The organism is Nocardioides sp. CFH 31398, assembly GCF_022436705.1.
Taxonomy (GTDB): Bacteria; Actinomycetota; Actinomycetes; order Propionibacteriales; family Nocardioidaceae; genus Nocardioides.
Genome location: NZ_JAKUHT010000024.1, coordinates 1 through 55875, shown reverse-complemented (window position 1 = coordinate 55875; position 55875 = coordinate 1). Strand labels below are relative to the sequence as shown.

The 55875-nt window shown below is 73.8% G+C and carries 57 protein-coding genes and 1 riboswitch (1 of these 58 only partly in view); of the genes, 29 read left to right on the top strand and 28 right to left on the bottom strand.

Annotation, left to right across the window (positions count from 1 at the left end; translation table 11 throughout):
* Positions 1-627 carry the 3' portion of a carboxylesterase gene (locus MJ876_RS17040; protein ID WP_240238157.1) on the top strand. The gene continues 180 nt to the left of window position 1, outside the view, so only the last 627 of its 807 coding nucleotides appear in the window; the start codon falls outside the window, past its left edge; it ends in the stop codon at positions 625-627.
* A gap of 5 nt (positions 628-632) precedes the next feature.
* A complete protein-coding gene (locus tag MJ876_RS17035) occupies positions 633-1160 on the top strand; it encodes a hypothetical protein (protein ID WP_240238155.1) in 528 nt (175 codons plus the stop codon).
* A gap of 237 nt (positions 1161-1397) precedes the next feature.
* Here MJ876_RS17035 and MJ876_RS17030 read toward each other — a convergent pair whose 3' ends face one another.
* From MJ876_RS17030 to MJ876_RS17010, 5 genes are read right to left on the bottom strand one after another with little or no spacing between them, the layout of a single operon-like run.
* Entirely contained in the window at positions 1398-2345 is a 948-nt protein-coding gene (locus MJ876_RS17030; protein ID WP_240238153.1) for an ROK family protein, read from the bottom strand.
* The gene (locus MJ876_RS17025) at positions 2342-3307 is read right to left on the bottom strand and encodes an ROK family glucokinase (protein WP_240238151.1); all 966 of its coding nucleotides are present in this window, start codon (positions 3305-3307) and stop codon (positions 2342-2344) included. The genes MJ876_RS17030 and MJ876_RS17025 overlap by 4 nt, the downstream gene beginning before the upstream one ends.
* Positions 3304-3702, bottom strand: coding sequence for a hypothetical protein (locus MJ876_RS17020; RefSeq protein ID WP_240238149.1), 399 nt, complete (start codon positions 3700-3702; stop codon positions 3304-3306). The genes MJ876_RS17025 and MJ876_RS17020 overlap by 4 nt, the downstream gene beginning before the upstream one ends.
* Positions 3699-4886, bottom strand: a complete 1188-nt coding sequence (locus MJ876_RS17015; RefSeq protein ID WP_240238148.1) for an ArsA family ATPase — start codon at positions 4884-4886, stop codon at positions 3699-3701. The genes MJ876_RS17020 and MJ876_RS17015 overlap by 4 nt, the downstream gene beginning before the upstream one ends.
* 8 nt (positions 4887-4894) lie before the next feature.
* Positions 4895-5341, bottom strand: a complete 447-nt coding sequence (locus MJ876_RS17010; RefSeq protein WP_240238146.1) for an SRPBCC family protein — start codon at positions 5339-5341, stop codon at positions 4895-4897.
* A gap of 203 nt (positions 5342-5544) precedes the next feature.
* Here MJ876_RS17010 and MJ876_RS17005 point away from each other — a divergent pair, with 203 nt between their 5' ends.
* The 9 genes from MJ876_RS17005 to MJ876_RS16965 all read left to right on the top strand — a co-directional run bounded on the left by MJ876_RS17005 (position 5545) and on the right by MJ876_RS16965 (position 15729).
* Positions 5545-7398 (top strand): long-chain fatty acid--CoA ligase, encoded by a 1854-nt coding sequence (locus tag MJ876_RS17005; protein ID WP_240238144.1) that lies wholly within the window; start codon positions 5545-5547, stop codon positions 7396-7398.
* A 238-nt stretch (positions 7399-7636) separates the two neighbouring features.
* Entirely contained in the window at positions 7637-8371 is a 735-nt protein-coding gene (gene cpaB, locus MJ876_RS17000; protein WP_240238142.1) for a Flp pilus assembly protein CpaB, read from the top strand.
* Positions 8372-8374: 3 nt separating this feature from the next.
* Positions 8375-9562, top strand: coding sequence for an AAA family ATPase (locus MJ876_RS16995; protein WP_308192613.1), 1188 nt, complete (start codon positions 8375-8377; stop codon positions 9560-9562).
* Positions 9559-11058, top strand: a complete 1500-nt coding sequence (locus tag MJ876_RS16990; protein ID WP_240238140.1) for a CpaF family protein — start codon at positions 9559-9561, stop codon at positions 11056-11058. Before MJ876_RS16995 ends, MJ876_RS16990 begins: the two co-directional genes overlap by 4 nt.
* Entirely contained in the window at positions 11055-12050 is a 996-nt protein-coding gene (locus MJ876_RS22325) for a type II secretion system F family protein (protein WP_240238138.1), read from the top strand. Before MJ876_RS16990 ends, MJ876_RS22325 begins: the two co-directional genes overlap by 4 nt.
* 3 nt (positions 12051-12053) lie before the next feature.
* Positions 12054-12971 (top strand): type II secretion system F family protein, encoded by a 918-nt coding sequence (locus MJ876_RS16980; protein ID WP_240238136.1) that lies wholly within the window; start codon positions 12054-12056, stop codon positions 12969-12971.
* Positions 12968-14599: a sensor histidine kinase gene (locus MJ876_RS16975; RefSeq protein WP_240238134.1), complete on the top strand. Its 1632-nt coding sequence runs from the start codon at positions 12968-12970 to the stop codon at positions 14597-14599. Before MJ876_RS16980 ends, MJ876_RS16975 begins: the two co-directional genes overlap by 4 nt.
* 14 nt (positions 14600-14613) lie before the next feature.
* Positions 14614-15270 (top strand): response regulator transcription factor, encoded by a 657-nt coding sequence (locus MJ876_RS16970; protein WP_240238132.1) that lies wholly within the window; start codon positions 14614-14616, stop codon positions 15268-15270.
* A gap of 237 nt (positions 15271-15507) precedes the next feature.
* Positions 15508-15729, top strand: a complete 222-nt coding sequence (locus MJ876_RS16965) for a Flp family type IVb pilin (RefSeq protein WP_240238130.1) — start codon at positions 15508-15510, stop codon at positions 15727-15729.
* A gap of 73 nt (positions 15730-15802) precedes the next feature.
* On the opposite strand, the gene MJ876_RS16960 is transcribed toward MJ876_RS16965, so the two are convergent.
* The 5 genes from MJ876_RS16960 to MJ876_RS16940 all read right to left on the bottom strand — a co-directional run bounded on the left by MJ876_RS16960 (position 15803) and on the right by MJ876_RS16940 (position 21342).
* Positions 15803-17041, bottom strand: coding sequence for a M48 family metalloprotease (locus tag MJ876_RS16960; RefSeq protein WP_240238127.1), 1239 nt, complete (start codon positions 17039-17041; stop codon positions 15803-15805).
* Entirely contained in the window at positions 17038-18411 is a 1374-nt protein-coding gene (locus tag MJ876_RS16955) for a hypothetical protein (protein ID WP_240238125.1), read from the bottom strand. Before MJ876_RS16955 ends, MJ876_RS16960 begins: the two co-directional genes overlap by 4 nt.
* A gap of 43 nt (positions 18412-18454) precedes the next feature.
* The gene (locus MJ876_RS16950) at positions 18455-19423 is read right to left on the bottom strand and encodes an NlpC/P60 family protein (protein ID WP_240238123.1); all 969 of its coding nucleotides are present in this window, start codon (positions 19421-19423) and stop codon (positions 18455-18457) included.
* Positions 19424-19465: 42 nt separating this feature from the next.
* Positions 19466-19636: riboswitch (cyclic di-AMP (ydaO/yuaA leader) on the bottom strand.
* A gap of 140 nt (positions 19637-19776) precedes the next feature.
* Positions 19777-19983: a hypothetical protein gene (locus tag MJ876_RS16945; protein ID WP_240238121.1), complete on the bottom strand. Its 207-nt coding sequence runs from the start codon at positions 19981-19983 to the stop codon at positions 19777-19779.
* Between the two features lie 90 nt (positions 19984-20073).
* Positions 20074-21342, bottom strand: coding sequence for an NYN domain-containing protein (locus MJ876_RS16940; RefSeq protein WP_240238120.1), 1269 nt, complete (start codon positions 21340-21342; stop codon positions 20074-20076).
* Between the two features lie 71 nt (positions 21343-21413).
* On the opposite strand from MJ876_RS16940, the gene MJ876_RS16935 reads away from it, so the two are divergent.
* The 3 genes from MJ876_RS16935 (at position 21414) to MJ876_RS21900 (ending at position 27877) form a co-directional block, all read left to right on the top strand.
* Positions 21414-23207, top strand: coding sequence for a DEDD exonuclease domain-containing protein (locus MJ876_RS16935; RefSeq protein WP_240238118.1), 1794 nt, complete (start codon positions 21414-21416; stop codon positions 23205-23207).
* Positions 23208-23229: 22 nt separating this feature from the next.
* Positions 23230-23508 (top strand): Lrp/AsnC family transcriptional regulator, encoded by a 279-nt coding sequence (locus MJ876_RS16930; RefSeq protein ID WP_240238116.1) that lies wholly within the window; start codon positions 23230-23232, stop codon positions 23506-23508.
* A 124-nt stretch (positions 23509-23632) separates the two neighbouring features.
* Positions 23633-27877, top strand: a complete 4245-nt coding sequence (locus tag MJ876_RS21900) for an Ig-like domain repeat protein (protein WP_275695180.1) — start codon at positions 23633-23635, stop codon at positions 27875-27877.
* 6 nt (positions 27878-27883) lie between these two features.
* On the opposite strand, the gene trpD is transcribed toward MJ876_RS21900, so the two are convergent.
* Positions 27884-28909 carry an anthranilate phosphoribosyltransferase gene (trpD, locus tag MJ876_RS16920; RefSeq protein ID WP_240238113.1) on the bottom strand — a complete coding sequence of 342 codons (1026 nt, stop codon included), beginning with the start codon at positions 28907-28909 and terminating at the stop codon, positions 27884-27886.
* 48 nt (positions 28910-28957) lie between these two features.
* Positions 28958-29383 (bottom strand): hypothetical protein, encoded by a 426-nt coding sequence (locus MJ876_RS16915; protein WP_374202483.1) that lies wholly within the window; start codon positions 29381-29383, stop codon positions 28958-28960.
* Between the two features lie 57 nt (positions 29384-29440).
* On the opposite strand from MJ876_RS16915, the gene MJ876_RS16910 reads away from it, so the two are divergent.
* From MJ876_RS16910 to MJ876_RS16880, 7 genes are all read left to right on the top strand, one after another.
* Positions 29441-29944 carry a hypothetical protein gene (locus tag MJ876_RS16910; protein ID WP_240238111.1) on the top strand — a complete coding sequence of 168 codons (504 nt, stop codon included), beginning with the start codon at positions 29441-29443 and terminating at the stop codon, positions 29942-29944.
* A 180-nt stretch (positions 29945-30124) separates the two neighbouring features.
* The gene (locus MJ876_RS16905) at positions 30125-30694 is read left to right on the top strand and encodes a heme-copper oxidase subunit III (protein WP_240238255.1); all 570 of its coding nucleotides are present in this window, start codon (positions 30125-30127) and stop codon (positions 30692-30694) included.
* A gap of 62 nt (positions 30695-30756) precedes the next feature.
* Positions 30757-31644: a c-type cytochrome gene (locus MJ876_RS16900; protein ID WP_374202482.1), complete on the top strand. Its 888-nt coding sequence runs from the start codon at positions 30757-30759 to the stop codon at positions 31642-31644.
* A complete protein-coding gene (locus tag MJ876_RS16895; RefSeq protein WP_240238109.1) occupies positions 31641-32681 on the top strand; it encodes a ubiquinol-cytochrome c reductase iron-sulfur subunit in 1041 nt (346 codons plus the stop codon). Before MJ876_RS16900 ends, MJ876_RS16895 begins: the two co-directional genes overlap by 4 nt.
* A complete protein-coding gene (locus MJ876_RS16890; protein WP_240238107.1) occupies positions 32681-34435 on the top strand; it encodes a cytochrome bc complex cytochrome b subunit in 1755 nt (584 codons plus the stop codon). Before MJ876_RS16895 ends, MJ876_RS16890 begins: the two co-directional genes overlap by 1 nt.
* Positions 34436-34574: 139 nt before the next feature.
* On the top strand, positions 34575-35084 hold the full coding sequence (locus MJ876_RS16885) for a SigE family RNA polymerase sigma factor (protein WP_240238105.1): 510 nt from the start codon (positions 34575-34577) through the stop codon (positions 35082-35084).
* On the top strand, positions 35081-35944 hold the full coding sequence (locus MJ876_RS16880) for a hypothetical protein (RefSeq protein ID WP_240238103.1): 864 nt from the start codon (positions 35081-35083) through the stop codon (positions 35942-35944). The genes MJ876_RS16885 and MJ876_RS16880 overlap by 4 nt, the downstream gene beginning before the upstream one ends.
* Here the strand turns inward: MJ876_RS16880 and MJ876_RS16875 are convergent.
* The 4 genes from MJ876_RS16875 to coxB form a co-directional block, all read right to left on the bottom strand.
* Positions 35917-37125: an Ig-like domain-containing protein gene (locus tag MJ876_RS16875; protein WP_240238101.1), complete on the bottom strand. Its 1209-nt coding sequence runs from the start codon at positions 37123-37125 to the stop codon at positions 35917-35919. The genes MJ876_RS16880 and MJ876_RS16875 overlap by 28 nt on opposite strands.
* Positions 37126-37283: 158 nt before the next feature.
* Complete coding sequence (locus MJ876_RS16870; protein WP_240238099.1) at positions 37284-37679, bottom strand: cytochrome c oxidase subunit 4; 396 nt, start codon at positions 37677-37679, stop codon at positions 37284-37286.
* A complete protein-coding gene (gene ctaD, locus MJ876_RS16865; protein WP_240238253.1) occupies positions 37676-39382 on the bottom strand; it encodes a cytochrome c oxidase subunit I in 1707 nt (568 codons plus the stop codon). Before ctaD ends, MJ876_RS16870 begins: the two co-directional genes overlap by 4 nt.
* Before the next feature lie 80 nt (positions 39383-39462).
* A complete protein-coding gene (coxB, locus tag MJ876_RS16860) occupies positions 39463-40347 on the bottom strand; it encodes a cytochrome c oxidase subunit II (protein WP_240238098.1) in 885 nt (294 codons plus the stop codon).
* A 92-nt stretch (positions 40348-40439) separates the two neighbouring features.
* On the opposite strand from coxB, the gene MJ876_RS16855 reads away from it, so the two are divergent.
* Positions 40440-41576, top strand: a complete 1137-nt coding sequence (locus MJ876_RS16855) for an aminotransferase class V-fold PLP-dependent enzyme (RefSeq protein WP_240238097.1) — start codon at positions 40440-40442, stop codon at positions 41574-41576.
* Positions 41573-41827, top strand: a complete 255-nt coding sequence (locus MJ876_RS16850) for a sulfurtransferase TusA family protein (protein WP_240238096.1) — start codon at positions 41573-41575, stop codon at positions 41825-41827. The genes MJ876_RS16855 and MJ876_RS16850 overlap by 4 nt, the downstream gene beginning before the upstream one ends.
* Here MJ876_RS16850 and MJ876_RS16845 read toward each other — a convergent pair.
* Positions 41811-42803, bottom strand: coding sequence for a carbohydrate kinase family protein (locus MJ876_RS16845; protein ID WP_240238095.1), 993 nt, complete (start codon positions 42801-42803; stop codon positions 41811-41813). The two genes, MJ876_RS16850 and MJ876_RS16845, sit on opposite strands and share 17 nt — an antisense overlap.
* A gap of 64 nt (positions 42804-42867) precedes the next feature.
* On the opposite strand from MJ876_RS16845, the gene MJ876_RS16840 reads away from it, so the two are divergent.
* Positions 42868-43101, top strand: coding sequence for a hypothetical protein (locus MJ876_RS16840; protein WP_240238094.1), 234 nt, complete (start codon positions 42868-42870; stop codon positions 43099-43101).
* Positions 43102-43172: 71 nt separating this feature from the next.
* Here the strand turns inward: MJ876_RS16840 and erpA are convergent, their stop codons facing one another.
* Complete coding sequence (erpA, locus tag MJ876_RS16835) at positions 43173-43535, bottom strand: iron-sulfur cluster insertion protein ErpA (protein ID WP_240238093.1); 363 nt, start codon at positions 43533-43535, stop codon at positions 43173-43175.
* 118 nt (positions 43536-43653) lie between these two features.
* The gene (locus MJ876_RS16830; protein WP_240238092.1) at positions 43654-44757 is read right to left on the bottom strand and encodes a glycerate kinase; all 1104 of its coding nucleotides are present in this window, start codon (positions 44755-44757) and stop codon (positions 43654-43656) included.
* 38 nt (positions 44758-44795) lie between these two features.
* On the opposite strand from MJ876_RS16830, the gene MJ876_RS16825 reads away from it, so the two are divergent.
* Together MJ876_RS16825 and nadA are read left to right on the top strand one after the other, a co-directional pair.
* Positions 44796-45689: a GNAT family N-acetyltransferase gene (locus tag MJ876_RS16825; RefSeq protein WP_240238091.1), complete on the top strand. Its 894-nt coding sequence runs from the start codon at positions 44796-44798 to the stop codon at positions 45687-45689.
* 77 nt (positions 45690-45766) lie between these two features.
* Entirely contained in the window at positions 45767-46942 is a 1176-nt protein-coding gene (gene nadA / locus MJ876_RS16820; RefSeq protein ID WP_240238089.1) for a quinolinate synthase NadA, read from the top strand.
* Positions 46943-47069: 127 nt separating this feature from the next.
* Here the strand turns inward: nadA and MJ876_RS16815 are convergent, their stop codons facing one another.
* Genes MJ876_RS16815 through MJ876_RS16800 form a run of 4 tightly spaced genes read right to left on the bottom strand, consistent with a single transcriptional unit; the run spans position 47070 to position 49722 of the window.
* Positions 47070-47642, bottom strand: coding sequence for a hypothetical protein (locus tag MJ876_RS16815; protein ID WP_240238088.1), 573 nt, complete (start codon positions 47640-47642; stop codon positions 47070-47072).
* 25 nt (positions 47643-47667) lie between these two features.
* The gene (gene htpX, locus MJ876_RS16810; RefSeq protein ID WP_240238086.1) at positions 47668-48591 is read right to left on the bottom strand and encodes a zinc metalloprotease HtpX; all 924 of its coding nucleotides are present in this window, start codon (positions 48589-48591) and stop codon (positions 47668-47670) included.
* A gap of 52 nt (positions 48592-48643) precedes the next feature.
* On the bottom strand, positions 48644-48922 hold the full coding sequence (locus MJ876_RS16805; protein ID WP_240238084.1) for a hypothetical protein: 279 nt from the start codon (positions 48920-48922) through the stop codon (positions 48644-48646).
* Positions 48919-49722 carry a PspA/IM30 family protein gene (locus MJ876_RS16800; protein WP_240238082.1) on the bottom strand — a complete coding sequence of 268 codons (804 nt, stop codon included), beginning with the start codon at positions 49720-49722 and terminating at the stop codon, positions 48919-48921. The genes MJ876_RS16805 and MJ876_RS16800 overlap by 4 nt, the downstream gene beginning before the upstream one ends.
* 164 nt (positions 49723-49886) lie before the next feature.
* Between MJ876_RS16800 and MJ876_RS16795 the strand changes: the two genes are divergently transcribed.
* Both MJ876_RS16795 and MJ876_RS16790 read left to right on the top strand, forming a co-directional pair.
* Positions 49887-50501 (top strand): DUF3043 domain-containing protein, encoded by a 615-nt coding sequence (locus MJ876_RS16795; RefSeq protein ID WP_240238080.1) that lies wholly within the window; start codon positions 49887-49889, stop codon positions 50499-50501.
* A 17-nt stretch (positions 50502-50518) separates the two neighbouring features.
* Positions 50519-51067, top strand: coding sequence for a GNAT family N-acetyltransferase (locus MJ876_RS16790; protein ID WP_240238078.1), 549 nt, complete (start codon positions 50519-50521; stop codon positions 51065-51067).
* Between the two features lie 24 nt (positions 51068-51091).
* Here the strand turns inward: MJ876_RS16790 and MJ876_RS16785 are convergent, their stop codons facing one another.
* On the bottom strand, positions 51092-51319 hold the full coding sequence (locus MJ876_RS16785; RefSeq protein WP_240238076.1) for a hypothetical protein: 228 nt from the start codon (positions 51317-51319) through the stop codon (positions 51092-51094).
* Positions 51320-51401: 82 nt separating this feature from the next.
* Positions 51402-52187 carry a 4-hydroxy-tetrahydrodipicolinate reductase gene (gene dapB, locus MJ876_RS16780; protein WP_240238074.1) on the bottom strand — a complete coding sequence of 262 codons (786 nt, stop codon included), beginning with the start codon at positions 52185-52187 and terminating at the stop codon, positions 51402-51404.
* 40 nt (positions 52188-52227) lie between these two features.
* Here dapB and MJ876_RS16775 point away from each other — a divergent pair, with 40 nt between their 5' ends.
* Positions 52228-52749, top strand: coding sequence for a trans-aconitate 2-methyltransferase (locus tag MJ876_RS16775; protein WP_240238071.1), 522 nt, complete (start codon positions 52228-52230; stop codon positions 52747-52749).
* A gap of 37 nt (positions 52750-52786) precedes the next feature.
* Here MJ876_RS16775 and MJ876_RS16770 read toward each other — a convergent pair whose 3' ends face one another.
* The 3 genes from MJ876_RS16770 to MJ876_RS16760 form a co-directional block, all read right to left on the bottom strand.
* Positions 52787-53254 carry a MarR family winged helix-turn-helix transcriptional regulator gene (locus MJ876_RS16770; protein ID WP_240238068.1) on the bottom strand — a complete coding sequence of 156 codons (468 nt, stop codon included), beginning with the start codon at positions 53252-53254 and terminating at the stop codon, positions 52787-52789.
* Between the two features lie 13 nt (positions 53255-53267).
* Positions 53268-54512, bottom strand: a complete 1245-nt coding sequence (locus MJ876_RS16765; protein ID WP_240238065.1) for an FAD-dependent monooxygenase — start codon at positions 54510-54512, stop codon at positions 53268-53270.
* Between the two features lie 84 nt (positions 54513-54596).
* The coding region (locus MJ876_RS16760; protein WP_308192612.1) for a pitrilysin family protein at positions 54597-55875 on the bottom strand (1279 nt) is incomplete at its 5' end.

Genomic DNA, 55875 nt, shown 5'->3' with positions numbered 1-55875 from the left:
GTCGTCGTCCCCCGCCTGCCCGGGCACGGCACCACCTGGCAGGACATGGCCACGACGTCGTGGGACGACTGGTACGCCGAGCTCGACCGTGCGCTGTCCGCCCTCGTGGCGACGCACGACACCGTCGTCGTCGGCGGGCTGTCGATGGGCGGGGCGCTGGCGCTGCGGCTGGCCGCGGAGCGTCCGGCGGACGTCGCCGGCCTGCTGCTGGTCAACCCCGCGGTGACCAGCCGGGACCGCCGGCTCGTCGCCGTCCCGCTGCTCAAGCGTCTCGTCGCGACCCAGCCGGGCATCGTGGACGACATCCGGCTGGAGGGCCAGGACGAGGTCGGCTACGCCAAGGTCCCGCTCGCCGCGCTCGACACCATGCTCCGCGGCTGGCGCGCGCTGCGCCCCGAGCTCCCCCGGGTGACCGCGCCCCTGCTGGTCTTCCGCTCGGTGGTGGACCACGTGGTCGACCCGTCGTCGGCCGCGCTCGTCACCGCTGCGGTCTCGTCCGACGAGGTGACCGAGCAGCTGCTGACCCGGAGCTGGCACGTGGCGACGCTCGACCACGACGCACCGGTCATCGCTGCGGCCTCCGCGGACTTCGTGGCGCGGGTCGCACGGCTCGCTGACGTAGTGTGAGCGACGTGGACCGGTCGAAGGAGGACGCGCTCTGGCGCGCCATCGTCGAGAACTACGGCGAGCGCGCCGACCTCGACGACGCGACGACCGACCGCGCCGCCGACCGGCACACCGGCGACGGCGCCAGCGTGGGGTCGACGGAGACCGCCTCGGAGGCGGCCGAGGCGTCGTCCGAGGACCAGGCGTCCGCGGCCGGCACGGCCGAGCCCGTGGACGGCGCCGACCACCAGGCGGCCCGTGACGCCGAGGCCGCACGCCGGGAGCGGGAGTTCGAGGCACAGCACGAGGTCCCGGAGCGTTTCGTGCCCCCGGAGCCGCCGCCGCTCCCCTACGTGCCCCCGTCGCGCCTGCTCGCGTGGTGCCTGATGGTGGGGGGCCCGCTCCTGCTGCTGCTCAGCCTGGTCCTGGACTTCTGGCTGCCCGGCATCATCCAGCTCCTCGCGGTCGCCGGCTTCGTGGGCGGTTTCGTCTACCTGGTCGTCCGCATGCCCCGGGACCCGCGCGACCCCTGGGACGACGGCGCCCGCGTCTGACCTGACCCTGCCGGTCGTCCCCCGGGGGTCGGCTGCCGTGGCCGGTGCGCCCGCCGGTCGAATCCCCACGGTCAGTGGGTGTCTTGACGCCTCTCACGACGAATTCGTCGTGAGAAGCGTCGACCGACCGGGCTACCGTGGTGATTCGCCCGCCCGCTCACCGGCCCGCCACGCTCACCGGCCCACCCCGCTCACCGGCCCACCCCGCTCACCGGGCCCCGCTCACGCCCGCCCGGCTCAGCGACCGGCGGGCCGACCCGCGAGCAGCGCGGCTCCGACCATGCCGGCCTCGGGGCCGAGGGCGGCGGGCCGGAGCACGGGCACGGTGCGGTACGCCGAGCCGACGAGCGAGCGGCGCAGGGCGGCCCGGGCGGGGGTCAGGAGCAGGTCCCCGCTGTCGACGAGGCCGCCCCCGACCACCACCACCTCCGGGTCCAGAGCGGCCACCAGGTTGGCCACGCCGACGCCGAGCCAGGTCCCGACCTCCTCGAAGGCGTGGCGGGCGACGTCGTCGCCGCCCGCTGCGGCCCGGGTGACCATGGGCCCGGTCATCCGCGCGGGGTCACCGTCGCAGAGCGCGGCCAGGGGTCCGGCCGACGTCCCCAACCCGGCCCGGGCGTGACGCAGCAGCGCGTTGCCGCTCGTGTACTGCTCCCAGCACCCGCGACCGCCGCACTCGCAGGGCCGGCCGTCGGGCACGAGCTGCGCGTGGCCGAACTCCCCCGCCATCCCGCCGAAGCCGCGGTGCAGCCGGCCGCCGAGGACGAGGCCGCCGCCGATCCCCGTCCCGAGGGTCACGACCACCGCGGAGTCGGCGTCGCGGGCGGCGCCGAGGGTGTACTCCGCCCACGCCGCGGCGTTCGCGTCGTTGTCGAGGACGACGGGCGCCCCGCACCGCTCCTCGAGCCGGGCCCGCACGGGCTCGCCGCGCCACGGCAGGTGCGGCGCGAAGGCCACCCGCTCGGCCGCGGCGTCCACGAACCCCGCGGCCGAGATGCCGACGGCCTCGAGCTCCGCGCCGTCCGCCGCCTCGGCCACGGCCGCGACGACGGCGTCCTCCGTCGCCTCGACCGAGGCGAGGCGACCGGGCGTGGAACGCCGGACGACCCGGGTGACCGCGCCGCTCGCCGTCACCACGCCGGCGAGCACCTTGGTCCCGCCGACGTCCACCCCGACCGTCGTCACGACGGGGACAGCCGGCGACGCGCGAGGTCGGCGGCGCCGATCATCCCCGCCTCGCCGCCGAGGACGGCCACGCGCAGCTCCGGCTCGGGCCGGTAGCCGCGTCCCGTCAGGTGGCTCGACAGCACCTCGCGGGCCGGGTCGAGCAGCAGGTCGCCCGCCGCGGCCACGCCGCCCCCGACGAGGACGACAGCCGGGTCCAGGACGGCGGACACGATCGCGACGCCCTCCCCGAGCCAGCGGCCGAGGGTGGCCAGGTGCTCGAGGGCGAAGCGGTCACCACCCAGCGCGGCCTCGGTGACCATCGGACCCGTGATCGCCGCGGCGTCACCCCCGGCGCGCTCGACCAGCGCCCGGGCCCCGGGGACGCCGCGCTGCGCCGCCTCGTGGACGCCGCGGACCAGCGCCGTCCCGCTCGCGTACTGCTCGAGGCAGCCGAGGTTCCCGCACCCGCAGGGGCGACCGCCGCGCTCGATGCGCAGGTGGCCGAGCTCCCCGGCGACGCCGAACCCGCCGCGGTACAGCTCGCCGTCCGTGACCATGCCACCGCCGACGCCGGTGCCGAGCGTGAGCATCAGGAGGTCGTCGGCGTCGCTGGCGGCACCGAAGCAGAACTCACCCCAGGCCGCGGCGTTCGCGTCGTTCTCGACGACGACGCCGAGGCCCGTCAGCTGCTCGAGGTCGCGCCGCAGCGGCTCGTCGCGCCAGGCGAGGTTCGGCGCGAACATCACGGTCGACCCGGTCTTGTCGACGAACCCCGCGGCACCGACGCCGACCCCGCACAGGTCGTGGTCGCTGCCGAGCTCGGCGACCAGGTCGGCGACGGCCTTCTCGATCGCGGCGCTGTCGGTGGCCGGGGACACGACGGTCTCCTGCCGCAGGATCGTCCCGTCGGCGTCGACCACGCCGCCGGCGATCTTCGTGCCGCCGATGTCGATGCCGCACGCCGGTCGCGTCTCGGTCATGAGTCCTCCTCGGGGTCCAGGTCGATGTGCTCGAGACCGTCGTCCGGCGTCGCGCCGCCGGGCCCGGGCTCGGCGTCCCGCGGCGCACCGGTCGAGGCGAGCAGGGACGCCGCGGCCTGCAGCAGGGAGGACGCCGCGGTGCTCAGGTGCTCGCGGACCTCCGGGCTCGCCGAGCGGACGACGTGGACCGCCCGGCACACCGGGCACCACTGGCACTCGGGGGCGCCCGTGGCGACGTGCTCGTCGACGCTGCGCGTGAAGCCGGCGAGGACGCCGAGCAGACGGGCCGCCTCCTCCCCGAGGTCCCCGACACCGTCGGCGCCGCCTCCCGGGGCGCCGGAGGACCGCTCGTGCTCGTGGCCCGGCTGGTCGGGACCCGCACCGTGGTCGGTCACGCGCCACGCTCCGCGAAGCGGACGGTCAGCTCGCCGTCGGTCACGCTCGCGCCGGTGACCGGGCAGCCGGCGAGACCCGCGGGGAGCGCCAGCAGCCGGCGGTAGGAGCCGACGGTCACCACGAGCTCGTCCCCGCGGCGGGCGAGGTCGACCTCCTCGCGGGCCGCGCCGGGCAGCGACAGGCGGAGCTCCGGGGGCGCCCCCGCCTCGCGCCGTACGACGAAGGGCGCCGGCGCACCGGGAGCGGCCCAGGGCTCGTCGTCGCCGTAGAGCGCCGACGCGAGCGCGAGGAGGGCCTCGAGCCCGACCGGCTCCCGGGCGGCGTAGCTCGAACGCCACAGCGGCAGGCCCGGGAACGACTCGGCGGCCTCGGCGAGCACCGCGTCCTGGGCGGAGACCCAACCCGCGCGCCAGTCGTCGGCGTCGGTGGGCGGGAAGACGCGGTTGGCCACCACGCCGTCCACGCGGTAGCCGAAGAGCGACAGCGTCGTCCAGGAGCGCCGTGCCTCCGCGAGGACGACGGACTCCGGGGTCAGCACCAGACGGACCGAGGCGTCGGGGCCGGTCAGCAGGCGCCGCACCTCCTCCAGGTCCGCGTGCAGGCGCACGAGGGCGTCGAAGACGTCGTCCTCGGGCATCGGCACCCCGGCGGCCCGGGTGAGGACCGGCTTGAGGACCTTGACGATGCGCCGCTCGGCGGGCAGCACGCGCTCCATGTACCAGCCGAGCGCCTCGGGCAGCGCGAGCAGGCGCAGCGTCTCCGCGGTGGGCGCGCAGTCGACGACGACGAGGTCCCAGGCCCCGCCGTCCGGGCTGCCGGTCTCCACCTGGCGTCGCACCTCGAGCAGCGCGAGGACCTCCTCGGCGCCGGGCAGGACGGTCAGCTCACCGGCCGCGACGGCGTCGACGCCCGCGGCGTCCAGGACGGCGAGCAGGTAGCGCTGGACGTCGCTCCACGACTCCTCGAAGCGCTGCTGGGCGTCGACCTGCTGGGCCCACAGCCCCGGCGCGACCGGGGTCGGCTCGGCGCCCACCGCATGGTCCAGCGCGTCACCGAGCGAGTGGGCGGCGTCGGTCGACAGCACGAGGGTGCGCAGACCGGCGGCTGCGGCGAGCGCAGCGGTCCCGGCGGCGACGGTCGACTTCCCGACCCCGCCCTTGCCGGTGAACAGACAGACCCGCACCCTGCGCCTCAGGGGTGCTGCTCGACGCGCTTCTTGAGCCCCTTCAGGGCGGTGTCGATGAGGATCTTCTCGCCCTTGCGCTTGATCATGCCGATCAGCGGGATCGTCACGTCGAGCGAGAGCCGGTAGGACACCTCGGTCCTGCTCCCGGACTCGAGCGGACGCAGCGTGTAGGCGCCGTCCAGCGTCTTCAGCATGCTGCCGTCGACGAGGGTCCAGGTGACCTCCCGGTCGCCGTCCCAGTCGTAGGCGAGCGTGTACTCGTCGCGGATGGGCGTGACGTCCAGCTCGAACCTCACCTGCTGCGCGCGGTCACCGGCGGCCCCGGGCTCGACGACCTCCACCCGCTTCATCCCCTTGGCCCACTCGGGGTAGGCCTCGAAGTCGGCGATGACGTCCATCACCTGCGCCGGCGGGGCGTCGACGACGATCGAGGACGTCGTCTGCTCGGCCATCGGCTCTCCTGGTGGGGCGTGTCGGGGTGTCCGGCCCGGACGCCGTGGCGGCCGTCGGACCTCAGCGGAGCGTACCGGACCAGGCCCTGCTCACCGCACGCCGGTAACCTGCCTGACGATCGCGGTCGGGGATCGTGGGGAGGGTCACGGACCAGGGCGGACCGAGCGCGTGGAGGTGGGTTGTGCGGGAGTTCTCGACCCCGATGACCGTGCACGTCCCGAGCCTCGTCGACGGCACCGGCAACCTCACCGACGACCTCGTCCGCCGGGCCGCCGAGCAGCCCGACCGGCCCGTCCTGGCCCGCCGGGACGGCGACGGCTGGCGTGACGTCAGCGCCGTCGACTTCCTCGCCGAGGTGACCGCCGTCGCGAAGGGGCTGGTCGCCTCGGGCCTCGAGGCCGGCGACCGCGTCGCCCTCGTCTCGCGGACCCGTTACGAGTGGACGCTGCTGGACTACGCGATCTGGTTCGCCGGCGCGGTGACCGTGCCGGTCTACGAGACCTCGTCCGCCGAGCAGGTCGCCTGGGTGCTCGGCGACTCCGGGGCCCGCGCCGCCGTGGTCGAGACCCGGGCGCACCTCGCTCGGGTGTCCTCGGTTCGCGCGGACCTCGACGACCTGAACCAGGTGTGGTGCCTCGACGACCACGCCGTCCACGTCCTGCGCCGGCTGGGGGGCGACGTGAGCGACGCCCAGCTCGAGGAGCGCCGTCGTACGGCGGGGCCGGGCGACCTCGCCACGCTCATCTACACCTCCGGGACGACCGACCGGCCCAAGGGCTGCCGGCTCACCCACGGCAACCTCGACGCGGAGCTCTCCGTCGCCGTCGCCGAGCTGCAGCAGCTCTTCTCGTCCCCGTCGGGCGACGGGGACGAGGAGGACCAGGAGGAGGGCCGGGAGCAGGGCCGGGACGAGGCGCAGCCCTCGACCCTGCTCTTCCTGCCGCTGGCCCACGTCTTCGCCCGGATCATCCAGGTCGGCTGCCTGCGGGCCGGCGTGCGGCTGGCCCACTGCGCGGACGTCAAGGAGCTCGACGCCGACCTGCGGTCCTTCTCCCCCACGTTCCTGCTCGCCGTCCCGCGCGTCTTCGAGAAGATCTTCAACGCGGCCTCGCAGAACGCGACGGCCGACGGCCGCGGGCCCGTCTTCGACGCGGCGATGCGCACGGCGATCGACTACTCGCGGGCCCTGGACGAGCGCCGGGTGCCGCTGCGGCTGCGCGCCCGCCACGCCTTCTACTCCCGCCTGGTCTACGGCCGCCTGCGCGCGGCGCTCGGCGGGTCGTGCCGGTACGCCGTCTCGGGCGGTGCGCCCCTGGGCGAGCGGCTCGGACACGTCTTCCGCGGGGTCGGCGTCCCCGTGCTCGAGGGCTACGGCCTGACCGAGTCCACGGGCGCGCTGACGGTGAACGTGCCGGAGGCCCACAAGGTCGGCACGGTGGGGAGACCGCTGCCCGGCGTGACCGTGCGGGTCGCCGACGACGGCGAGCTGCTCTTCCGCGGCGCCCAGGTCTTCGACGGCTACTGGGCGCCCACCGGCGAGGACCGGCGGGACGCGACGGCCCAGGTGCTCGACACCGACGGCTGGTTGCGCACCGGCGACGTCGGTGAGGTGGACGACGAGGGGTTCGTCCGCGTCACCGGCCGCAAGACCGAGATCCTCGTCACCGCCGGCGGGAAGAACGTCGCCCCCGCCGTCCTCGAGAACCGTCTGCGCGCCCACCCGCTGGTGTCGCAGTGCCTGGTCGTCGGTGACGGCCAGCCGTTCGTCGGGGCCCTGGTCACCATCGACGACGAGTCCTTCCCCGCCTGGGCCGAGAGCCACGGCAAGCGCGGCACGGTCGCCGACCTCGTGGACGACCCGGACCTGCGGGCGGCGGTGTCCGAGGCAGTCGAGGAGGCGAACGCGGCCGTCTCGAAGGCGGAGGCGATCCGCCGCTTCACCATCCTCGGCCACGACTGGACCGAGGAGGCCGGCCAGCTCACCCCGAGCCTGAAGCTGCGGCGCTCCGTCGTGCTGCGCGAGCACCGCGAGGACATCGCCGAGCTGTACCGCTGAGCCCGCGCTCCGGTGGCCGCCAGGGGGGCCTCGGGGACACTCCGTCTGGTCACGACGGACTACGCCGAGCCGGGTCGTCCTAGCCCGTCCGGGCCATTCCCGGACAAAACCACTCACGGCGGCGACGGCGGACCTTTACTTCGGGTGTGGGGTCCCGCGCCGCCCACGCCCTGCACGCCCCCCACCGCGTCCACCCCTCGTTCCCCCTCGTTCCTCCCCTCGAGAGGTCCCTCCCCCGATGAACCGCCGCAGGCTGCTCCTCGCCGCCGCCACCGTCGTCGCCGCGATCGGCGTGATGATGGTGCTCGTCTACGTGCGGGGGGCCGACGCCCGCGCCCAGGAGGGCACGCGGACCGTCCCCGTCCTCACCGCGGTCGCCCCCATCGAGATCGGCGAGGCCGTCGGTGACGCGTACGACGCCGGCAAGATCGTCACCACGGTCGTCCCCGCGGACGCCGTCCTGCCGTCGGCGCAGACCGACGTGGCCGCCCTCGAGGGACTGTTCGCGACCACGCGGATCTTCCCGGGCGAGCAGATCATCACGGAGAAGTTCGGGGGGCAGCAGGAGACGAGCTCGCCGCTGGCCATCCCCCGCGACAAGATGGCGGCCTCGGTCAACCTCACCGACCCCGCCCGTGTCGCGGGCTTCGTGAACCCCGGCTCCGAGGTCGCGGTCGTCTACACGGGCCAGGGTGAGGACGGCGCCCCGTTCAGCCGCGTGCTGTTCGAGCGCGTGCAGGTGCTCGGGGTGGGCTCGACGACCCCCACCACGACGACGACCACCACCGACGGCGGCGCCGAGACCACCGAGCAGCTCCCCACGACGCTGATGACCCTCTCCCTCGACCAGGACGAGGTCCAGCGGATGACCTTCGCCGCCGCGAACGGCGAGCTGTCGTTCGCGCTCCTCACCGAGGACAGCGACGTCGAGGCCGGCGAGTCCACCGACTTCTCCAACCTGTTCGGGGGGTAGGCCGTGCCCGTCGTCGTCGAGCCCGACACCGCCGCCGCCGAGAAGCTGCTCGCGGCGCTGCCCCCGGGCGCCCACTGCGTCCCGACCACCGAGCGGCTGCTGGCCTGGCTCGGCTCCCGCCCGGAGGAGTACGTCGTCCTCGTCGGCCCCTCGGTCGACCTCGTCGAGGCCGTCGGCCTCAGCGAGACCCTGCGCACCGCCCGCCCGACCGTCTCGGTGGTGCTGGTGCGGCGCCTCGTCGACACCGAGGTCCTCGGCCGCGCGATGCACGCGGGCGTCCGGGAGGTCGTCGGCGCGGACGACGTCGCCGCGCTCGAGGCCGCCGTGGGCCGCGCCTACGAGCTGTGGACCGCCCTGCGCGGGCCTGGCGGCGCCGTCCACCGCGGGCGCGTCGTGACCGTGTTCTCGCCCAAGGGCGGCGTCGGCAAGACCACCGTGGCGGTCAACCTCGCCCTCGCCCTGGCCGACCGTGGCGCCCGGAAGGTGTGCCTCGTCGACCTCGACCTCGCCTTCGGCGACGTCGCCATCACCCTGCAGCTGTTCCCCAGCCACTCGATCGAGCACGCCGCCGGGGCGGAGCAGTCGCTGGACGTCTCCCTGCTCGAGCCCCTGCTGACGCGCCACGCCGACGGGGTCTCCGTGCTCGCCGCGCCGAGCCTGCCGGACGCCCTGGACCGCATCAGCACCCAGCTGGTCGGCGCCGTGATCGACGCCCTCGCCGCCCACCACGACTACGTCGTGGTCGACACCGCCCCCGCGTTCGACGAGCACACCCTGGCGGCCCTCGACGACACCGACGACCTCGTCCTGGTCGCCACCCTCGACGTCCCGACGCTCAAGAACGTGAAGGTCGCCACCGGCACCCTCGACACCCTCCACATCGCCGAGGGTCGCCGCCACCTCGTGCTGAACCGCGCCGACGACGCCGTCGGGCTCAGCGCGGACCAGGTGCAGGGCATCCTCGGCATGCCCGTGACCGTCCGGCTGCCCTCGTCGATCGAGGTCGCCGCGGCCACGAACGCGGGCCGGCCGATCGTCCTGGCGCACCCCGACCACCCGGTGGCCGCCGGGCTCCAGCACCTCGTGCGCGCCATCGCGGGCGAGCCGTCCGCGCCGGTCGGCCCGGTCGGCGCCGCGGGTGGCACGCGCAGGGCCGAGGGGCGCCGACGTCTCTTCGGCGGCCGCCGATGAGCAGCCTGTCGGACCGCCTGGCCGCCTCGCGCGCCGCGCGCGCCGACCGGGCGCGTGCGGAGGGGGTGGACCCCGAGGAGCTCGTCGACCCGGACGGCGTCACCCCGGCCCTGCTGCTCGCCCAGGCCGCCGTCCCGCCCCCGCCGTCCGAGCTCCCGCCGGCCGCCGAGACGACCGCCGGACCCGGGGTCGAGGTGTCGCGCCGCCGCGACATGGCGCAGGCCGACCGTGTCGAGGAGCTCAAGCGCACCGTGCACGCCCAGCTCCTCACCCAGCTCGGTCCGCAGCTGTACGCCGCCGACATGGACCACGACGAGCTCGCCTCGCGGGTCCGCACCGTGCTGGCCGAGGTCGTCGGGGCCCAGGACCGCCCGCTGACCGCCGCCGAGCGGCAGCGGGTGACGCAGGAGATCTCCGACGACGTGCTCGGCTACGGCCCGATCGAGGAGTTCCTCCGCGATCCCGACGTGTCCGAGGTCATGGTCAACGGGCACCGCAGCGTCTGGCTCGAGCGCAAGGGCCGGCTCGTGCCCACGGAGGCCCGCTTCGACGACGAGGACCATCTGCGTCGCACGATCGACAAGATCGTCACCCGCATCGGACGCCGCGTCGACGAGTCCAGCCCCCTCGTCGACGCCCGTCTCGCCGACGGCTCGCGCGTCAACGCGGTCATCCCACCGCTGGCGATCGACGGCTCCGCGCTCACCATCCGCAAGTTCTCCGAGGACCCGCTGCGCGTCGCCGACCTCGTCCGCTTCGGCTCGCTCACGCCCCGCACCGCCGAGTTCCTCGACGCCTGCGTGCGCGGCCGGCTCAACATCATCGTCTCCGGCAGCACGGGCGCGGGGAAGACGACCACGCTGAACGTGCTGTCGGACTTCATCCCGACGGACGAGCGGATCGTCACGATCGAGGACGCCGCCGAGCTGCAGCTGCAGCAGGACCACGTCGTGCGGCTCGAGTCCAGGCCGGCCAACATCGAGGGCAAGGGTGCGATCCACATCCGCGACCTGGTCCGCAACAGCCTGCGCATGCGCCCCGACCGCATCATCGTCGGCGAGGTCCGCGACGCCTCCGCCCTCGACATGCTCCAGGCGATGAACACCGGCCACGACGGCTCCATCTGCACCCTGCACTCGAACGGGCCCCGCGACACCCTCGCCCGGATGGAGACGATGGTGCTCATGGCCGGCATGGACCTGCCCGTCCGCGCCATCCGCGAGCAGATCGCCTCGGCGGTCGACCTCATCGTCCACCAGAGCCGCTTCAAGGACGGCTCGCGCCGCATCACCCACATCACCGAGGTCGAGCGGATGGAGGGCGACGTCATCACGCTGCAGGACGTCTTCGTCTACGACCACGGCGCCGGCTTCGACGCGGAGGGCAGGACCCGCGGCCGGCTGCGCTCCACGGGGCTGCGTCCGAAGTTCCTCGAGAAGATGGCTCACGCCAACGTCACGGTCGACCCCGCGGTGTTCAGCAGGGAGGACCGGTGACCGGCGCCGACCTCGTCCTGTACGGCGGGCTCGCCGCGCTCGGGCTGGGCCTGCTCGGTGTGCTCGTCGTCCTCGCCGTCCCCCGCTCGGAGCAGGTCTCCCCCGCCGAGCGGGTCGGCGCGTACACGGCCCGCACCTCCGGCCTGGCGACCGCGTCCGAGGCCGGCGCGGAGGGAGCGCCGGCCCCGGACAGGTTCGCCTCGTCGAAGGCGACCGCGCAGCGGGTGCTCGAGGGGCGGCCCGGTCTCGAGGCGCGGATCAGCGCGAGGCTGGAGGCGGCAGGCAGCTCGCTGAAGGCCCACGAGTGGCTGCTGGTGCACGCCGGGGTCTTCGTGGGGACCACGCTGCTGGTCCTCCTGCTGAGCGGCGGCAACCCGCTGCTGGTGCTGCTCGCGCTCGTCCTCGGCGTCGCCGGCCCGTGGGTGGTGCTCGGGCTGAAGGTCTCGCGCCGTCGCAAGAAGTTCGACACCGCCCTGCCGGACACCCTCCAGCTGATCTCGGGGTCGCTGTCGGCCGGACTGTCGCTGATGCAGTCGGTGGACACCATCGTCCGCGAGGGCGTCGAGCCCATGGTCTCGGAGTTCCGCCGCGCCATCGTCGAGACGCGCCTCGGCGTCGACCTCGAGGACGCCCTGGACGGCGTCGCCCAGCGGGTCGGCAGCAAGGACTTCGGGTGGGTGGTCATGGCGGTCCGCATCCAGCGGGAGGTCGGCGGCAACCTCGCCGAGCTCCTCGACACCGTCGCGGCCACCATGCGCGAGCGGCAGTACCTGCGGCGCCAGGTCGCCTCGCTGTCCGCCGAGGGCCGACTGTCGGCCTACGTGCTCGGAGGGCTGCCGCCGGTCTTCCTGCTCTACCTCGCGGTCACCAACTACGACTACATCGAGCCACTGTTCACCGACCCCCGGGGGTGGATCATGCTCGGGGTGGCGACCCTGCTGCTCGTCGTCGGCTTCTTCTGGATGACCAAGATGGTCAAGATGGAGGTCTGAGCGGTGGCCGTCCTCGTCGTGGGTGTCGTCCTGCTGGTCGTCTCGCTCGTGCTCCTCGCCCTGGCGACCCGTCCGGAGAGCAGCGGCGTCGCGCGCTCGCTGGCTCTCGTGGAGGCGATGGGCGGGCCCCCCAAGGTCATGACCGACGAGCTCGACGTCCCCTTCGCGAAGCGGGTCGCCGGCCCGCTGCGAGCCCGCACCCTCGTTCTCGGCCGCCGGCTCGTCGGCGCCGACGGGCCGGCGAAGCTGCGACGCAAGCTGGAGCGCGCCGGCGCGTCGACGGGGTGGGACCCCGAGCGCGTCATGTCCGCCAAGGTGATAGCCGGAGCGGCCGGCCTGGTGGTCTCGCTCCTGCTCGGGCTGGTGTGGGGGCCGGGCCCCGTCGTCCTCCTGCTCGTCGTCACCGGCGGGGCCGTCGTCGGCTTCCTCGGCCCCGACCTCTGGCTCTACCAGCGCGCCTACGACCGGGAGGAACGCATCCGCAACGAGCTCGCGGACGCCGTCGACCTGCTCACCATCAGCGTGGAGTCCGGCCTCGGCTTCGATGCGGCCCTGCAGCAGGTCGCCTCCAACACCGAGGGGCCCCTGGCCGAGGAGTTCTCCCGGGTCCTGCGCGAGATGCAGCTCGGCTCCGGGCGCGGCCCGGCGCTGCGCGCACTGGGCGAGCGGTCGGACCTCGACGACCTGAAGTCGTTCGTCAGCGCCCTCGTGCAGGCCGACAGCTTCGGCATCCCCGTCGGTCAGGTGCTGCGGGTGCAGACGGCGGAGATGAGGGTCAAGCGGCGGCAGCGCGCCGAGGAGAAGGCGCAGCAGCTGCCCGTCAAGATCACCGTGCCCCTGATCTTCTGTATCCTGCCGTGTCTGTTCATCGCCGTCCTCGGCCCCGCGGCGATCACCATCATGGAGGGCGGTCTGGCTTGACGCGCTGGCTCTCCCCGACCCCCGAGGCCCTCAGCACCTCCGCACGTGCGTTCGTGCTGCTGACCCTCGGTGGTCTGAGCCTGTACGAGCGCGACAGCACGGCCGTCGTCGCCCTCCTCGTCATCGGGGCGGTCTGGATCCTCGTGCACTCGGCGCTCGCCCTTCGCCTGCCGGGCGCCGTGGTCGTGGCGCTCGAGGGCGCGCTGGTCGCCGGGGTGTGCGGCGCCGTCGTCCACGACACGCTGCTGCCCTTGCCGGCCCTCGCCGTCCTGCCCTTCGTCGCCGGGCTCCACCGGGGCGCCCGGGGGGTGACCGAGGCGCTGGTGGTGCAGTCCGTCGTCGTCGTGGGGGTGACCCTGGCGGTCGGCGGACCCTTCGACGCCTCCGAGGGGGTCGAGCTCACCACCTGGGTCGTCCTCGGGCTCGGGGTGGGGATGATGGCCACCTTCGTGCGCTCGGACGGCGATGCGGACGCCGAGGGCGAGGCGCCCTACCGCGACGCGCGGCACCTGATCGGTCAGCTCCTCGTGCTGTCCGACGACCTGCGCGGCGGCCTCGACCCGGTGGCGATCGGCCACCGCCTGCTGGTCCGCACCCGCGACGTCATCCCGACCACCCGCCTCGCCCTGCACGTCCCCGCCGGCGACGGCCTCATCGTGCTCGCCGGCAAGCCCGCCTCGGGCCGGGCGGCCGCGGACCGCGAGGAGGACGCCGCGGCCCTCGCCGCTGCGGTCTGGGACGACGGCGTCGCGCGGGTGCAGGGCTTCGACTTCGCTTTCCGGGTGGCCACCGACAAGGGCATGGTCGGCGTCATCACCGGCTCGGTGTCCGAGCGGGTCGACCCCGACCCCTTCGAGCTCCACCGGACGCTGCGCGACCTGCTCGGCCGGCTCCAGCCCCTCGCGCTCCAGCTCGACGCGGCGCTGCTGTTCGCGGAGGTCCGTGACGCCGCCACCCTCGAGGAGCGCCGCCGGCTCGGCCGCGAGATGCACGACGGCGTGGCCCAGGACATCGCGTCCATGGGGTACATGGTGGACATGATGCTCGAGGCACCCTCCTCCCCGGAGCAGCAGGCCGACCTCGAGCTGCTCCGGGCGACGATGACCCGGGTGCTGTCCGAGGTCCGCCGCTCCGTCCAGACCCTCCGCGCCGACGTCGACACCAGCCCCAGCCTGGGCGCCGCGATCGGCGACCTCGCCCGCAACCTGACCGACGTCTCGGGCGTCCCCATCCGGGTGCGGATCGAGGAGGGCACGACGCGGTTGTGGCCCTCGGTCGAGGCCGAGCTCGTGCGCATCACCCAGGAGGCACTGCAGAACGCGGTCCGCCACGCCCGGGCGGACGTCGTCGAGGTCTCCTGCCGCGTCACCCCGCCGGGATACGACATCACCGTGCGCGACGACGGTCTCGGCATCCGCTCCATCCGGCCCGATTCCCACGGCCTGACGATCATGCGCGAGCGCGCGGCCCTCATCGGGGCGGAGCTCGACATCCGCGACGCCCCCGGTGGTGGCACGGTGGTGTCCGTCCGGCACCGCTCGCCCACCGAGGACGAGACCACCGGCGACCCCGACGCCGACCACCGGGTCCCGGCACGGACGGCGCCGGCCGACACCGCCCGCGACTGAGCGAGGAGAAGGCCATGGCAGAGACCACGACCCGGGTCGTGCTCGTCGACGACCACGAGCTGATCCGGCACGGCCTGGCGTCGGCCTTCGGGCGTGACCCCCAGATGGAGATCGTCGCGCAGGCCGGCGACGTCGGCGAGGCGCTCGAGGCGTGGGAGACCCACCGGCCCGACGTGATCGTCACCGACCTCCAGCTGCCCGACGGCACCGGCCTCGACGTCGTCCGCTCCGTCCGCAAGGCGAGCCGCGACGTGGGTCTCGTCGTGCTCACGATGCACTCCGGCGACGACCAGATCTTCGCCGCCATGGAGGCGGGCGCGTCGGGCTTCGTGGGCAAGGACGCGCCGTCCGGCGAGGTCGTCGGCGCCGCCCGCCACGCGGCCTCCTCGCCGCGCAGCTTCGTCTGCGCCGGCCTCGCGCAGGCGATGCTGCGTCGGGTGTCGGGCGAGTCGACCCGGATGACGCCGCGCGAGCACGAGGTGCTCGTGCTGCTGGCCGACGGCGCGGGGACGTCGACGATCGCACGTCGGCTCCACATGAGCGAGTCGACCGCGAAGTCGCACATCGCGAAGATCTACCAGAAGCTCGGCGCGACGAACCGCGCCCAGGCACTGGTCACCGCGATGCGCATCGGCCTGCTGTCGAGCGTCGGTCCGGCCGCCCGCTCCTGATGTGGTGGGCGCGACACACCCACTCTGACCTGCGCGAACAGCGTCCTGTCAGCCGAATACTCAAAATTCCTACAAGAATCTCGCTGGACTAGTTCAAGAGGACTAGGGAGCTCCGCGCGAAGTCCCGATGTGACCGGGTCGGCCCCGAGCGCATCCTGGGGTCATCGGGGACGACCGCTGACTCGGGAGCCTCGGTACGCCCCGCATCCCACTCCTCCCTGAACAGGAACGACCACCATGATCCAGTACCTGCAGCTCCTCTTCGCCGCCAAGTTCCCCGAGCGTGACGAGCGTGGCGCCTCGGCCGTGGAGTACGGCCTGCTCGTCGCCGGCATCGCGGCCGTCATCGTCGCCATCGTCTTCGTCCTCGGCGACACCATCACCTCCGCCTTCAGCGACACGTGCACCGAGGTCTCGACGGGCGTCGACGGCGCCGCGAACGCCGACTGCACCCCGTGATCTGACGGCTTCGACCACGACGGTCGTCGGGGGCTCCGGCCCCCGGCGGCCGTCGTGTCATTTCCGCGCCGACTCAGCCGCAGTCCAGGCCCCGCGCCAGCCCGATCCGTTCCAGGGCCGTGGGGTGCGTGCCGAACACGACCTGGGACCACCCGGCGGGCTCGGGGTCCGACAGGGAACGCGTCGCCAGCATGGCCTGCAGCCGCTCGAAGGCCTCGGGGTCGCGGGTGACGCACAGCGCGTCGACGTCCGCGCGCAGCTCGACCTGGCGGCTGATCGTCGACTGCACCGGCGTGGCGAGCAACGTCGCGACCGCCAGCAGGGCCAGCACCCGGGGCACCAGCGCGAGCTCGTCGGACACCTCGTCGTCGTCCTCGCCGCGCCGACGTCCGGGCAGCAGCAGCCCGAGGAGGCCCGCACCGGCCGCCGCACCGGCCGCACCGAGCACCGAGCCCACGAGCACGTCGTCGTGCCGGGCGTGCGCCAGCTCGTGGGCGACGACCGACACCACCTCACGGGTCGGCAGGCCCCCGACCAGCGTGTCGTAGACGACCACCCGCCGGGTCCCGCCGAACCCGGACACGTAGGCGTTGAGCGTCGTCGTCCGCCGCGACGCGTCGCTGACCAGGACGTCGTCGACGGCGATGCCCTCCTGCCGGGCGACGTCGAGGATCTCGGTCCGCAGCGGACCGTCCGGCAGCGACGTGAACGTGTTGCGCAGCGGCTCGACGACGACGGGGTAGGCGAACGACGCGGCGAGCACCAGGGCGGCCATGAGGCCCGCCGCCGCGGCGGGCCAGGCGGTCGGGAGTCGGCGTCGTACCCCCAGCAGGACCAGCAGCGCCAGCGAGGTGGCCACCGACTGCACGGTGAACGACACCAGGACGTCGACCCCCCAGGCGGCCCACCCCTGCTCGGTCAACCCGTAGCGCAGGGACTCGATCCTGCCCAGGGCGGAGAACGGCAGGGTCGCGAGGCGTCCCACCAGGAGCACGGCGACGACGGCGAGCGGCACCGCGACCCACCAGGGTCCGGGCAGCCGAGCGACGAGCCGGCGGCCCAGCCGGGTGAACCCGAGCACGAGCGACACGCCCAACGAGACCACCAGCGACGTGCGGCCCCACGACCGGGCGGCGGAGGAGTACGCCTCGGCCCGGGCCAGCTGGTCCGCGGTGAACACGCTGTCCGCGGGCGCTGCCGGCGGGCGCGCGCCGGGGACGGGGTCCCACGGCACGAGGAGCAGGGTCAGCAGCGCGAACGCCCCACCGGCGAGGAGGAGCACGACCAGCGCGACCCGGCGGTGCCCGGTCACGCGGCGTCCTCGCCGGCCGCACGGCGCGACACCTCGCGGAGGCGGTCCTGCCAGAGCCGGGTGAGCCCGGCGACGTCGAGGTCCGTCGAGCGGGCCAGCGCGGTCGTGAGGGGCACGCCGCGGTCGGCCGCGGTGTACACCCGCCGCAGCGCGGCCGGACCGGCCTCGTCGGCGAGCACGACGCACGCCAGCCAGGCGGCCTCGTAGGTCGCTCCGGCGTGGGTGCCGGTGAGGTCGAAGTCCGCCGGCGTGGGCAGCGAGGTGGGCACCCCGTCGTCCCGCACGCGCTGCGCGACCTGGGCGGCCGCCCGTCGCTCGGGGACGTCGGCGTCGCGCAGGGCCACGTAGTCGGCGTACCCCTCGACCAGCCAGGTCGGGGCCGGGCTGCCCGGTGCCCGGGTCGCGACGTGGACGGCCTCGTGGTTCATCACGAGCTCGGCACCCCGGGGCCCGAGCGTGTCGAACACGGCGGCGTTGACGTACACGTGCACGCCTCCGGCGTCCCCGCCGTCCGTCCCGTCGCTGGTCGCGGTGACCGCGGCCGCCGCCGCGACGGAGTCCTCCTCCGCGCCGATGGCCGCTGCGAGCGACGCCACGTCGCGGGGCACCTCGACCACGAGTCGCTCGTCCCAGCCAGGAGCGTCGCGGGCGACGGCCGGGACGGCGAACGCGGCGAGGTCCTCGTAGCCGTCGAGTCCGCGGGCGACCTCGTCGGCGGCCAGCACCAGGACCTGCCCGCCCCGGCGCACCTCGACCGGGCCGGTGAGCCAGATCGGGGTGCGGGTGCCCGCGGCGACGCCGGTCCCGGGGCTGCCGAACGGCTGGTCGGTGGTGGGCAACGCGCCGAAGCCGACGACGGACACCCGCTCGCCCTCGCGGGCGAAGGCCACGACCGTCTCGACCCGGGAGGCGCCGGTGTCGAACCCGGCGAACCGCCAGGTCAGCTCGACCGCCGCGGGCCACTGCGCCCCCGGGGTGCCGTCGGCCGCGGGGACCTCGTCCACGTAGCGCAGCCCGAGGTCGACCACGTCCAGGGCCCGGGCGTTGTCGACCACCGCCTCCAGCAGGTCGGCAGCCCGTGGGTCGTCCGCAGGCGCCAGGTCGCGGGCGGCGGCGCGGTCCCCGGAGACGACCGCCTGACGCAGCCGCGCCAGGGTGCGGGCCGCCAGCCCCGGTGACACCACCGAGGAGCGACCGGCGACGCCGTCCAGGTCGCTGGCGTAGGGGCGCTGGACCCACCACAGGGCGGCACCCGCGACGAGGAGCACGAGCACGGCCGCGGCGGCGCCGAGGACGACGACGCGGCGCGGGGCGCGCTCGAGCGCCGCGCGCAGGCGGCGCACGGGGCCACGCACGACGGAGCCGGTCACCCCAGAAGGATGACCGGCTCCACCTAGGAAGGACCTACCGGGCTCAGCCGGGGCGGACCGCGCCGGAGACCGGCATGGTGGAGACGCCCGCCACGACGACGCCGGTGCCCGGGTTCGCCGCGTGCACGATCTGACCGTTGCCGATGTAGAGCGCCACGTGGCTGACGGGGCTGTAGTAGAAGACCAGGTCGCCGGGCTGCAGCTCGCTCATCGACACCGGGGTGCCGCCGCCCGCCATCTGCGCGCTCGAGGACCGGGGAAGGGCGACGCCCGCCTGGGCCCACGCCATCGAGGTGAGACCGGAGCAGTCGAACGCGTCGGGACCGGAGGCGCCGTACACGTAGGAGTCGCCGACCTGGGCGAGGGCGTAGTCGACCGCGGCCTGGGCGCGGCCCGCCGGCGGGACGTCGGAGGGGACCTCGGTCGTGGAGCCGGAGGAGGAGGCGGCCGCGATCTGCTCGCGCTGCTCCTCCTCGAGGCCGTCGAGGATCTCCTGCGCCTCGTCGGCGTTCTGCTCGACCGTCTCCATCTCCTCGCGGAGCTCGGCCTCGGTCTGCTCCACCTCGGAGGTGCGGTCGGCCACCGCCTGCTCGCGCAGCCGCAGGGCGTCGGCCTCGGTGGCGAAGTCGTCGAACATGTCGTCCTGCATGTCGTTGAACGACGACATGGTGGACAGGTCGGAGAGGAAGCGGTCGGGATCCTCCGAGACGGCCAGCTCACCGACGGTGCCGACACCGGCCCCGGCCGTGTACTGGCTGACGATGGAGTCCTCGACCTGCGTGCGGACGCCGTCGACCTCGGTCGACTGCCGCTCGGCGTCCGAGCGGAGCCCGCGGAGCTCGCGACGCAGCTCCTTCAACTCGATCGACGCGTCGTGGTGGCGCTCCTGCGCCTGCTCCGCGTCGTGCCAGAGGCGGTCGACGCGGTCGGCGACCTTGTCGATGTCGTCGACGTCCGGGTCGGCGTTCGCCGGCCCTACCGCGAAGGAGAGGATCACCAGAGAGGTGGACACAGCCGTGAGCGCGCGCAGGCGGGGGTGGGGCACGGGGGGTGGATCTCCTTGGTCGTTCGCCTACCGGGTGAGCTGACGGGTTCGGGCACGACCGCCCTACCGCGGCTCCTCGGCGCGGGGGCGCCGGTCTCGTCGCGGATTCACCCCAGTGGAGGTGGTTCCCCGGTTCCCTCCCCGTGTGCGTCACGGCTCGGGACTCGACGTGGTGCCCGTGCGGATCCGGTCTGACCCGCGGGGCGAGCACCGCGAAGAAGGCTAACCGGGCGACCACCACCCGGCAAACCTCGGGTGACTCCCTGTGGACATCCTGGGAACCGACGCCCGACCCGGTGCCAGGCGGCGCCTCGCACCGCTCAGGCGGACTCGATCTCGGGCCCCGACACCGGCCGCACCAGGCGCAGCGGTGGCACCAGCCCTCCGTCCGCGAGGACGGCGAGCGCGCGGGTCTGGTCGTCGTCCAGCTCGAGCTCCGGGGGCGGGCCCAGCAGGGCGGTCACCACGCAGTCGTGGCAGTGCAGACCGCGCACCAGGCAGGAGTCGCAGTCGATCCGTGTCGTCATGTCCCGGACCGTGCCACCCCCCACCGACAACGGCGCCGGACGGCGTGTCGGAGCACCGGCCCACAGGCTGTCGGGCAGACAGGCCCCGCCTCATCCGAGCAGTGAGAGCAGGACCTGGGAGGCGACGGCGCGGGCCCCGTGGCGGGCCGCGTGCCGCGCGACCTCCTGGTCGCTGGAGACGACCACGACCATGCGCCCTGTCGGCTCGGTCTCGACCAGCTCGGCGATGACGTCGTCGGCGATCACCCCGGGCGGGCTGAAGAGCACCTTCACGCCCCGCGGCGCCTGCACCGCGGTCGGTCGGGCGGCGGAGGACGCGGCGTCGAAGACCACCGTGGTCTCGGCCCCGGTCCGGGCCGCCAGCGGGGCGAGGGAGCGCAGGAGCCGGGCTCGCTGCGCCTCCAGCGACGCCTCGGGCCACGCCGACTTGCTGACGTTGTAGCCGTCGACCAGCAGGCGGGGTCGGGGCGCGGCCAGGTACTGCTCGAGACGTGACGCCCCGTCACGCCCGGCCGCGCCCGGCCCGGCCGTGGCGCCCACCTCCGCGGCCGCCTCGGCGACCCGCCGCTCGACGCGGTCGCCGGGTGCGGCGTCCGCGACGGGCAGCGCCAGCTCCCGGCGGAGCCCGGCGGCCGCCTCGACGACGGTGTCGAGCAGCACCCGGGCGCGCAGCCCGATCTCGCCGCGCTCCTCGCGCGAGGTACGCCGGAGCGCGGCGTTGGCGGCCTCGAGCTCCTCGACGCGTGCACGCAGCCGACGCCGCTCGGTCTCGCCCTCCTCGGCCGCGCGGCGGACGTCGTCCTGGGCGGCCGAGAGCGCAGCGGTCGCGCCGTCGGCCGCCTGGCGCGCGTCGCGCTCGCGCCTGCGGGTCTCCCCCAGGCGGTGCCGCAGGGTGCTGACCTCGCCGCGCAGCTCGTCGAGCTGCCGGCGGCGCTCCGCCCGCAGCGCCCGCAACGCCTCCTCGGCCCGGTCGGCGCGGTCGGCCTCGCGCGCCGACTCCTGCTCCTCGCGCGCCGCGGTCGCCTCCTCGGCCCGGGCGGCCAGCCGGTCGGTGGTGGCCTCCCAGATCTGCTCCCACCCGGGCTCGCGCCGCAGCCACGCCAGCGCCGCGGCCTCCGCGGGGTCCCGCTCCTCGTGGGCGCGCTCCCCCACCAGGTCGGCGGCACGGGCGCGGAACTCGTCGTCGCTCTCCAGCACCGACACGATCGCCTCACCGCCCAGGCGGGCGCGGCGGGCCGGGGCGAACGCCGCGATGCGGCGCAGGCGCTGCGGCACCGGGTCGGCCGAGGGCAGCACGTCGGCGACCAGCGCGGCCAGCCGCTCGCGGACCGCGCCCGTCGTGGCCGGCACCTCGGACATGGCTCCAGGGTAGGGCGGTCCCGGGCGCGCCGCCCTGACGTTGTCGGCGGTCCGCCCTAGCGTCCGCGGCGATGGACACGAGGACGCAGGAGCGGACCACCACCGGGTCGCGGTGGGAGGAGCAGCGCAGCTTCGACGAGCTCGGCCGAGCGCTGCGCGACGAGACGTTCTGCGTGGTCGACCTGGAGACCACGGGCGGGTCGGCCGCCGGCGGGGCGATGATCACGGAGATCGGCGCCGTCAAGGTGCGCGGCGGGGAGGTGCTCGGCGAGTTCCAGACCCTCGTCGACCCCGGCACCGCGATCCCCTCGTTCATCGCGGTCCTCACGGGCATCACCGACTCGATGGTCGTCGGGGCGCCGCGGATCGAGTCGGCCCTGCCCGCCTTCCTCGACTTCGCCCGCGGCAGCGTCCTCGTCGCCCACAACGCCCCCTTCGACATCGGTTTCCTCAAGCACTTCGCGGAGCAGCAGCACCGGGCGTGGCCGCGGTTCGAGGTCCTCGACACCGCACTGATCGCGCGACGGCTGGTCACGCGCGACGAGGCGCCGAACTGCAAGCTGGCGACGCTCGCACGCGTGTTCCGGGCGGGGACGACGCCGAACCACCGCGCCCTGTCCGACGCGCGGGCGACCGTCGACGTCCTCCACGGGATGCTGGCGCGTCTCGGCGCCCAGGGCGTGCACACGCTGGACGAGCTGCGGACGTTCAGCTCCCGGGTCAGCCCGGCGCAGCGCCGCAAGCGACACCTCGCGGAGGGTCTCCCCCACGCCCCGGGCGTCTACCTCTTCCACGACGCCTCCGACCGGGTGCTGTACGTCGGGACCTCCCGCGACCTGCGCACCCGGGTGCGGTCCTACTTCACCGCCTCGGAGACCCGGTCGCGGATGGGCGAGATGGTCGGGGTCGCGACCGGTGTGCGGGGGATCGCCTGCGCCACCCCTCTCGAGGCCCAGGTCCGCGAGCTGCGCCTCATCGCCGAGCACAAGCCGCGCTACAACCGACGCTCCCGGTTCCCCGAGAAGGTGCACTTCCTCAAGCTGACCCGCGAGCCGTGGCCGCGGCTCTCGACGGTGCGCCAGGTCCTCGACGACGACGCCGACTACCTCGGTCCGTTCTCGTCGAAGAAGGTCGTCGAGCGGTGCCTCGCCGCGCTGCACGAGACCTTCCCGGTGCGCCAGTGCGGCGGCCGGCTCCCCCGTACGCCGTCCGGGTCGGCCTGCGCCCTCGCGGAGATGGGCCGGTGCCTGTCGCCCTGCGACGGCTCCGTCGACGCCGAGACGTACGGCGCCGTGGTCGCCCGCCTGCGGGACGCACTGCTGCACCGCCCGGAGGAGGTCGTGGAGACCGTCAACGCCCGCATGGCCGCCCTGGCCGAGGAGGAGCGCTACGAGGACGCCGGCACCGCGCGGGACCGGCTCGCGGCCTTCGTCCGCGCCGCCGCCCGGACCCAGCGGCTCGGGGCGCTCAGCGCCTGCCCGGAGATCGTCGCGGCCCGCAAGGAGGACGACGGCCGCTGGGCCGTGCACGTCGTGCGTCACGGCCGGCTCGCCGCCGCGGGGGTGATCCCCGCCGGCCACGACGCCCACGCCTGGGTCGCCACCCTGCGCGCCTCGGCGGAGACCGTCAGGGGCGGGCCCGGCCCGATCCCCGCGGCCACCGCCGAGGAGAGCGAGAAGGTGCTGCGCTGGCTGGAGTCACCGGGGGTCCGGCTGGTCGCCGTCGAGGGAGAGTGGACGTGCCCGCTGGCCGGCGCCGGCCGCCACCTGGCGCTCTACGACGCCGCGTCGCGCTCCCGGCTGGACCTCGTCCCCTTCGACCAACGGCGCGACGTGCGGCCCGTCCGCGGACCGGAGCGGACCTGAGGTCGCCGCTACGGTGACCCCCATGATCACCGCCATCGTCTTCGTCAGCGCCGACGTCGCCCGGATCCCCGAGGTGGCCGAGGGCATCGCGGCCCTCGACGGCGTGAGCGAGGTCTACTCGGTCACGGGCCAGATCGACCTGATCGCCCTGGTGCGGGTCCGCACCCACGAGGAGGTCGCCGACGTGGTCGCCGACCGCCTGAACAAGGTCGAGGGCGTCCGCTCCACCGAGACCCACATCGCGTTCCGCACCCACTCGCGCCACGACCTCGAGACGGCGTTCTCGCTCGGGCTCGACTGACCGATCGGCGGGCGCTCCCACCCGATCGGGTCATTTCCGCTGGTTCTCCTGTGGGCCGGCCACGCTTTTCCTACGGTTGCCGCGCCCCGGTGACTGCCCCGGGGTCGACACGAGGGGCCTCGGCATGCACAGCAGGACACACGCGCTCGTCGCGCTGACCACGGCGCTGGTCACGGCGCTGGTCACGGCGCTCACGACGGCACTCGCCACGGTCGCCCTCACCGCGGCGCCGGCGTCGGCCGCCCCCGGCGCGCCCGCGAACCTGTCGGCGGACGTCGCCGGCCCGGTCCTCTCCTGGGACGTCGTCCCCGCGGCGACGGGCTACGACGTGGAGCTGTCGTCCCGCTCGGACTTCAGCGTGCAGCTGTGGTCGAGGTCGACCGTCAACAGCCGCGTCGTCCCCGACGTCCCCCTGCCGTCCGGCCGCCTCTTCTGGCGGGTGCGGGCCAGGGAGGGCAGCATCGTCAGCGACTGGGCGAACGGCGAGGTCCGGCCGGCGACGGTCGACGCGCCCTCCGTCCTGCCCGTCACCGACGGCGGCGACCCGCTCCGCCAACCTGACAACCCCGCCCTCCTCCGGTGGACGGCGGTCCCGGGAGCCGTGTCGTACGAGGTGCAGGTCGGCACCGACCCGGAGTTCACCGACCCCGCGCAGTACGACGACCACGAGACCAGCTCCCTGGCCTGGCTGGTCGCCGACCCCGGGTCGCAGCTGCCCGGCAACACCTACCACTGGCGGGTCCGGGCCGATCTCGGCAGCAGCGTGGCGAGCCCCTGGTCCGACAACGGCACGTACGAGGTGGCGGGTCTGCCCCGTCCCGAGAACCCCGCGCCCGCCGACGACGCCGGCGGTGTGCCCGTGACCGACGTCGTCCTGGACTGGGACCCCGTCCCCGGTGCCGCCCGCTACGACGTCCGCATCAGCCCCGACCGGAACTTCAGCACCGGGACGACCACCCAGCGCACCGTCGCCACCCGCTGGTCGCCCCCGACCACCGTGAACAACGACCAGTACTACTGGCAGGTCCGTCCGATCGACGCACTCGGCATCGAGACGCCGTGGTCCGACGTCGACACCTGGGAGTTCCGGCGCAGCTGGCCCGACCAGCCGCGCCCGGTGCACCCCGCCGACGGGGCCGTCGTCGGCGACCCGCTGTTCGTGCAGTGGGAGCCCGTCCGGCACGCGAGCGAGTACTCCGTCGAGTTCAGCACGCGGTCGGACTTCCCCGCCGACAGCCGGACCACCAGGTCGTGCAGCACCGAGCAGACGACCCTCGTCCTGGACCCCCTGCCGGCCTCAGGGGCCTGCACCCTCCCGGCGGTCGGCGCGGAGCGCTACTACTGGCGGGTGCAGGGGGTGGACGACCCGAAGGGCGTCGTGACCGACGTCCTCAGCGCCCCGGTCCGCTCCTTCCTCTACCGGCCCGAGCGGGCGACGCCCACGGCCCCGGCTGACGGCGCGACCGTCGACGTCCCGACCATGCGTTGGGACGCCGCCCGAGGGGCCGCCCACTACCGGGTCCTCTGGACCTCCCTGAGCGGGGGCGCCACCCAGAGCGAGGAGGTCGCGACGACCTCCTTCACCCCGCCGCGGGAGCTCGACCCGGGGACCTACCGGTGGGAGGTCCGCGTCGTCGCTGCCTCGGGACGCACGGGCACGGGCACGGCCCCCGAGCTGCAGCGGCAGTTCACCGTGGCGGCCGCCCCCGCGGCCACCGCCACCGCGCCCGACCCCCTCGACGCGGTGCTGGAGCCGACGAACCGCTTCCCGACCCTGCGGTGGACGCCGGTCGAGGGGGCCACCCACTACCGCCTGCGGCTGCGCGCCGAGGGTGACAGCACCTACGTCGTCCAGGACACCGAGCACTTCTATCCTGCCGCCGAGCTCGTCGACGAGAAGCACCTCGTGACCGGAACGTTCTTCTGGCGGGTGGAGGCCTACGCCGACGACGTCTTCCTCGGGGTCGGACGCGAGGGCCGATTCACCATCGCTGCGTCGGACGACGTCACGAACCATCGGGCCGGCCTCGTGGGGACAGCGACGGGCGACCCGGACACCTGGTGCGACATGGGCCTGCCGGACCGCTGCCAGGACCTCGACCAGACACCGGTGTTCCGGTGGGACCCGGTGGCCGGCGCGTCGTCGTACCGCGTCCACGTGACGTTCGACAAGGAGCGTACGAGTCTGCTGCCCACTCCGCTCAAGCTCGAGCTCGAGACGAGCACCCCGATGTGGGCGCCGTCGAGGCAGCTGCCCGACAGCCAGGCGGGAGCGGCCTACTTCGTCTCCGTACGCGCCTGCAAGACACGGGACCCGCTCACCTGCGAGCCTGCCGCGCACGCGGAGCATGCAGTCAACAAGCTGACGACGCCGGTGCAGCTGGAGGCTCCGGCCGACGGCGCCCCGGTCGCGGACGACGTGACGTTCACCTGGCGGGACTACCTCGACACGAACCAGGACGCCACGCTCCCCCGGGACGTCACCGGGGTCACCGGGACCCTCGGCGCCCAGAGCTACGAGATCGAGGTCTCCACGGACCGGTCGTTCACGAGCACGAGTGCCCGTGTGGCGCGCGCCGTGGTCGACCAGACCACCTTCACCGCCCCGGGCGTCACCCTGCCGGAGGGCATCGTCCACTGGCGGGTCCGGGCGATCGACGCCTCCGGCAACCCGTTGCCGTGGAGCGCGGTGCGGAGCGTCGTCAAGCGGTCCCCCAAGCCGGTGCCGCTCACCCCGGCGCCGCGCGAGGTGGTGGACGGCGGGGCGCCCTTCCGGTGGGAGGCGCTGGGTTTCGCTGCGACGTACGACGTCGAGGTCCAGCGCAACGGCGTGGTCGTGAGCACGTCCGGCTGGAGCACGAAGCAGACCGCGCTCGCGCCGAGCGCCTCGCTCCCCGCCGGCGGTGGCTACACCTGGCGGGTCCGACGTGGCGACGCGAACAACCCCGCCCGCAAGGGTGAGTGGAGCGATCCGGTCCCCTTCACCGTCCGGGGGGCGACCCCACGCCAGGTCTCGCCGGCGGAGCAGGAGGAGCTGTCCCCGGCGGGTTCCCTCTTCTCCTGGGAGGTCGAGCCGACCGCCTCGCGCTACCGCTTCCAGCGCAGGACGGCGGGAGCCACGTCGCTGGCCGAGAACGTGGTGACGCCCGCGACCTCCCACGCCCCGCTGGTCCGGATACCGGCCGGCCGGCACGAGTGGCGTGTCGTCGCGCTGGACCCCGACGGCGGCGAGCTCGGGGCGTCGGGGTGGCGCGCCTTCACCGTCCAGAGCGCGCCCACCGCACCAGCGCCCCAGGTCGCCGGGTCGACGCGCGTCGGCAACTCGCTGATCGCCGCCGCGCCGGACTGGTCGATGCCGGACGTGGCGACCACCGTGCAGTGGTACCGCGGCAGCGTCCCGATCCCCGGGGCCACCGACCGCGAGTACGGCACGACCGGCGCGGACGTGAACCAGACGCTCAGGGCCCGCTTCACCGGCACCCGCCCCGGCTGGGCGCCGGGCACGGTGGACTCCGTCGGTGTCAAGGTCACTCCCGGCGTCGCACCGCAGCTGCTGTCCGCCCTCGAGGTGGACGGCCCGGGGCAGGTCGGGACCGAGCTCGAGGTGGGCCCGGTCTCGTGGGACATGCCCGACGTGGCGACGACCTACCAGTGGCTGCGCAACGACGGTCTGCTCCGCGGAGCGACCGCCGATACCTACCTGCTGACCCCTGACGACGTCGGCGACCGTGTCACGGTGCGCGTCACCGGCAGGCGTCCCGGGTACGACGACGCCGTCGTCGTGAGCGAGGTCGTCGTCGTCACCGGCGCCCCGGCACCGGTCGCCACGACGCCCCCCGGGACGACGGGGACGGCGAAGGTCGGCGAGACCCTGACCGCCGCGCCCGGCACCTGGTCGGTCGACGGCCTCACCTACTCCTACCAGTGGCTGCGCGACGGGGAGTCGATCAGCGGCGCGACCCGGTCGTCCTACCGGCTCGCGACCGCCGATGCCGGTCGCTCCGTCGCCGTGCGGGTCACCGCGCGGCGGACCGGCTACGCCGACGGGACGGCCACCAGCCCGGCCCGGAAGGTGGCCAGGTTGCCCTCGACCACGACCGCGACCCCGTCGGCCACCCGGGTGAGGGTCGGCCGCGCGGTCACGGTGGCGGTCGACGTCGGCGCCTCGGGTGCGACACCGTCCGGGACCGTGTCCCTCCTCGTCGACGGCACCAGGAAGGCGTCAACCACGCTCGACGCCGACGGCGAGGCGACGCTCAGGTACGTGCCGCGCTCGGCGGGCAGGGACAAGCTGGTCGTGAAGTACGCCGGCAGGGCGCCCGTCGCGGGGTCGCAGTCGCCCGCGACGACCCTCACCGTCGTCCGGTAGGCGAGCTCAGCGGCCGGAGGCTGCGACCCAGCGCTCCAGGGTCGCCGCGGCGGCCCCGGAGTCCAGGGCGTCGCGGGCGCGCTCGGCCCCCGCGGCCAGGCGCTCGGTCACGGACCCCTGGGTGCGCTCGTGCACGGCGAGCGCCGCGGCGGTGTTCAGCACGACGGCGTCGCGGACGTGCCCCGTCTGCCCGGCCAGCACGCTCCGCACGACGTCGGCGTTGTGCGCCACGTCGCCCCCGCGCAGGTCCTCCGCGGAAGCGCGCCCGATGCCGAGCTCGGCCGGGTCGACGGTGTGCTCGGTGACCTCGCCGTCCTCGACCCGCCACAGCGACGAGGTCGTGGTCGTGGTCAGCTCGTCCAGGCCGTCGTCCCCGCGGAACACCCACGCGTCGACACCGCGCGCCGCGTAGACGCCGGCCATCCGCGGCGCCATGCGCTCGTCGGCGCAGCCGATGGCCTGCGCCTGGGGCCGCGCCGGGTTGGCGAGCGGGCCGAGCACGTTGAACGTGGTGCCGATGCCCAGCTCGCGGCGTGGCACCGCCGCGTGCCGCAGCGCCGGGTGGAACGCGGCTGCGAAGCAGAAGGTGATGCCGGCCTCGGCCGCCACCGCGGCGACGCGCGCCGGTGACAGGTCGAGGCGGATCCCCAGGTGCTCCAGCACGTCGGCGCTGCCCGCCTTGGAGGAGGCGGAGCGGTTGCCGTGCTTGACGACCGTGGCGCCGGCGCCCGCAGCCACGATGGCCGACATCGTCGAGATGTTCACCGAGGCCGACCGGTCACCGCCGGTGCCGACGACGTCGAGCAGCCGGCCGGGCACGTCCATCGGGTTGGCGTGCACGTACATCTGCTCGACGATCCCGGTGAGCTCCTCCACCGTCTCGCCCTTGGCGCGCAGCGCGACGGCGAAACCGGCGATCTGCGCCGGGGTCGCCTCGCCGGCGAGGATCTCGCCCATCGCCCACGAGGTGGCGTCGCGGTCGAGGTCGGTGCCGGCGACCAGTGCGCCGAGGACGTCGGCCCAGCTGGTCACGGGGTGCTCACGGGTGGCTCACGATCCGGTCACGACTTCCCGGGCCGCTCAGGCCCCGGCGGTCGCCGCACGGCGCCGCAGCAGGACGACGACGGACTCGGCGAGCTGGACCGGGTCGATCGGGTGCGGGCAGACGGCCTCGGCGCGCGACCAGGTCGCCAGCCACGCGTCCTGCGGGCGTCCCGTCAGCACGAGGATCGGCGGGCAGGAGTAGATCTCGTCCTTGAGCTGCTTCGCGATGCCCATGCCGCCGGCGGGCACGGCCTCGCCGTCGAGGATCGCGAGGTCCACGCCCCCGGCGTCCATCTGCTGGATCACCACCGGCTCGGTGGCCACCTCGACGTACTCGCACTCGGGCAGGTCGGGGTGCGGGCGACGGCCCAGCGCCAGGATCACCTGCTCGCGGACGTTGCGGTCGTCGGAGTAGACCAGCACCCGCAGCGGGGCGGTCCGGTTCACGCTCTGCTCGGCCACGGCCGTGATGCTAGCCGTCGCACGCCCGGTGCGGCTCGCGGCCCGTGCCCTCCCGCCATGGGTCCCGGCGCGGCCGAGCGCGGCTTCGAGGTCGTACGACGGGTCCACCTGCCCGTCGACCCCGGTGCCGCCTGGGCACGGGTCACCACCGCCGACGGCGTCGCGGACGAGCTGCGCCCCCTGCTGCGCATGACGGTGCCTCGCGGGCTGCGCGACGGCCTCGCGGGCGTGCGGCCCGGCGAGCCGGCGGGCCGCGCCTGGCTGCTGCTCGGCGGGGTCCTCCCCGTGGAGTGCGACGACCTCGTCGTCGTCGGCATCGGTGAGCGCTGGTTCACGGAGCGGTCGAGCCTGGTGAGCCTGCGGACCTGGGAGCACCGGCGCGAGGTGCTCGCGGACCCCGGGGGCGGGTGCGTCGTCGTCGACCGCCTCCGCGGCACGCCGCGCCGGGCTCTCGGCCTCGTGCCCGGCTCGGTCCGGCTGGCCCGCGGCCTCGTCACCGCGCTCTTCGCCCACCGCCACCGACGACTGCTGCGGTGGGCCCGGAGCGGTACCCCCGGATGAGGCCGCCCGAAACCCGGTGACGGCGCCCGTCCGCGCCCCCGCGACCCACCCCGGACACCGGGGTGGGGCCCACCGGACAGACGCCGGGTGCAAAGGCATAATGCTCGCGTGGCGACAGCAGCAGCGAGCATCCCGGCCTCCCGGCTCCACGGGCACCGCGACCGACCCGACATGGTCAGCGTGGGCACGATCATCTGGCTCGCCAGCGAGCTCATGTTCTTCGCGGCGCTGTTCGCGTCGTACTTCACGATCCGTGCGGTCTCCCCGGAGCTCTGGGCCCAGCAGACCGCCGAGCTGAACGTCCCGTTCGCCTCGGTCAACACGTCGATCCTGGTGGCGTCGTCCATCACCTGCCAGCTGGGCGTGTTCGCCGCCGAGCGCGGCCAGCCCGGGCGCTCCGGCACCGTCTGGCAGATCAAGCAGTGGGGCCTGCGCGAGTGGTTCATCCTCACGTACGTCATGGGCGCCGTGTTCATCGCCGGCCAGGCCATCGAGTACGCCGAGCTCATCCACCTGGGCGTGACGATCCCCGACTCCGCCTACGGCACGATGTTCTACCTGACCACCGGCTTCCACGGCATCCACGTGACCGGCGGCCTCATCGCCTTCCTCTTCGTGCTGGGGCGCACCTACATGGCCAGGCGGTTCACCCACGAGCAGGCGGTCAGCGCGATCGTCGTCTCCTACTACTGGCACTTCGTCGACGTGGTGTGGATCGCGCTGTTCGCGACGATCTACCTCATTCAGTGAGGCGTTCCGCGTCTCGGCCCTGGGTACCTAGAACTCGACTCGATATCACTGTGAGGAACAGCGTGCGACTCCTGAACCGCTCCGCCGGACGGCTCACCCGAGGACGTCGGGGACCCCTCGCCGGCCTGGTGGTGCTGCTGCTCGGGCTCCTGATGACCGGGGGCCTGTACAGCGCGTTCGCGCCGTCCCAGCAGGCGGCCGCCGACCAGGCCACGGCCGACGACGAGCTGGTGGCCCAGGGCCGTGAGCTGTTCCTCGTCGGATGCGCCTTCTGCCACGGCAAGAACGGCGAGGGCATCGAGACCTCCGACGGCCAGCAGCTCGGCCCGGTCCTCGTGGGCGTGGGCGCCGCGGCCGTCGACTTCCAGGTCGGCACCGGCCGCATGCCGCTGGCCGCCCCCGGCCAGCAGGGTCCGTCCAAGAAGCAGGCCTACTCCGACGAGGAGCGCGAGGCCCTGGCCGCGTACGTCGCCTCGCTCGGCCCCGGCCCCGCCATCCCGTCCGAGCAGGACTGGTCGCTCGACGGCCTGACCGACGAGGAGCAGGAGGAGGCCGTCGTGCGCGGCGGCCAGATCTTCCTCACCAACTGCACCGCCTGCCACAACTTCGCGGGCTCCGGTGGCGCGATGCCGGAGGGTGGCTACGCCCCGAACGTCCGCGAGACCGAGGAGCAGTACGTCTACGAGGCGCTGCTGACCGGTCCCGGTCAGATGCCGTCGTTCTCCGACGGCAACCTGTCGCAGACCGAGAAGCGCGACGTGATCGCGTACCTCAACTCCGTCGACGAGTCCCCCGACTACGGCGGCCTGACCCTCGGCTCGCTCGGCCCGGTGGTCGACGGCGCCGTGACCTGGGTCGTCGGCATCGGCGTCCTGGTCGGCTTCGCCGTCTGGATCGCCGCCCACACCACCCGCACCGACCGCAAGAAGAAGGGCGAGGTGACGACGTGACCCTCGAGCAGGAGCGCAGCTCCTCCCGCGTGCCCCAGGTCCCGATCGAGGACCCGGGTCTCGGCGAGCACACCTGGCGCCCGACCGACGTCGCCGAGGCCAAGGAGCGCCGGGCCGAGCGACAGGTCGCCGCCCTGTTCGTCGTGTCGATGGTCTGCACCGTCGTCTTCGTCGTCGCCTACTTCGCCATCGACATCGGTGACAACTGGACCACGTTCGCCGGCCTCGGCGCCTCGACGCTCGTCCTCGGCCTGTCCCTGGCCGGCGCCCTGCTGTGCATCGGCGTCGGGATCATCCACTGGGCGCGCAAGCTGATGGCCGACAAGGAGATCGTCGAGATGCGGCACCCCGCCGCGTCGAGCGACGACGACCGCGAGGCCACCCTGAAGGCGCTGGACGACGGTCTGCAGGAGTCCGGCATCGCCCGGCGGCCCCTGATCCGCAACACCCTCATCGGCGCGGTCGGCCTGCTCGGCATCCCGGCCGTCGTCGGTCTGCGCGACCTGGGCCCGCTGCCCGGGGACAAGCTCTTCTCCACCATCTGGGAGGAGGGCATGCTGCTCGCCCGCGACGTCGTGGGCACCCCGATCCGCCCGTCCGACATGGAGATCGGCGACCTGATCAACGGCCAGCCCATCGCCCTGTTCGAGACGGACGAGGAGGGTGAGCCGCTGTACGAGGGCGAGGACCTCCTGGTCAACAAGGCCAAGGCGTCGATCGTCGTCGTGCGGATGGACCCCTCCGACAACACCCCCGCCCCCGGCCGCGAGAACTGGGCCGTCGACGGGATCCTGTGCTACTCCAAGATCTGCACCCACGTCGGGTGCCCGATCAACCTGTACGCGCGGAAGACGCACCACCTGCTCTGCCCGTGCCACCAGTCGACGTTCGACCTCTCGGACGGCGCACGTGTGGTCTTCGGCCCGGCAGCGCGGCCGCTTCCGCAACTTCCGTTGGCGGTCAACGAGGACGGTTACCTCGTGGCCCAGTCCGACTTCACCGAACCCGTCGGACCCAGCTTCTGGGAGCGTGGCTGATGAGCACGACAGAGACCAACGGCGCCGGCCAGTCGTCGGTCGCCTCGCAGGTGGCCAGCACGAACGGCGCCAAGGCGTCGTCGGCGAAGAAGGGCTCGCCCGTCGGCAAGGCGGCCAACTGGGCCGACGAGCGCCTCGGGCTCGCAGGCGCCGCGAAGAAGAACCTCCGCAAGGTCTTCCCGGACCACTGGTCGTTCATGCTGGGCGAGATCGCCCTGTGGAGCTTCGTCGTCCTGCTGATCACGGGCGTCTTCCTCACCCTGTGGTACCGCCCGTCGATGGCCGAGGTCACCTACACCGGTGCCTACGAGCCGATGCGCGGCCTGCACGTGTCGGAGGCGTTCGCCTCGACGGTGGACCTGTCCTTCGACGTCCGCGGCGGCCTGCTGATGCGTCAGATGCACCACTGGGCGGCGATGCTCTTCATCGCGGCGATGCTGGTGCACATGATGCGCGTCTACTTCACCGGCGCGTACCGCAAGCCGCGCGAGCTGAACTGGGTCATCGGCGTCCTGCTGCTCGTGATGGGCACGCTCGAGGGCTTCACCGGCTACTCGCTGCCCGACGACATGCTCTCCGGCACCGGCATCCGCGCCGCGGACGGCTTCGTGAAGTCGATCCCGGTGATCGGCACCTACGCGTCGTTCTTCCTGTTCGACGGGGAGTTCCCGGGCTCGGCGGTCATCTCGCGCCTCTACACCGTCCACGTGCTGCTGCTGCCCGGCCTGATCCTGGGTCTGATCGCCGCGCACATGCTGCTGCTCGTCTACCACAAGCACACGCAGTGGCCTGGACCCGGCCGCACCGAGCAGAACGTCGTGGGCTACCCGATGCTCCCGGTGTACGCCGCCAAGGCCGGCGGGTTCTTCTTCATCGTCTTCGGCGTCACCGCGCTGCTCGGCGGTCTGTTCACGCTGAACCCGATCTGGGCCTACGGCCCCTACGACCCGTCGAAGGTCACCGCGGGCTCGCAGCCGGACTGGTACATGGGCTGGCCCGACGGCGCGCTCCGGATCTTCCCCGGACCGCCGCTCGAGTACAGCTTCTTCGGGGTCACGCTCTCGCTGAACGTGTTCATCCCAATCATCCTGCTGCCGACGATCGCCATCCTGATCCTGCTGGCCCTGCCGTTCGTGGAGGCCTGGATCACCAAGGACAAGCGTGAGCACCACCTGCTCGAGCGTCCGCGCGACGCCCCGGGCCGGACGGCCACGATGGTGGCGCTGATGACGTTCTACGGCCTGATGTGGATGGCCGGCGGTAACGACATCATCGCGATCACCTTCGACCTGAGCATCAACCAGATCACGTACTTCCTGCGGGTGGCCGTGATCGTCGGGCCGATCCTGGCGTTCATCATCACCCGGCGCTGGTGCATCTCGCTGCAGCGCAAGGACAAGGAGGACCTGCTTCACGGGTACGAGACCGGCATCATCATGCGGTCCGCCCAGGGTGGCTTCTCCGAGCGTCACGAGCCCCTGCCGGTCGGGAAGGCGTACGCGATCGCCCAGCGCGACCCGGACCGTCCGGTCGAGCTGGAGCGGGCCACCGACGAGAACGGGGTCCCCTCCCCCACCACCCGGTCGGCGAGGCTGCGTCACCGTCTCTCGGCCTACCTCCACGGCGGCGGGGTCGACACCCCGACCCGGGCGGAGCTGGAGAAGGCGCACGCCCACGCGGCCCACGAGCACGAGCTGGAGGGCTCGGGCGACGACAGGGCACTCACGGCGCGGGGCGAGAACACCCCGCACTGACCGCTCGACCGGAACCCCGGATCCGGCCCCCACGGGCCGGGTCCGGGGTTCTTGGCGTCCGGGGTGTCACGCCCCGCGCGACCGGCGGCGTCCCAGGGGTATGACGATGACCAGCGCCACGCCACCCGAGGCGGTCCGCATGGGCGACCCACCCCCCGGGCCCGACGGGCCCCTCGACTTCGACCGCTTCGTCGCCGAGACGGCGCCGCGGCTCCACCGGACGGCGGTCCTGCTCTGCGGCGACCACCACCTGGCCGAGGACCTGACCCAGACGACGTACGCCAAGCTCTTCTCGCGGTGGTCGGCCGTGCGCGCGTCGACCAATCCGGTGGCGTACGCCCGGACGACGCTCGTGCGGACCTTCCTCTCCCAGCGCCGCCGGCGCTCCTCCGCCGAACGGCCGGCCGAGCACGTCGACGACCGAGCCGTCGAGGACCCCGACACCGCCCGCCGCCTGGACCTCCTGGCGGCGCTGGCCGAGCTCTCCCCGACCGACCGCACCGTCCTGGTCCTCCGCTACCTCGAGGACCTCAGCGTCGCGCAGACGGCACACCTGCTAGGGATCACGGAGCCCACGCTCCGTGCCCGCAGCTCGCGCGCCGTCGCCCGGCTCCGCACCCGCTTCCCCGACTTGGAGGACCCCGCATGAAGCTCGACGACCTGATGCGCGACGCCGTCGCGCCCGTGGAGATCGACGTCCACGACCTCGCTCGGACCGCCCGCGCCCGGGGCACGGTCCGCCGTCGTCAGCGCCGTCTGGCCACCGTCCTGGCCGGTGCCGGGGCGGCCGCGGCCGTCACCGGGGTCGCGCTGGTGCTCCCCACGACGGGCGGCGGGTCGGCGCCGAGCGCACCGACGGTGGCGTCCGAGCCGACGGCCTCCCCCGCCGCCGAGGCGCGGCTCGACGGACGGTCCACCGTCGCCGTCCTCGTCGACCTGCTCAACCAGGTCGGCGCCGAGGGCGTCACCGACACCTACGGCGGCCAGGGAGCCAGCGGTGGCTCCCCGGACACCTACGGCGACCTCCACCTCACTCCGCCCGGCGAGGGTCTGGGCGAGGTCGGCGTCAACGTCCAGGGCGCTGACATGCTCGGGCTGGTCGGGGAGCGCTGCGCGGGGTACATGGCCGACTGCTCCGTGCGCACCCTGCCGGACGGGGACGTCCTGCGGGTCTACAGCGACACCGGCGACGGGCCGGGTGAGCGACGGGTCGCCGAGCTGCTCTCGGAGCGCCGGGGGCTGCGGGTCGTCGTCGCGGCGACGAACGGCCTCGACCTCCCGTCGAGCCGCTGGGACGTCACCCGCGACGGCACGGTGCTCGACGACGACCAGCTGGTCGCGATCGCCACCGACAGCGTGTGGGGGTTCCGCGTGCCCGGTGAGTACGCCGAGCAGGGCGCCGCCCTGGCGCCGTACACCGACTACGACGCCGACGTGTGGGCAGAGCCGTCCACGGACCCCACGCAGGGTCCCGACGGGGCTCAGCCCAGCGCGGACCCCTCGGAGTAGTCCTGGAAGGACTCGTTCCAGTCGCCCCACCCGTTGTCGACGGTCATGGGGCGGCTGGAGCCGGTCACCTCGACCACGTCGCCGCGCTTGGTGTTGTCGTACACCCACGCGGCGTCCTCGGTGCTCATGCCGACGCAGCCGTGGCTCACGTTCGCCGAGCCCTGGGACCCCACGGACCACGGGGCGGCGTGCAGGAACTCACCGGAGTTCGTGACGCGCAGGGCGTACTCGACGTCGTCGATGTTGTAGTACTCGGGGTCGCCGGGCTGGATTCCGGTGGTCGCGGCGTCCATCGTCTTCGTCCGGAACTTCTCCATGATCACCTTGGTGCCGGAGCGGGTCTCGAAGCCGCCCTTGCCCGCGCTGATCGGCATCGTCCGTGCCAGGTCGCCGTCGATGAAGGTCTTCATGGTGTGGGCGGCGATGTCGACGCGGTTGATGACCGACGAGCCGACCGTGAAGTCGATGCTGCGGCTCTCCTGGCCGTAGATGCCGCCGCCCGCGTCGACGGAGTTGACGTCCGCGTCGACCGTGACCTCGGTGCCGGGCTCCCAGTAGTCCTTCGGGCGCCAGCGCACCTCGCTGTCGCTGATCCAGTGCCAGGAGCCGGGCTGGGCGGGAGTGCTCTCCACCGACAGGTGACGCTCGATCGACGCCCGGTCGGTGACCGGCACGTCGAACTGCACGATCACCGGCATGCCCACGCCGACGGTCTCGCCCTCCAGGGGCGCGACCGAGGGGAACGTCTGCTGGTCCAGGGTGAGGTCCTGGGTGGTGAAGCGGGTGCGGGTGGTCCCGGACTCGCCGTCCTCCCCCGTGGCCTCGGCCGTGAGCGTGTACGTCGTGCCGGGCTCGAGGCGGTCGGTGGCCACCCAGCCGCCGTCGTCGGCGACGACGCCCTCGAGGTCCTTGCGGGGTCCGCTGAGGGTCACCCGTCCCAGCTCGCCGCCCGTCACCCGGACGGTCGGACGCGCGTCGACGGGGACGGCGCCCGCGCCGTCCTGCGGGGTCGCCGTGATCTCCAGCGACCCGTCGTCCTGCGACGCCCCGTCACCGGAGGCGGAGCCCCCGGCGCCGGAGCCACCGGACCCGCCCGGCAGGACGTCGGCGGCGGAGCAGCCGGCCGTCACGGTGAGGCCGAGGACGGCGGTGGCGGCGACTGCCGCGCGACGCAGACGCACGACGGACACGGTTCCTCCAGGACGGGCAGGGAGGGTGGGGGCCCGGGCGCGCGAGCGCGCCCGTCGTCCAGGTTAACCCGGCGGCCACGCCCCGAAACGCAGCGGACGGCCCCCGCGTGGCGGGGGCCGTCCGGGAGCGTGCTGCTGCGGAGTGGGGCTCAGTGGGCGTGGACGCCCCGGTAGTACTCGAAGACCCACCCGGACAGGGCGATGGAGCCGAAGACGACACCGATGATGAACAGCCACCAGCCGAAGACGACACCGAGGACGCACACGGCGAGGGTGGAGGCGCACCACAGCGGCCACCACGAGTACGGCGGGAAGAAGCCGAGCTCGCCGGCGCCCTCCGCGATCTCGCCGTCCTTGCGGTCCTCGGGCCGCGGGTCCATCCGGGCGCCCGAGGCGCCGAGGTAGAGCGCGACCATCAGGACCAGCAGGGTGGCCATGACCAGCGCCGAGGTGCCGGTCCAGTCGCCCGTCACGAACCAGTAGACGGGGCTCACGGCGGCGAAGAAGATCGCCGAGCTGCCGAAGACCCAGGTCTCCGCCTTCATCGGTCGGTGTCCCTCTCGTCGTCGATCTTGTTCTTGCGGTCCTCCACGACCCGCTCACGGAGCATCTCCGCGCGCCCGGCCATGTCGGGGGTGTCCGTCGGGGTCTCGCCCAGGATGGCGCCGTTGTCCTCGAGCTCGAGGGCCGCCACCTCCGGGTGGTGCAGGTCGAAGGCCGGCGACTCCGAACGGATGCGGGGCAGCTCGTGGAAGTTGTGGCGCGGCGGCGGGCAGCTCGTCGCCCACTCCAGCGACCGGCCCCAGCCCCAGGGGTCGTCGACCTCGATCTTGCGCGACCGGCGCGAGACGTAGACGTTCCAGAGGAACGGGAGCGTCGAGGCGGCCAGCACGAACGAGCCGATGGTCGACACCTGGTTCAGGGTGGTGAAGCCGTCGTCGGGCAGGTAGTCGGCGTAGCGACGGGGCATGCCCTCGACGCCGAGCCAGTGCTGCACCAGGAAGGTGGTGTGGAAGCCGACGAACAGCAGCCAGAAGTGCAGCTTGCCGAGGCGCTCGTCCAGCATCCGGCCCGTCATCTTCGGCCACCAGAAGTAGAACCCGGCGAACATCGCGAACACCACGGTGCCGAAGACGACGTAGTGGAAGTGCGCGACCACGAAGTAGGAGTCGGAGACCGCGAAGTCCAGCGGCGGCGAGGCCAGCAGGACGCCGGTCAGGCCACCGAAGAGGAAGGTGACCAGGAAGCCGACCGACCACAGCATCGGGGTGTCCATCGAGACGCTGCCGCCCCACATGGTCCCGATCCAGTTGAAGAACTTCACCCCTGTGGGCACCGCGATCAGGAACGTCATGCCCGAGAAGAACGGCAGGTCGACCGCGCCCGTCACGAACATGTGGTGCGCCCAGACGGCGACCGAGAGGATCGCGATGGCGAGCGTGGCGCCCACCAGGCCGACGTAGCCGAAGATCGGCTTGCGGCTGAACACCGGGAAGATCTCGGTCACGATGCCGAAGAACGGCAGCGCGATGATGTAGACCTCCGGGTGCCCGAAGAACCAGAACAGGTGCTGCCAGAGGATCGGTCCGCCGTGGGCGGCGTCGAACACGTGGGCGCCGAGCAGGCGGTCGGCCTCCAGCGAGAGCAGCGCGCCGGCGAGGATCGGGAACGCGATCAGCACGAGCAGGCTCGTGACGAGCGTGTTCCAGACGAACAGCGGCATCCGGAACATGGTCATGCCGGGCGCGCGCATGCAGATGATCGTGGTGATGAAGTTGACCGCGCCGAGGATCGTGCCCAGGCCGGCGAGCCACAGGCCCATGATCCAGAGGTCGCCACCGGCACCCGGCGAGCGGACGGCGTCCGACAGCGGGGTGTAGGCGAACCAGCCGAACGCGGCGGCGCCGTTGGGGGTCAGGAACCCGGAGGCGGTGATGAGGCCGCCGAACAGGAACAGCCAGTAGCTGAACATGTTGAGCCGCGGGAACGCGACGTCCGGCGCCCCGATCTGCAGCGGCATGATCACGTTGGCGAAGCCGAAGAACAGCGGCGTCGCGAACAGCAGCAGCATGATCGTGCCGTGCATCGTGAAGAGCTGGTTGTACAGGTCGTCCGAGACGACCTGCTTGCCCGGGAACGCCAGCTCCGAGCGGATCAGCATGGCCATGAGGCCCGCGATCAGGAACCAGCTGAACGACGTGACGAGGTACATCTTGCCGATCAGCTTGTGATCGGTCGTCGTGATCATCCGGACGATCAGCTGCCCGAGCGTCGCGTTGCGCTCAGCGCCGGCCCCCGGGGTCGCGGTGGTGGGGGGCAGTGTTGCGGTCACTGGCTGGCCTCCTCTTCCTCGAGCCCGGCCACGGTGTCGGCGTCGTCGCCGCCGGTCACCGGCTCGGGGCTGAAGTTCTGACCGGTGCCGGCCAGCTCGTCGAGGTAGGCCTCGTACTCCTCGGGGGAGACCACGTCGACGTTGAACAACATGCGGGAGTGGGAGACACCGCAGAACTCGGTGCACTTCCCCTTGAAGAAGCCCTCCTGATTGGGGACCACCTGGAAGTTGTTGGTGCGGCCCGGGATGACGTCCATCTTCATCAGGAAGCCGGGCACCCAGAAGCCGTGGATCACGTCGGGCGAGTGCAGGTTGAACTGGACCCGCTCACCCTCCGGCAGCACCAGCGTGGGGATCTCGCTCGCGGTGCCGCTGTAGTAGACGTAGCCCTCGTCGCCCTCGTCGGACGTGTAGGGGTAGTTGAAGGTCCAGGACCACTGCTGGCCCACGACCTCGAGCTCCACGTCGGGGTCCTGCTCGTCCAGCACCTCGTTCTGCACGGTGAGCGTCCAGTAGAAGAAGACGACCACCATCATGATCGGCGCGACGGTGTAGAAGATCTCGAGCGGCAGGTTGTAGCGCGTCTGCACGGGGACCTCGTCCTCGTGGCGACGGCGGTACCGCACGACCACGTAGCCGATCAGGCCCCACACGATGATGCCGACCAGGATGGCGGCCAGCCAGGCCCACCGCCACAGGTCGTAGATGGCCGGAGCCTGCTCCGTGGCGGGTTCCGGCATGGCCAGGCCGCGGATCTGACGCTCGGTCTCCGCGGAGCAGCCGGCGAGCAGGGCGAGGCCCACCGCGCCGACGGCGGCCAGGCCCACACGCTTCGCCCGGCTCCCGGCGGAGCGGCGACGCCCGGGGTTCTCACAAGGCACTCGACGAGCCTCTCTCTGCAACGAGCACGACGCCTGAACAGTACCCTCACCGACCCCCGAGGACGCCCTCGGGGGACGAGTACGTTCAGGGCGTGGCGTACCTCGACACGGCCTCCTCCGCACCCCTGCACCCGGCGGCGCGCGCGGTCCTCGACGACGCCCTGCGCAGCGGCTGGGCGGACCCCCGGAGGCTCCACGGGGCGGGCCGCTCGGCGCGCCTGCTGCTGGACAACGCCCGGGCCGTGGTGGCCGACGCCCTCGACGTCCGGCCCGACGAGGTGACCTTCACCTCCTCGGGCACCGACGCCACCCACCGCGGCCTCCTGGGGCTGCTCGTCGGGCGCCGCCGTCCGGGTCACGGGGCCCCCGGTCCGCTGGTCCTCACCGCGGTCGAGCACTCCGCCGTCCCCCACGCCGCCGCCTGGGCCGAGCGCTGGCTGGGCACGCCGTCGACCGAGCTCGGGGTCGACCGTCTCGGCCGGGTGCGCCCGGAGGACCTGGCCACCCTGCTGCCCGGCGCGTCCGTGCTGGCCGTGCAGAGCGCCAACCACGAGGTCGGGACCCGCCAGCCGGTGGCGGCGTGCGCCGCCGCCGCCCGCGAGCACGGGGTGCCGCTGTTCGTCGACGCCTGCGCCTCGGCCGGGCGCGAGCCGCTGCCCACCGGCTGGGACGCCGCGGCGGCCTCCGCCCACAAGTGGGGCGGGCCGGCCGGCGTCGGCGTCCTGCTGGTCAGGCACGGAGCCCGCTGGCGGGCCCCCTTCCCCGTCGACGACCGCTCCGACGAGCGCGCCTCGGGGTTCGAGAACGTGCCGGCCGCCCTCGCCGCGGCGGCCGCGCTGCGGGCCGTGGTCGACGACGCGGCGGTGGTGGGGGCCCGCCAGTCCGCCCTGGTCGACCGGCTCCGCGCCGGGGTGGCGGCCCTCGGCGACGTCGAGGTGGTCGGCGACCCCGTCGACCGGATGCCGCACCTCGTCACCTTCTCCTTCCTGTACGTCGACGGCGAGGCGCTGGTCACCGAGCTCGACCGCCGCGGCCTCGCGGTCGCCAGCGGGTCGGCGTGCACCGCCTCGACGCTCACCCCCAGCCGCGTGCTCGAGGCGATGGGCGTGCTGACGCACGGCAACGTGCGGGTCTCGCTGGCCGAGGACACCACCGAGGCCGACGTCGACGCACTGCTGGCGGCGCTGGCCGAGGTCGTGCCGCGGCTGCGCGCGGAGGTGGGGCTGTGACGCACCCGACGCCGGGTGACGACCCCGCGCTCGAGCTCGACTGCCGCGGGATGCGCTGTCCCCTGCCCGTGATCGAGCTCGCCCGGCGCATCGCCGACGTCGAGGTCGGGCAGCAGGTGGCGGTGGTCTCGACCGACGTGGCGTCGCGCACCGACGTCCCCGCGTGGTGCCGCATGCGCGGGCACACCTACGTCGGGGAGGACGTCGCGGAGGACGGCGTCCCCCGCTTCCGGGTCAGCCGCGCGCGCTGAGACCGGTCAGGTGGGGGCCGACCTCGGCCCCGAACGCCTCGCCGTACGTCGCGACCCCGCGGGCCAGGAAGGCATCGGGCTGCACGTCGTACTCCTGGGTGCCGACACACTCGACGACGTGGACGGCGAGCAGGCAGCCGAGCTGTGCGGCGCGCTCGTGGTCCAGCCCCCAGCCCTCGGCGGCGAGGAAGCCCGCACGGAACGCGTCACCCACGCCGGTCGGGTCGGGGGTGGCGGTCGCCGGCACCGCGGCGACGACGACCGGCTCCGCGCCCGCACGCTCGATGCGCACCCCGGACGCGCCGAGGGTCACCACCCAGGTGCCGACGCGGGCGAGCACGTCCTCGCGGGTCCACCCGGTCTTGCTGGTGATCAGCGAGGCCTCGTACTCGTTGCAGAACAGCAGGTCGGCGCCGTCGACGAGGTCGCGGATCAGCTCGCCGTCCCCGAAGGCCAGCTGCTGCGAGGGGTCGGAGGCGAAGCGGTAGCCGCGGTGGCGGCACTCGGCGGTGTGCCGGCGCATGGCCTCGGGGTCGTTGGGGCCGACGAGCACGACGTCGGTGCCGCCGACGCGCGCCACGATCGGGGCCAGCTCGATTTCCCGGGCCTCGGACATCGCTCCCGCGTAGAAGGACGCGAACTGCGCGTGGTCGGCGTCCGTGGTGCACACGAAGCGCGCGGTGTGGCGGGTCTCGGAGTAGTGGACCGACGCGCAGTCGACGTTGTGCCGCTCGAGCCAGGACCGGTAGTCCCCGAAGTCCTCCCCGACCGAGCCCACGAGCACCGGCGACAGCCCGAGCGCGCCGAGGCCGAAGCAGATGTTCGCCGCGCACCCGCCCCGCCGCACCTCGAGGTCGTCGACGAGGAACGACACCGACAGCTTGTCGAGCTGGTCGACCACCAGGGAGTCGGTGAACCGCCCCGGGAAGGTCATCAGGTGGTCGGTCGCGATGGAGCCGGTGATCAGCAGGGACACGGGCGTCGACACTACCGGTGGGTAGGCGTAGGAGTACTCATCGGTAATCCCTAGCGTCGGCGTCATGGACCCGCGACCGGCGTACGACGAGGCGGCCTCGCCGCAGCAGATGGCACACGACGGACGGGTCGCGCGCAGGCGGCTTCGCCTGCTGGAGCAGGCGGCACGCCTCGCCACCCGGCCGGCGCCGGAGCTGACCTGGGAGGCCTGGTCGCGCCAGGCCGCCCGGCCCGAGCTCAAGCCCGGGATCAGCGTCGACGCCGCGGCGGCGAGGTTGGCCTCGCTCTACGTCGACTGAACCCGGACGGAGAACAGCCCCGGCCACCGTGGCGGCCGGGGCTGTTCCTCGTCGTCGGAGGCCGTCCCCCGTCAGTGGAAGCTGTCGCCGCAGGCGCAGGAACCCGTGGCGTTCGGGTTGTCGATCGTGAAGCCCTGCTTCTCGATGGTGTCGACGAAGTCGATCACCGCGCCGCCGAGGTAGGGGACGCTCATCCGGTCGACGACGACGCTCACGCCGTCGTAGTCGTGGGTGACGTCGCCGTCCAGGGTGCGCTCGTCGAAGAACAGCTGGTACCGCAGACCGGAGCAGCCGCCGGGCTGCACCGAGATGCGCAGGGCGAGGTCGTCACGACCCTCCTGCTGCAGCAGCGCCTTGACCTTCTGCGCGGCCACGTCGGTCAGGTTCACCTGGTCCGGCAGCGTCTGCTGGGTGGTCTCGACCTGCTCGGTCATGGCAACTCCCTCGAAGCTCGGTGTGGCGGTCTGCTCCACGGCGGTGGGACCGCTCTCATCCAGTCCCAATCCTGTCACACGGCTCCTTGTTCCCCCAGGGGCCGGCGGCTCGACCGGGTCACATCGACCAGGTGCGGGCGACCCGGGCCGCCAGGTCGGCGAGGGCGCCCCCCGGGTCGGTGGCGGCGCGCTGGGGGTCGACCAGGTCGGCCACCCCGTAGGCCGCCTCGATGCCCTGCGTCCGCAGCTCACGCCGTCCGAGCACGACCCGGCCGGCGAGCACGACGCACGGCCGCATGGCGTCGGCGGCCACCCGGGCCACGGCGCCGGGCACGCGACCCGAGCGGCCGGAGAAGTCGAGCGAGGCCTCGCCCGTCAGCACGACCTCGGCAGCCGCGGAGCGCGCCGGCAGGTCCAGGGCCTCGGCGACCGTGCGGAGCCCGTCGTGGAGGTCGGCCCCGAGCAGGCGCAGGGCGTGGCCGCACCCGCCGCCGGCACCGGTCCGCTCCTCGAGCGCCACGCGACGTCCCGTGGCGGCGCCCCAGGACTCCAGGACGGCGTCGACCCCCGGCAGGCGCTCCTCGGTGATCCCCCGCTCGCCGCCGGCGGCCTTGGTCGTGCCGAACAGGCCCGACAGCAGGGACGCGTCCTCGCACGCCCCGCGCACCCCGACACCCCCGACGCGCGCCCGCGCGGGGCCCAGGTTGACCTCGGTCACGCCCTCCAGGCCCGCAGCGCCCGCGTCGAGCGGGCGGTCCGCCGTCGCCCCCAGCGCGGCCAGCAGGCCCGCTCCCCCGTCGTTCGTGCCGAGCGCACCGAGACCGACGACGACGCGGCCGGTCTCGCCGACGGCGTCGACGGCCGCCGCGAGCAGCTCCCCGACGCCGTACGACGAGGCCTGCTCGCCGCGCTCGCCGCGGCTCAGGTGCAGGCCGCCGGCCTGGGCCGCCTCGACGTACGCCGTCCGCCGGTCCCCGTCGTCGACCACGAGCAGCGAGGCGGGGACCGCCTCGCCGAAGGGCCCGCGCACCGTGCGCGCGAGCAGCTCGCCGCCGAGCGTGGCCTGGAGGACGTCGACCAGGCCGGGGCCGCCGTCCGACATCGGGGCGAGGTCGACCTCGTCGTCGGGGGCGCGCCGCAGCCAGCCCTCCCGGATCGCGTGGGCGGCCTCGACCGCGCTCATCGCGCCGGCGAAGGCGTCGGGGGCCACGAGCACACGCATCACGCCATCCTGCCCGTCGGGCGTCGTAGCGTGGGCGGGTGGGCGAGGTGTGGGTCCGGCCGATGCGGCTCGACGACGTCGGGACGGTGCAGCGGATCAGCGCCGACTCGTTCACCGACCTCGAGGAGCGGCTGCCGGTGCCGGCCGGGGCGGAGGCCGCCGGCCGGGACGCCCGGCGCGCGGCCGACTGGGTCCGTCGGACCTCCCACCTCGTGGCGACGGACCCCGGCGGGTGCTGGGTCGCCGAGGACGGCGACGACGTCGTCGGGTTCGCCGTCTCCTTCACCCGGGAGCTGATGTGGGTGCTCGCGTCGTACGGCGTCCGCCCCGGCCGGCAGGGGCGCGGGACCGGGCGGGTGCTGCTCGAGTCCGCGCTGCACCACGGTCGCGGCTGCCTGCGCGGGATGCTGGCCTCCTCCCCGGACCCCGCGGCCGTGCGCCGCTACCGGCTGGCGGGGTTCGACCTGCACCCCGCGATGCTCATGGCCGGGGTCGTCGACCGCAGCGCCCTGCCGGTCGTCGGGCGGATCCGTGAGGGCTCGCTCACCGACACCGACCTCATGGACTCCGTCGACCGCCGCACCCGGGGCGCCGCGCACGGCCCGGACCACGAGGTGCTCCACGCCACGACCGCGCGGCTGCTCGTCGTCGACCGGCCGACGGGACAGGGCTACGCCTACCTCCGGCCCAGCGGCGAGCCGGCCCTGCTCGCCGCGACGACCGTCGCGGTCGCGCGCGACCTGGCATGGGAGGCACTCGCCTCGGCGCCCGCCGACGAGCCCGGCACCAGGATCGGCCACCTCACCGCGGCCAACCAGTGGGCGATCGACGTCGGCCTCGCGGCCGGGCTGGCCCTGCACCAGCGGGGCTACCTGGCGCTGCGTCGCTGCCGCCCGCCCGCGCCGTACCTGCACCACGGCTCGCTGCTCTGACCCGGTCTCCCGGCCCGGCCCTCGGGGCGGCCTCCGCCGAGTGGGTGGGCGTCGGCGGCCCGCCGTACGATCGGGTCATGACGACGGTGGACCTGCCGCTCCTCCCGCTCGGCCGCGGCCGTGACCTGGGCTCCGAGCGCGGCGTGGACTGCCCAGGCGACCTGCCGCCCGCCTCGGACCCGGACCTGGTGGCCCGGGCCCGCGCGGCCCGGGACGCGCTGGGCGACCGCGCGTTCGTGCTGGGCCACCACTACCAGCGCGACGAGGTCATCGCCTTCGCCGACGTCACCGGCGACTCGTTCAAGCTCGCCCGCGAGGCCGCGGCCCGTCCCGAGGCGGAGTACGTCGTGTTCTGCGGCGTCCACTTCATGGCCGAGTCGGCCGACATCCTCACCGGCGACGACCAGCAGGTCGTCCTGCCCGACCTCGCCGCCGGGTGCTCGATGGCCGACATGGCGCGGCTGGGCCAGGTCGAGGACGCCTGGGACGCCCTCGAGGCGGCGGGCGTCGCGGACGCCGTCGTCCCGGTGACGTACATGAACTCCTCCGCCGACATCAAGGCGTTCTGCGGCCGCCACGACGGCGCCGTGTGCACGTCGTCCAACGCGAGGCGGGCCCTGGAGTGGGCCTTCGCGCAGAAGGACGAGGCCGTCACCGGCATGCCGACGAAGGTGCTGTTCCTGCCCGACCAGCACCTCGGCCGCAACACCGCCGTCCTCGAGCTCGGCTTCTCCCTCGACGACTGCGTGGTGTGGGACCCGCACCGCCCGAACGGCGGCCTCACCGAGGCCGAGCTCCGTGACGCCCGGATGATCCTGTGGAAGGGCCACTGCTCGGTCCACGGCCGCTTCACCGCGGACGTCGCCCGCGAGCTGCGCCGCACGATCCCGGACGTGAAGCTGCTGGTGCACCCCGAGTGCCGCCACGAGGTCGTCCTCGAGGCCGACCTCGTCGGGTCGACCGAGTTCATCATCGACACCGTCCGCAAGGCTCCCGCGGGCACGGCGTGGGCGATCGGGACCGAGCTGAACCTGGTCCGCCGCCTGGCGAACGAGCACCCCGAGCAGCGGATCACCTTCCTCGACAAGACGGTCTGCTACTGCTCCACGATGAACCGCATCGACCTCCCGCACCTGGTGTGGGCGCTCGAGTCGCTCGTCGCGGGCGAGGTCGTCAACCGCATCACCGTCGACCCCGACACCGAGCACTGGGCGAAGGTCGCGCTGGAGCGCATGCTCTCGCTGCCCGGCTGACCGCCGCAGCCGGTCAGGTCGGACCACCGCCGGTCGAGCCTGTCGGGACCGTGACGGGCCCGGAGGACCGCCCCGTCCGCCTCACCGGGTCCCGCGGCCACGGTCTCGCAGGCCCGGACGTGGCGGCTCAGATGCCGGGGGCGCCCCAGATGGCGAGCCAGCGGGAGGTGTCCTTCTCCATCGGCAGCTCGCCGGTGAGGTGGTCGCGCACCGAAAGCTCGAGCAGGTTGTCGCGCGACTGCGGGCCGGTCGGGGCGAAGGGGTAGAACGTGCCCTGCTTGTAGAGGTAGACGACGGCGAGCCGGCGGCCCGAGGCGTCGCTGAACCCGAGGTGCGAGCAGAGCAGCCCGTCGGCGAAGCCCTGGTCGCCGAGGATGGTGTTGACCGCGTGCAGGTCGGTTGCGAGCCCGGAGGTGTCGCTCGGGTCGCGGCGGACGACGAGCCAGGTGAAGCCGAACGAGTCGACGCTCTTCTCGACCTTCGGGGCATTCGGGTCGGCGTCGAGCAGCTGGACGATCTCGTCCTGGGTCTGGCTGAACGCGGCCCCCGCGGCCCCGCGGTAGCAGACGGCCCCCACACCGGTCGGCTCGAGGCCCGCCGCGGTCTGCAGGGTCACCGCCGCGTTCGGGAGGTGGAACAGGTCGTCGAGCCGGTTCGGGCGCGGGGCGCGGCGTCCGAGGATCGCGTCGAGGAAGCCCATGGCCTCAGCGTCGCAGACCGGGCCGTCAGGCGACGGGACGGTCGAGCTCGGCCTGGATCCGCGCGAGCTGCTCGAGCCGCTGCTCCAGCGACGGGTGGGTCGAGGTCAGCTGCGAGAACGAGATGCCCGACACCGCCGGGGCGATGAAGAACGCGTTCATCGCCGCGTTGGCCCGCAGGTCGCGCTGCGGGATGCGGGCCATGTCGCCGCTGATCTTCTGCAGCGCCGACGCCAGCGCCGCCGGCTTCATCGTCAGGTAGGCACCCGAACGGTCGGCGCACATCTCGCGGTAGCGCGAGAGCAGCCGGGTCAGGAAGAAGCTGATGGCGTACACGACCAGGCTGACGGCGAGGGCCGCGACGAACGCGACGGCGGCGTTGTTGTTGCGCGACCGCGACAGCGCGAACCCGCCGTACTGGGCGCCGTTGGTCAGCATGCCCGCGACGATGCCGGCGGACGACGCGGCGGTCATGACGAGGACGTCGCGGTGCGCGACGTGCGAGAGCTCGTGGGCGAGGACGGCCTCGAGCTCCTCGGCGTCCAGCGTGCGGAGGATGCCGGTGGTCACGCACACCACGGCACGCTCCGGGGAGCGCCCGGTGGCGAACGCGTTCGGCATGGACATGTCGGCGACGCCGACGCGCGGCTTCGGCATGTCGGCCAGGGCGCAGAGTCGGTCGATCATCCCGTGGAGCTCGGGAGCCTCCTGCGGCGAGACCTCCCGGGCGCGCATGGCGCGCATGGCCACCTTGTCGGAGGACCACCACTGCCAGAAGGCCACCCCGATCCCGACGAGGCCGACGACGACCACGAGGCCGCCGCCCCCGACCCGGCCCGCGATGGCCATGAGCGCGACGATGAGTGCGACGAACAGCGCGCCGAGCAGGAACATGACGAGCGTCATCCGGGCGGTGAGCCCGGAGTCCTTGATGAAGCGGGATCTGGCCATGTCCCTATTCTCCCCCGCTCCGCCAAGGCTCCTCAGGCGGTTCTCAGACCGTTCAGCCGGGGATCAGCCCGTCCTCGGCGAGCATCTCGCGGACCTCGCCCATGGAGGCGTCGGCCGGCGGCAGGACCAGGTCGGAGGCGTCGAGCGCGTCGGCGGCGTGCGGCGCGGCCGAGACCCGCACGGCCTCGAGCAGCGCGGCGAACGCCGTCGTGAACGCGGCCTCGTCGTCCGCCGCGATGGCCGCCTCGACGGCGTCGTCCAGCTCGTTGAGCGTGTCGATGCGGTCGTCGGCGACGTCGAACTGCCCCTCACCGAGGATGCGCACGATCATGCCTGGCCCCCCTCGTTCTGCTTCTTCAGCTGGGCCAGCTCCGCGTCGAGAGCGTCGGCGGAGCCGCCGGTCGAGCCGGAGGGCAGCTGCTGCGGGGCGCTGCTGCCGCCGCCCTTGAGACGGGCGAGCTCGGCCTCGACGTCCGCACCGGAGCTCATCGCCTCGAGCTCGCGGGAGATGTCGTCGCTGCCGCCTGGGCTCGAGACGTCGTCGAGGGCGCCGGAGGCGATCAGCTCGTCGATGGCCCCGGCGCGCGCCTGCATGTTCGCCGTCTTGTCCTCGGCGCGCTGGATCGCCAGGCCGACGTCACCCATCTCCTCGCCGATGCCACTCATGGCCTCGCCGATGCGGGTCTGCGCCTCGGCGGCGGTGTACGTCGCCTTGATCGTCTCCTTGCGGGTGCGGAAGGACTCCACCTTCGCCTGCAGCCGCTGCTGCGCGAGGGTGAGCTTCTCCTCCTCGCCCTGCAGCTGCGCGTGCTGCGTCTGCAGGTCGGCGATCTGCTGGTTGAGACCCGACTTGCGGGTCAGCGCCTCGCGGGCGAGGTCCTCGCGGTCGACCGAGATGGCCTTCTCCGCCTGCTGCTGGAGCTTGTCGGCCTGCTGCTCGAGCTGCTTGACCTGCAGCTCGACCCGCTTGCGGCTCGTCGCCACGTCGGCGACGCCCCGGCGCACCTTGCTCAGCAGCTCGAGCTGGCGCTGGTAGCTGTAGTCGAGCGTCTCGCGAGGGTCCTCCGCACGGTCCAGGGCGGCGTTCGCCTTGGACCGGAAGATCATGCCGAAGCGCTTCATCAGGGCCATGGGTGGACCACTCCTCGTGGGGTCTGCTCTGGACGTCGTGGGGTGCGCGGGTGCTGCTCGCCGGCTCGGCCGGGTACGACGTGCTTCTCTCCCGCCCAGCCTAGGCGCAAACCCCAGACGCCTGCGACCGCCGTAGACTGGCTCTCCCAGCCGTCCTGCGACCCGTGAGGCCCACCGCGTTGTTCCGCCGCGACAAGAACGAGACCACCGACACCGTCGTCGAGACCCCGTCGTCCGCGACGGGCGCGACCGTGGGCAAGGGGCGGCCGACGCCCACCCGCAAGGAGGCGGAGGCGCTGCGGAAGGCCAAGGCGAAGACGCCGCGGACCCGCAAGGAGCAGGCGGCCGCCCAGCGTGCCGCCCGGTCCACCCGCAGCCAGGAGATCCGGCACGGGATGAAGACCGGCGACGAGCGGTACCTGCCGCCGCGCGACAAGGGCCCGGTCCGCCGGTTCATCCGCGACTACGTCGACACCCGGCTGTCGTTCGTCGAGCTCATGCTGCCGCTGCTGATCGTCACGCTGATCCTGGGCTACTCCGGCAACCCGCGCCTGGCGAGCATCGGCAACCTGGTGCTGCTCGGCACCCTGGTGCTCGTCGTCCTGGACATGCTGTTCCTGCGGATGCGCCTGCGCCGCGAGCTCAAGCGCCGCTTCCCGGACGCACCGCTGAAGGGCACGACGTACTACGCCATCTCACGCTCGCTGCAGATGAAGTTCATGCGGCTCCCGAAGGCGCAGGTCAAGCTCGGCCAGACCCTGCCCGAGACCTACCGCTGAGCGGGCCGGACCACCCCGTGGAGCCCGCCCCCACCGCCGACGTCTCGGTGCGCCTCGCCTGGGGCGACGACGCCGCCGCCATCGCGGCGGTGCAGGCGCGAGCCTGGCCCGCGACGTACGACGGCGTCCTCCCGGCCGGCCTGCTCGAGATCGACGTCGACGAGGCGTCCCGTGCCTGGCACTCCTCGATGGCCGCTCCCCCGGACGCCCGGGTGCGGGTGCTGGTGGCGCTCGAGCGCAACCGGGTCACCGGGTACGTCGTGACCGCGCCGGCGACCGATCCCGACCTCGACCCGGTCGCGGACGCCGAGATGGTCGACTTGGTCGTCGACCCCGCCGAACGGGGCCGGGGTCACGGCTCGCGGCTGCTGCAAGCCGCGGTCGACACCGTCGTGGCGGACCGCTTCGCCCGTCTGGTCACCTGGAGCCTCGCCACCGACGAGGCCACGCGAGGCTTCCTGACGGGTGCCGGCTGGGCGCCGGACAGCGCCCACCGGCAGATGGACGTCGACGGCACCGGGGAGCACCTGCTCACGCAGGTGCGGCTGCACACGCAGGTGGGCTGAGCCCACCCGCACGTCACGCCCGGGTCAGCGGGGCTCGGTCTCGATCGGCGCCGCGACGCGCGGCTCGGTCTCGATCGGGGCGCTGCTCGTGCGCGGCTCGGTCTCGATGGGAGCGGTGACGCGGGGCTCCGTCTCGATCGGGGCGGCCTGGGCGGGCAGCGCGAGGGCGAGGACCGCCACGGGGGCCGTGAGGGTGGCGGCCAGGACGGCGGGGCGCACGAGGCGCGAGGTGGGACGCACGGGGATGGTCACCTTCCGAGTAAGGGTCGACCCGGGCAGCCTGCCACCTCACCGGACCGATCGCCACGCCCGGCGAGAAGGTGTTGCCGAGTCGTCACCTGCCCGACGCAGCGGGCCACAGGACGTGCTCGAGCCCGACCGTGAGGCCCGGGCGCTCGCCGATCGCGCGGAGGCCGGCGAGGACGCCGGGGGTGAAGGACGCCCGGTCGAAGGAGTCGTGACGGATGGTCAGCGTCTCGCCCTCGCCGCCGAGCAGCACCTCCTGGTGGGCGACGAGTCCCCGCAGCCGCACCGCGTGGACGGGCACCCCGGCCACGTCCGCGCCCCGGGCCCCGGGCAGGGACGTCGTGGTGGCGTCGGGGGCGGGGGGCAGGTCGGCGTCGGCCCGCGCCGCGGCGACGAGCTCCGCCGTGCGGCGGGCGGTGCCGGACGGTGCGTCGGCCTTGTCCGGGTGGTGCAGCTCGACCACCTCGACGGAGGAGTAGAAGGGGGCCGCCTCGGCCGCGAACCGCATCATCAGGACGGCGCCGATGGAGAAGTTCGGGGCGATGAGCACGCCGGTGCCGGGGGCGTCGTCCAACCACCCGCGCAGGGTGGCGAGCCGGTCGTCGTCGAAGCCGGTGGTCCCTACCACCGCGTGGATGCCGTGGGCGACGCAGAACTCGAGGTTGCCCATCACGGCCGAGGGGCTGGTGAAGTCGACGACCGCCGACGCGCCGGACGTGACGAGATCGTCGAGGTCCCCGTCGGCGTCGAGCTCGGCCACGAGCTCGAGGTCCTCGGAGGCCGCCACGGCGCGGCAGACCTCGCGTCCGACCTTGCCGCGCGCGCCCAGCACGCCGACGCGCAGAGGGGTGCGGGGGGTCTCGTCGCCGTCCATGCGCCCAACCTAGTGCGCGGGATCTGGCAGGCTACGACCCATGGTGCGGCAGACGGTTCCCCCGCGCATCCGGTGGGCGGTCGGGGCGATGGACGTGCAGGGCACCGACCACCTCCTCGAGATCGGTTGCGGTCCCGGGGCGGCGGCGGAGGTGATCTGTCCCCGGCTCTCGTCGGGCAAGCTCTTCTGCATCGACCGCTCGGAGTCGGGCGTCGACCGCACCCGGCGGCGCAACCAGCCGCACGTCGACTCCGGTCGGCTCACGGTGCGACAGATCGACCTGGCGACGCTGCGGGTGCCGGTCCGCCGCCTCGACAAGGCGTTCGCCTTCAACGTGAACCTGTTCTGGGTCCGCGACTGCGCCGACGAGGTGGCACTGCTGCACGACCGGCTCGTGCCGGGCGGCAAGCTCTTCCTGTTCTACGAGACGCCCCGCGTGCGGGAGGACCTCGCCAAGGTGGTCGGCGGCGCCAGCAACGCCCTCGCCGGCGCCGGCTTCGAGGTCACCCGCCTCGACTCCGCCGACCCGCCGGTCATCGGGATCGTCGGCACCCGCACCTGACCGACGCCCCGGTGCGCCGCGGGCGGCGCCGACCCGGTCAGTCGGCCCGCGGCAGGATCGCGGCGAAGCGGACCAGGAAGTCGCGCACCCGACGCAGCTCCTCGTGGTCGTACGACGCCAGGGCGTCCTGCAGCTCCTCGGCCCGCGTGCCGTAGTAGGCCTGGGCCCGCTCGAGCGCCTCGGCCGTGGGCCGCAGCGAGACGATCCGTCGGTCGTCGTGCTCCCGGGTCCGAGTCAGCAGCCCGTGCTGCGCGAGCAGGTTCACCAGGGCGTTGACGGCACCCGAGGTCAGGCCGGTACGCCGCGAGAGCCCGGCCGGCGACAGGGGCGCGCCGGTGAGGTCGGCGTACACGACCTCACCCAGCGCGACGCCGTCGGTGGTGGGCAGCCCGACGGACCGGGCGAAGTGCAGCGTCGACTCCTGGTAGGCCACGGCGTAGCCGCGCAGGGCCTCGAGCACCTCGACGTGCAGGGCGGCCCGCCCGTCGTCCGGCTCCTGCGACACGTCGCCGATCCTCTCAGAGGCTCGCGCCCACCTCCCCGGCGAAGGGGTAGTCGGGGAGCACGGGCTCGTGCGTCTCGCTGGTGAGGAGGTGCTCGGTGAACAGGCGCCGCACCGGCCGGGACGCCGTCACGCGGTGCATCGCCTGGATCCCGCGGACGCCGAGCCGCGAGGCCGGGTGCACCAGCCGGGCCCCTCCGGGCGGCAGGCCCTGGGCGCTGTCCACGTAGCGACGCAGGAGCCGCTCGTAGCGGCCGAACGCCGCGGCGGGCGAGGTGAGGCCCCGCTCCCGGTCGGCGGCGAGCTCCCCGGTCAGCACGTGCGCGCCGACGAGGGCCAGCGTCGTCCCCATCCCGGTGGGTCCCGAGCCCCAGGCGGCGTCGCCGACCAGCGCGACCCGCCCGCGGCTCCAAGGCCGGAGCACGACCTGCTCCATCCGCTGGCTGTAGAACTCCTCGGGGCGCGCCGCGAAGCCGTCCAGGATGCGCTCGGCCTGCCAGCCGGCACCGGCGAACCGCTCGCGCAGGACGATGAGCTGCGCGTCGAGGGGCAGCCGCTCGAAGCCCATGGGCGGCGAGGTGAAGGACAGGGTGGCCCGGATCGTCCCGAGGTTGTCGGGACGCATCGACGCCACGCGGCCGCCGGTGGCGGTGTACCAGTCCCAGAAGTCGGTGTCGCCCAGGACCCGGTCGAGGGTGCCGAAAGTCAGCGTCACGCCACGCTCCCGGTAGGTGGTCGTGTCGCCGAGGAGCAGCCGTCGTGTCCGGGAGCTGCGGCCCTCGGCCACCAGGAGCAGGTCGTACCGCTCGCGGCGCCCGCTCGCCAGGTCCACGTCGACCCCGGCGGCGTCCTGCTCGGCGCCGACCACGTGGTCGCCGTACCGGACCTCGACGCCCGCGGGCACCCGGTCCATCAGGATCCCGGCCAGGGCGCCGCGCAGGATCTCGACCTCCGCCGTGGGGCCGTCCTGCCCCTCGGTGCGCGGGAACACGGCGTACGGCGACCCGGACCGGTCGACGAAGCGCGTCCCCTTCTCACCGGTCAGGTTCGCCATGACCTCGCCCTCGAGGCCCATGCGGCGCACCACCTCGCGACCGAGGCCCCGGACGTCGATGTTCTGCCCCGCCCGGCGCGGCTCGGGCGACCGCTCGAGCAGGGTCACCTCGAAGCCCGCGCGGTCAAGGCCCCACGCCAGGGTGGGACCGGCGATGCTCGCGCCGGTGACGAGGACGCGCGGGGCGGGTCGTGCGGTGCCGGTCATGCTCACTCCGTCCGTGGGATCAGTTCATGGTGAAGTGACTTCACAGTGAAGTGAACACGTCCGGGCTAAACGGAGGACCGGCGGTCAGGGACCGACGAGGGCCAGCGTCTCGGGGCCGGACAGCAGCTCGGCGGCCAGGGCCCCGACGGCGTCGGGGGTGACCGCGCCGATGCGGTCGAGGACGTCGTCGACCCCGAGGTGCACCTCGCCGGCGAGCTCGGAGCGGCCCAGGCGGTACATGCGTGACCCCGGGTCCTCCAGCCCGAGCACGGTGGCGCCGCGCAGCTGGCCCTGGCCGCGGCGCACCTCCTCGGCGGACAGCCCGGTGCGCGCGGCCTCGGCGAGCTCGGCGCGGACGACGTCCACCAGGGCCTCGACCCGCTCCGGCAGGCAGGAGGCGCCGACGGCGAGCACCCCCGCGTCGCGGTACGCCGAGGAGTAGGCGTAGACCGAGTAGGCGAGGCCGCGGCGCTCGCGGACCTCCTGGAAGAGCCGGGACGACGTCCCGCCGCCCAGCGCGGTCACGAGGACGCCGAGGGCGTAGCGCCGCGCGTCACCGCGCACGAGCCCGCGGTGCCCGAGCAGCACGCTCACCTGCTCGAAGGGTCGCGACAGCCGGGACTCCCCGGCGACGGGCAGGAGGGGCGACGACGTGCGCTCCACCGTCCGCGGCTCGCCGGGCCCGTCCAGGAAGCCGCGACGCGAGAACGCCCGGACGACGTGGGCGACGACCTCGTCGTGGTCGAGGTTGCCGGCCGCGGAGACGACGATCGAGCCGGGCCGGTAGTGGTCCGCGTGGAACCGCGCCACCTGCTCCCGGCTCAGCGCCGCGATCGAGTCGGCGGTGCCGGCGACCGGCTGACCCAGCGGCGAGCCGGGCCAGGCCCGCTCGGCGAACAGGTCGGCGACGACGTCGTCCGGGTCGTCGGCGTGCATCGCGATCTCGTCGAGGATGACCTCGCGCTCGGCGTCGACGTCGACGTCGGCGATCAGCGAGTCGGTGACCATGTCACCCAGGACGTCGACCGCCAGGGGCAGGTCGGCGTCCAGGACGCGCGCGTGGAAGCAGGTGTGCTCACGGTCGGTGAAGGCGTTGACCTCTCCCCCGACCTCGTCGAGGGCCACGGAGAGGTCCATGGCGCTGCGGGTCGACGTCCCCTTGAACAGGACGTGCTCGAGGAAGTGGGAGCAGCCGTGGAGCGCCGGGCTCTCGTCGCGGGACCCCACGCCCACCCAGACGCCCAGGGAGGCCGAGCGGACCCCGGGCATCGCCTCGGTGATGACCCGCAGGCCGCTGGGCAGCGTCGTGCGCCTCACCTGCGGCGGCAGGACCGTGCGGTCGGGGTCGGTGAAGCCGGACGGG

Bases quoted from the DNA above. Each gene is read 5' to 3' on its own strand.
- MJ876_RS16990 (WP_240238140.1), top strand. From the start codon at position 9,559: ATGAGCAGCCTGTCGGACCGCCTGGCCGCCTCGCGCGCCGCGCGCGCC.
- MJ876_RS16970 (WP_240238132.1), top strand. From the start codon at position 14,614: ATGGCAGAGACCACGACCCGGGTCGTGCTCGTCGACGACCACGAGCTG.
- MJ876_RS17025 (WP_240238151.1), bottom strand. From the start codon at position 3,307: ATGACCGAGACGCGACCGGCGTGCGGCATCGACATCGGCGGCACGAAG.
- erpA (WP_240238093.1), bottom strand. From the start codon at position 43,535: ATGACCGAGCAGGTCGAGACCACCCAGCAGACGCTGCCGGACCAGGTG.
- MJ876_RS16840 (WP_240238094.1), top strand. From the start codon at position 42,868: ATGGACCCGCGACCGGCGTACGACGAGGCGGCCTCGCCGCAGCAGATG.
- MJ876_RS16800 (WP_240238082.1), bottom strand. From the start codon at position 49,722: ATGGCCCTGATGAAGCGCTTCGGCATGATCTTCCGGTCCAAGGCGAAC.
- MJ876_RS17010 (WP_240238146.1), bottom strand. From the start codon at position 5,341: ATGGCCGAGCAGACGACGTCCTCGATCGTCGTCGACGCCCCGCCGGCG.
- MJ876_RS16775 (WP_240238071.1), top strand. From the start codon at position 52,228: ATGGTGCGGCAGACGGTTCCCCCGCGCATCCGGTGGGCGGTCGGGGCG.
- MJ876_RS16910 (WP_240238111.1), top strand. From the start codon at position 29,441: ATGGGTCCCGGCGCGGCCGAGCGCGGCTTCGAGGTCGTACGACGGGTC.
- cpaB (WP_240238142.1), top strand. From the start codon at position 7,637: ATGAACCGCCGCAGGCTGCTCCTCGCCGCCGCCACCGTCGTCGCCGCG.
- MJ876_RS16870 (WP_240238099.1), bottom strand. From the start codon at position 37,679: ATGAAGGCGGAGACCTGGGTCTTCGGCAGCTCGGCGATCTTCTTCGCC.
- MJ876_RS16965 (WP_240238130.1), top strand. From the start codon at position 15,508: ATGATCCAGTACCTGCAGCTCCTCTTCGCCGCCAAGTTCCCCGAGCGT.
- MJ876_RS16935 (WP_240238118.1), top strand. From the start codon at position 21,414: ATGGACACGAGGACGCAGGAGCGGACCACCACCGGGTCGCGGTGGGAG.
- nadA (WP_240238089.1), top strand. From the start codon at position 45,767: ATGACGACGGTGGACCTGCCGCTCCTCCCGCTCGGCCGCGGCCGTGAC.
- MJ876_RS16880 (WP_240238103.1), top strand. From the start codon at position 35,081: ATGAAGCTCGACGACCTGATGCGCGACGCCGTCGCGCCCGTGGAGATC.
- MJ876_RS21900 (WP_275695180.1), top strand. From the start codon at position 23,633: ATGCACAGCAGGACACACGCGCTCGTCGCGCTGACCACGGCGCTGGTC.
- MJ876_RS16885 (WP_240238105.1), top strand. From the start codon at position 34,575: ATGGGCGACCCACCCCCCGGGCCCGACGGGCCCCTCGACTTCGACCGC.
- MJ876_RS16805 (WP_240238084.1), bottom strand. From the start codon at position 48,922: ATGATCGTGCGCATCCTCGGTGAGGGGCAGTTCGACGTCGCCGACGAC.
- MJ876_RS16830 (WP_240238092.1), bottom strand. From the start codon at position 44,757: ATGCGTGTGCTCGTGGCCCCCGACGCCTTCGCCGGCGCGATGAGCGCG.
- htpX (WP_240238086.1), bottom strand. From the start codon at position 48,591: ATGGCCAGATCCCGCTTCATCAAGGACTCCGGGCTCACCGCCCGGATG.
- MJ876_RS16765 (WP_240238065.1), bottom strand. From the start codon at position 54,512: ATGACCGGCACCGCACGACCCGCCCCGCGCGTCCTCGTCACCGGCGCG.
- MJ876_RS16890 (WP_240238107.1), top strand. From the start codon at position 32,681: ATGAGCACGACAGAGACCAACGGCGCCGGCCAGTCGTCGGTCGCCTCG.
- MJ876_RS16815 (WP_240238088.1), bottom strand. From the start codon at position 47,642: ATGGGCTTCCTCGACGCGATCCTCGGACGCCGCGCCCCGCGCCCGAAC.
- MJ876_RS17005 (WP_240238144.1), top strand. From the start codon at position 5,545: ATGACCGTGCACGTCCCGAGCCTCGTCGACGGCACCGGCAACCTCACC.
- dapB (WP_240238074.1), bottom strand. From the start codon at position 52,187: ATGGACGGCGACGAGACCCCCCGCACCCCTCTGCGCGTCGGCGTGCTG.
- MJ876_RS16945 (WP_240238121.1), bottom strand. From the start codon at position 19,983: ATGACGACACGGATCGACTGCGACTCCTGCCTGGTGCGCGGTCTGCAC.
- MJ876_RS16940 (WP_240238120.1), bottom strand. From the start codon at position 21,342: ATGTCCGAGGTGCCGGCCACGACGGGCGCGGTCCGCGAGCGGCTGGCC.
- MJ876_RS16930 (WP_240238116.1), top strand. From the start codon at position 23,230: ATGATCACCGCCATCGTCTTCGTCAGCGCCGACGTCGCCCGGATCCCC.
- ctaD (WP_240238253.1), bottom strand. From the start codon at position 39,382: ATGATCACGACGACCGATCACAAGCTGATCGGCAAGATGTACCTCGTC.